General features: G+C 32.7%; 75 protein-coding genes (1 of these 75 cut by a window edge). 15 read left to right on the plus strand and 60 right to left on the minus strand.

Features of this window, described 5'->3' with window-relative positions; all coding sequences use genetic code 11:
* Nucleotides 1-300: 300 nt before the first annotated feature.
* From PGC35_RS10830 to PGC35_RS10845, 4 genes are all read right to left on the minus strand, one after another.
* Complete coding sequence (locus PGC35_RS10830; protein WP_375219179.1) at nt 301-966, minus strand: hypothetical protein; 666 nt, start codon at nt 964-966, stop codon at nt 301-303.
* 406 nt (nt 967-1,372) lie between these two features.
* Nucleotides 1,373-1,675: a hypothetical protein gene (locus tag PGC35_RS10835; protein WP_375219180.1), complete on the minus strand. Its 303-nt coding sequence runs from the start codon at nt 1,673-1,675 to the stop codon at nt 1,373-1,375.
* Between the two features lie 199 nt (nt 1,676-1,874).
* Entirely contained in the window at nt 1,875-2,225 is a 351-nt protein-coding gene (locus PGC35_RS10840; protein ID WP_375219181.1) for a YciI family protein, read from the minus strand.
* A gap of 276 nt (nt 2,226-2,501) precedes the next feature.
* Entirely contained in the window at nt 2,502-2,699 is a 198-nt protein-coding gene (locus PGC35_RS10845) for a DUF4190 domain-containing protein (protein ID WP_375219182.1), read from the minus strand.
* Between the two features lie 141 nt (nt 2,700-2,840).
* Between PGC35_RS10845 and xerA the strand changes: the two genes are divergently transcribed.
* Entirely contained in the window at nt 2,841-3,680 is an 840-nt protein-coding gene (gene xerA / locus PGC35_RS10850) for a site-specific tyrosine recombinase/integron integrase (RefSeq protein WP_375219183.1), read from the plus strand.
* Between the two features lie 360 nt (nt 3,681-4,040).
* Here xerA and PGC35_RS10855 read toward each other — a convergent pair whose 3' ends face one another.
* Complete coding sequence (locus tag PGC35_RS10855; RefSeq protein WP_375219184.1) at nt 4,041-4,583, minus strand: hypothetical protein; 543 nt, start codon at nt 4,581-4,583, stop codon at nt 4,041-4,043.
* A 262-nt stretch (nt 4,584-4,845) separates the two neighbouring features.
* Between PGC35_RS10855 and PGC35_RS10860 the strand changes: the two genes are divergently transcribed.
* On the plus strand, nt 4,846-5,151 hold the full coding sequence (locus PGC35_RS10860) for a ribosomal maturation YjgA family protein (RefSeq protein WP_375219185.1): 306 nt from the start codon (nt 4,846-4,848) through the stop codon (nt 5,149-5,151).
* Nucleotides 5,152-5,160: 9 nt separating this feature from the next.
* On the opposite strand, the gene PGC35_RS10865 is transcribed toward PGC35_RS10860, so the two are convergent.
* From PGC35_RS10865 to PGC35_RS10920, 12 genes are all read right to left on the minus strand, one after another.
* Entirely contained in the window at nt 5,161-5,529 is a 369-nt protein-coding gene (locus PGC35_RS10865) for a hypothetical protein (protein ID WP_375219186.1), read from the minus strand.
* 48 nt (nt 5,530-5,577) lie between these two features.
* A complete protein-coding gene (locus tag PGC35_RS10870) occupies nt 5,578-5,952 on the minus strand; it encodes a hypothetical protein (RefSeq protein ID WP_375219187.1) in 375 nt (124 codons plus the stop codon).
* A 117-nt stretch (nt 5,953-6,069) separates the two neighbouring features.
* A complete protein-coding gene (locus PGC35_RS10875) occupies nt 6,070-6,585 on the minus strand; it encodes a hypothetical protein (protein WP_375219188.1) in 516 nt (171 codons plus the stop codon).
* Nucleotides 6,586-6,689: 104 nt separating this feature from the next.
* Nucleotides 6,690-7,163 carry a GNAT family N-acetyltransferase gene (locus tag PGC35_RS10880; protein WP_275785913.1) on the minus strand — a complete coding sequence of 158 codons (474 nt, stop codon included), beginning with the start codon at nt 7,161-7,163 and terminating at the stop codon, nt 6,690-6,692.
* Between the two features lie 215 nt (nt 7,164-7,378).
* Nucleotides 7,379-8,743: a DUF4179 domain-containing protein gene (locus PGC35_RS10885; RefSeq protein WP_375219189.1), complete on the minus strand. Its 1,365-nt coding sequence runs from the start codon at nt 8,741-8,743 to the stop codon at nt 7,379-7,381.
* The gene (locus tag PGC35_RS10890) at nt 8,736-9,257 is read right to left on the minus strand and encodes a sigma-70 family RNA polymerase sigma factor (RefSeq protein ID WP_375219190.1); all 522 of its coding nucleotides are present in this window, start codon (nt 9,255-9,257) and stop codon (nt 8,736-8,738) included. Before PGC35_RS10890 ends, PGC35_RS10885 begins: the two co-directional genes overlap by 8 nt.
* Nucleotides 9,258-9,390: 133 nt before the next feature.
* Nucleotides 9,391-10,224, minus strand: coding sequence for an alpha/beta fold hydrolase (locus PGC35_RS10895; RefSeq protein ID WP_375219191.1), 834 nt, complete (start codon nt 10,222-10,224; stop codon nt 9,391-9,393).
* 56 nt (nt 10,225-10,280) lie between these two features.
* Nucleotides 10,281-11,177, minus strand: coding sequence for a protein kinase domain-containing protein (locus tag PGC35_RS10900; RefSeq protein ID WP_375219192.1), 897 nt, complete (start codon nt 11,175-11,177; stop codon nt 10,281-10,283).
* Between the two features lie 28 nt (nt 11,178-11,205).
* On the minus strand, nt 11,206-11,763 hold the full coding sequence (locus PGC35_RS10905) for a sugar O-acetyltransferase (protein ID WP_375219193.1): 558 nt from the start codon (nt 11,761-11,763) through the stop codon (nt 11,206-11,208).
* Between the two features lie 57 nt (nt 11,764-11,820).
* A complete protein-coding gene (locus PGC35_RS10910; RefSeq protein ID WP_375219194.1) occupies nt 11,821-12,348 on the minus strand; it encodes a dihydrofolate reductase family protein in 528 nt (175 codons plus the stop codon).
* Between the two features lie 30 nt (nt 12,349-12,378).
* On the minus strand, nt 12,379-12,747 hold the full coding sequence (locus PGC35_RS10915; protein WP_375219195.1) for an NUDIX hydrolase: 369 nt from the start codon (nt 12,745-12,747) through the stop codon (nt 12,379-12,381).
* A gap of 150 nt (nt 12,748-12,897) precedes the next feature.
* Nucleotides 12,898-13,500, minus strand: coding sequence for a LysE/ArgO family amino acid transporter (locus PGC35_RS10920; RefSeq protein ID WP_375219196.1), 603 nt, complete (start codon nt 13,498-13,500; stop codon nt 12,898-12,900).
* Between the two features lie 132 nt (nt 13,501-13,632).
* On the opposite strand from PGC35_RS10920, the gene PGC35_RS10925 reads away from it, so the two are divergent.
* Entirely contained in the window at nt 13,633-15,042 is a 1,410-nt protein-coding gene (locus PGC35_RS10925) for an aminotransferase-like domain-containing protein (protein ID WP_375219382.1), read from the plus strand.
* A gap of 36 nt (nt 15,043-15,078) precedes the next feature.
* On the opposite strand, the gene PGC35_RS10930 is transcribed toward PGC35_RS10925, so the two are convergent.
* From PGC35_RS10930 to PGC35_RS10940, 3 genes are read right to left on the minus strand one after another with little or no spacing between them, the layout of a single operon-like run.
* Complete coding sequence (locus PGC35_RS10930; protein WP_375219197.1) at nt 15,079-15,702, minus strand: FMN-binding negative transcriptional regulator; 624 nt, start codon at nt 15,700-15,702, stop codon at nt 15,079-15,081.
* Nucleotides 15,703-15,761: 59 nt separating this feature from the next.
* Nucleotides 15,762-16,715: a bile acid:sodium symporter family protein gene (locus PGC35_RS10935; RefSeq protein WP_053589037.1), complete on the minus strand. Its 954-nt coding sequence runs from the start codon at nt 16,713-16,715 to the stop codon at nt 15,762-15,764.
* 24 nt (nt 16,716-16,739) lie between these two features.
* Complete coding sequence (locus tag PGC35_RS10940; protein WP_375219198.1) at nt 16,740-17,390, minus strand: hypothetical protein; 651 nt, start codon at nt 17,388-17,390, stop codon at nt 16,740-16,742.
* 122 nt (nt 17,391-17,512) lie between these two features.
* On the opposite strand from PGC35_RS10940, the gene PGC35_RS10945 reads away from it, so the two are divergent.
* Nucleotides 17,513-18,025 carry a GNAT family N-acetyltransferase gene (locus tag PGC35_RS10945; protein ID WP_375219199.1) on the plus strand — a complete coding sequence of 171 codons (513 nt, stop codon included), beginning with the start codon at nt 17,513-17,515 and terminating at the stop codon, nt 18,023-18,025.
* Nucleotides 18,026-18,095: 70 nt separating this feature from the next.
* On the opposite strand, the gene PGC35_RS10950 is transcribed toward PGC35_RS10945, so the two are convergent.
* The gene (locus tag PGC35_RS10950; protein WP_375219200.1) at nt 18,096-18,959 is read right to left on the minus strand and encodes a DUF2785 domain-containing protein; all 864 of its coding nucleotides are present in this window, start codon (nt 18,957-18,959) and stop codon (nt 18,096-18,098) included.
* A gap of 407 nt (nt 18,960-19,366) precedes the next feature.
* Between PGC35_RS10950 and PGC35_RS10955 the strand changes: the two genes are divergently transcribed.
* Nucleotides 19,367-20,125, plus strand: coding sequence for a PAS domain S-box protein (locus PGC35_RS10955; RefSeq protein ID WP_375219201.1), 759 nt, complete (start codon nt 19,367-19,369; stop codon nt 20,123-20,125).
* A 189-nt stretch (nt 20,126-20,314) separates the two neighbouring features.
* On the opposite strand, the gene PGC35_RS10960 is transcribed toward PGC35_RS10955, so the two are convergent.
* The 20 genes from PGC35_RS10960 to PGC35_RS11055 all read right to left on the minus strand — a co-directional run bounded on the left by PGC35_RS10960 (nt 20,315) and on the right by PGC35_RS11055 (nt 33,291).
* A complete protein-coding gene (locus PGC35_RS10960) occupies nt 20,315-20,782 on the minus strand; it encodes an SAM-dependent methyltransferase (RefSeq protein WP_375219202.1) in 468 nt (155 codons plus the stop codon).
* 44 nt (nt 20,783-20,826) lie between these two features.
* Complete coding sequence (locus tag PGC35_RS10965) at nt 20,827-21,840, minus strand: serine hydrolase domain-containing protein (RefSeq protein WP_375219203.1); 1,014 nt, start codon at nt 21,838-21,840, stop codon at nt 20,827-20,829.
* Nucleotides 21,841-21,873: 33 nt separating this feature from the next.
* On the minus strand, nt 21,874-22,269 hold the full coding sequence (locus PGC35_RS10970) for a VOC family protein (protein ID WP_375219204.1): 396 nt from the start codon (nt 22,267-22,269) through the stop codon (nt 21,874-21,876).
* A 150-nt stretch (nt 22,270-22,419) separates the two neighbouring features.
* The gene (locus tag PGC35_RS10975; protein WP_375219205.1) at nt 22,420-22,926 is read right to left on the minus strand and encodes a GNAT family N-acetyltransferase; all 507 of its coding nucleotides are present in this window, start codon (nt 22,924-22,926) and stop codon (nt 22,420-22,422) included.
* 57 nt (nt 22,927-22,983) lie between these two features.
* Nucleotides 22,984-23,826 (minus strand): hypothetical protein, encoded by an 843-nt coding sequence (locus tag PGC35_RS10980; protein WP_375219206.1) that lies wholly within the window; start codon nt 23,824-23,826, stop codon nt 22,984-22,986.
* A gap of 91 nt (nt 23,827-23,917) precedes the next feature.
* On the minus strand, nt 23,918-24,286 hold the full coding sequence (locus tag PGC35_RS10985; RefSeq protein ID WP_375219207.1) for a hypothetical protein: 369 nt from the start codon (nt 24,284-24,286) through the stop codon (nt 23,918-23,920).
* 144 nt (nt 24,287-24,430) lie between these two features.
* Nucleotides 24,431-25,246 (minus strand): class I SAM-dependent methyltransferase, encoded by an 816-nt coding sequence (locus PGC35_RS10990; RefSeq protein WP_375219208.1) that lies wholly within the window; start codon nt 25,244-25,246, stop codon nt 24,431-24,433.
* A gap of 234 nt (nt 25,247-25,480) precedes the next feature.
* Nucleotides 25,481-26,011 (minus strand): D-glycero-alpha-D-manno-heptose-1,7-bisphosphate 7-phosphatase, encoded by a 531-nt coding sequence (locus tag PGC35_RS10995; RefSeq protein WP_375219209.1) that lies wholly within the window; start codon nt 26,009-26,011, stop codon nt 25,481-25,483.
* Nucleotides 26,012-26,194: 183 nt separating this feature from the next.
* Complete coding sequence (locus PGC35_RS11000; RefSeq protein ID WP_375219210.1) at nt 26,195-26,551, minus strand: cupin domain-containing protein; 357 nt, start codon at nt 26,549-26,551, stop codon at nt 26,195-26,197.
* A gap of 62 nt (nt 26,552-26,613) precedes the next feature.
* The gene (locus tag PGC35_RS11005; RefSeq protein WP_375219211.1) at nt 26,614-27,489 is read right to left on the minus strand and encodes a phosphotransferase family protein; all 876 of its coding nucleotides are present in this window, start codon (nt 27,487-27,489) and stop codon (nt 26,614-26,616) included.
* A gap of 252 nt (nt 27,490-27,741) precedes the next feature.
* On the minus strand, nt 27,742-28,095 hold the full coding sequence (locus PGC35_RS11010; protein ID WP_375219212.1) for a VOC family protein: 354 nt from the start codon (nt 28,093-28,095) through the stop codon (nt 27,742-27,744).
* A gap of 139 nt (nt 28,096-28,234) precedes the next feature.
* Complete coding sequence (locus tag PGC35_RS11015) at nt 28,235-28,477, minus strand: hypothetical protein (RefSeq protein ID WP_231687558.1); 243 nt, start codon at nt 28,475-28,477, stop codon at nt 28,235-28,237.
* A 151-nt stretch (nt 28,478-28,628) separates the two neighbouring features.
* Nucleotides 28,629-29,066, minus strand: a complete 438-nt coding sequence (locus tag PGC35_RS11020) for a GNAT family N-acetyltransferase (protein ID WP_275785850.1) — start codon at nt 29,064-29,066, stop codon at nt 28,629-28,631.
* A gap of 75 nt (nt 29,067-29,141) precedes the next feature.
* A complete protein-coding gene (locus PGC35_RS11025; RefSeq protein ID WP_375219213.1) occupies nt 29,142-29,717 on the minus strand; it encodes an NUDIX hydrolase N-terminal domain-containing protein in 576 nt (191 codons plus the stop codon).
* Nucleotides 29,718-29,778: 61 nt separating this feature from the next.
* Nucleotides 29,779-30,345 (minus strand): AAA family ATPase, encoded by a 567-nt coding sequence (locus PGC35_RS11030; RefSeq protein WP_275785844.1) that lies wholly within the window; start codon nt 30,343-30,345, stop codon nt 29,779-29,781.
* Nucleotides 30,346-30,450: 105 nt separating this feature from the next.
* A complete protein-coding gene (locus tag PGC35_RS11035; RefSeq protein WP_375219214.1) occupies nt 30,451-30,948 on the minus strand; it encodes a GNAT family N-acetyltransferase in 498 nt (165 codons plus the stop codon).
* 145 nt (nt 30,949-31,093) lie between these two features.
* The gene (locus tag PGC35_RS11040) at nt 31,094-31,678 is read right to left on the minus strand and encodes a YjdJ family protein (protein WP_375219215.1); all 585 of its coding nucleotides are present in this window, start codon (nt 31,676-31,678) and stop codon (nt 31,094-31,096) included.
* Nucleotides 31,679-31,789: 111 nt separating this feature from the next.
* A complete protein-coding gene (locus tag PGC35_RS11045; protein WP_275785836.1) occupies nt 31,790-32,098 on the minus strand; it encodes a putative quinol monooxygenase in 309 nt (102 codons plus the stop codon).
* 185 nt (nt 32,099-32,283) lie between these two features.
* Complete coding sequence (locus PGC35_RS11050; RefSeq protein WP_375219383.1) at nt 32,284-32,799, minus strand: shikimate kinase; 516 nt, start codon at nt 32,797-32,799, stop codon at nt 32,284-32,286.
* Between the two features lie 78 nt (nt 32,800-32,877).
* Nucleotides 32,878-33,291, minus strand: coding sequence for a hypothetical protein (locus PGC35_RS11055; protein ID WP_375219216.1), 414 nt, complete (start codon nt 33,289-33,291; stop codon nt 32,878-32,880).
* 413 nt (nt 33,292-33,704) lie between these two features.
* On the opposite strand from PGC35_RS11055, the gene PGC35_RS11060 reads away from it, so the two are divergent.
* Entirely contained in the window at nt 33,705-34,127 is a 423-nt protein-coding gene (locus PGC35_RS11060) for a hypothetical protein (protein WP_375219217.1), read from the plus strand.
* Nucleotides 34,128-34,289: 162 nt separating this feature from the next.
* Here PGC35_RS11060 and PGC35_RS11065 read toward each other — a convergent pair whose 3' ends face one another.
* A complete protein-coding gene (locus PGC35_RS11065) occupies nt 34,290-35,162 on the minus strand; it encodes a YitT family protein (protein WP_375219218.1) in 873 nt (290 codons plus the stop codon).
* 295 nt (nt 35,163-35,457) lie between these two features.
* On the opposite strand from PGC35_RS11065, the gene PGC35_RS11070 reads away from it, so the two are divergent.
* Nucleotides 35,458-35,637 carry a DUF4083 family protein gene (locus tag PGC35_RS11070; RefSeq protein ID WP_375219219.1) on the plus strand — a complete coding sequence of 60 codons (180 nt, stop codon included), beginning with the start codon at nt 35,458-35,460 and terminating at the stop codon, nt 35,635-35,637.
* Nucleotides 35,638-35,744: 107 nt separating this feature from the next.
* On the opposite strand, the gene PGC35_RS11075 is transcribed toward PGC35_RS11070, so the two are convergent.
* Nucleotides 35,745-36,149, minus strand: coding sequence for a hotdog domain-containing protein (locus PGC35_RS11075; RefSeq protein ID WP_375219220.1), 405 nt, complete (start codon nt 36,147-36,149; stop codon nt 35,745-35,747).
* Nucleotides 36,150-36,189: 40 nt separating this feature from the next.
* Entirely contained in the window at nt 36,190-37,158 is a 969-nt protein-coding gene (locus tag PGC35_RS11080) for an MBL fold metallo-hydrolase (RefSeq protein WP_483880163.1), read from the minus strand.
* 411 nt (nt 37,159-37,569) lie between these two features.
* Here PGC35_RS11080 and PGC35_RS11085 point away from each other — a divergent pair, with 411 nt between their 5' ends.
* Genes PGC35_RS11085 through PGC35_RS11100 form a run of 4 tightly spaced genes read left to right on the plus strand, consistent with a single transcriptional unit; the run spans nt 37,570 to nt 41,334 of the window.
* Nucleotides 37,570-39,093: a spore germination protein gene (locus PGC35_RS11085; RefSeq protein WP_375219222.1), complete on the plus strand. Its 1,524-nt coding sequence runs from the start codon at nt 37,570-37,572 to the stop codon at nt 39,091-39,093.
* Nucleotides 39,094-39,098: 5 nt separating this feature from the next.
* A complete protein-coding gene (locus PGC35_RS11090; protein WP_375219223.1) occupies nt 39,099-40,211 on the plus strand; it encodes a GerAB/ArcD/ProY family transporter in 1,113 nt (370 codons plus the stop codon).
* Nucleotides 40,208-40,486 carry a Ger(x)C family spore germination protein gene (locus tag PGC35_RS11095; protein WP_375219224.1) on the plus strand — a complete coding sequence of 93 codons (279 nt, stop codon included), beginning with the start codon at nt 40,208-40,210 and terminating at the stop codon, nt 40,484-40,486. The genes PGC35_RS11090 and PGC35_RS11095 overlap by 4 nt, the downstream gene beginning before the upstream one ends.
* A complete protein-coding gene (locus tag PGC35_RS11100; RefSeq protein WP_375219225.1) occupies nt 40,483-41,334 on the plus strand; it encodes a Ger(x)C family spore germination protein in 852 nt (283 codons plus the stop codon). The genes PGC35_RS11095 and PGC35_RS11100 overlap by 4 nt, the downstream gene beginning before the upstream one ends.
* A gap of 298 nt (nt 41,335-41,632) precedes the next feature.
* Here the strand turns inward: PGC35_RS11100 and PGC35_RS11105 are convergent, their stop codons facing one another.
* Both PGC35_RS11105 and PGC35_RS11110 read right to left on the minus strand, forming a co-directional pair.
* Nucleotides 41,633-41,950, minus strand: coding sequence for a hypothetical protein (locus tag PGC35_RS11105; protein ID WP_375219226.1), 318 nt, complete (start codon nt 41,948-41,950; stop codon nt 41,633-41,635).
* Nucleotides 41,951-42,093: 143 nt separating this feature from the next.
* Nucleotides 42,094-42,675 carry a DnaD domain protein gene (locus PGC35_RS11110; protein WP_375219227.1) on the minus strand — a complete coding sequence of 194 codons (582 nt, stop codon included), beginning with the start codon at nt 42,673-42,675 and terminating at the stop codon, nt 42,094-42,096.
* Nucleotides 42,676-42,889: 214 nt separating this feature from the next.
* Between PGC35_RS11110 and hpaB the strand changes: the two genes are divergently transcribed.
* Complete coding sequence (hpaB, locus tag PGC35_RS11115) at nt 42,890-44,341, plus strand: 4-hydroxyphenylacetate 3-monooxygenase, oxygenase component (protein ID WP_375219228.1); 1,452 nt, start codon at nt 42,890-42,892, stop codon at nt 44,339-44,341.
* A 118-nt stretch (nt 44,342-44,459) separates the two neighbouring features.
* Here the strand turns inward: hpaB and PGC35_RS11120 are convergent, their stop codons facing one another.
* From PGC35_RS11120 to PGC35_RS11160, 9 genes are all read right to left on the minus strand, one after another.
* Complete coding sequence (locus PGC35_RS11120) at nt 44,460-45,095, minus strand: LysE family translocator (protein ID WP_375219229.1); 636 nt, start codon at nt 45,093-45,095, stop codon at nt 44,460-44,462.
* A gap of 222 nt (nt 45,096-45,317) precedes the next feature.
* Nucleotides 45,318-45,662: a hypothetical protein gene (locus PGC35_RS11125; protein ID WP_375219230.1), complete on the minus strand. Its 345-nt coding sequence runs from the start codon at nt 45,660-45,662 to the stop codon at nt 45,318-45,320.
* Nucleotides 45,663-45,884: 222 nt separating this feature from the next.
* Nucleotides 45,885-46,568 (minus strand): HAD family hydrolase, encoded by a 684-nt coding sequence (locus PGC35_RS11130; RefSeq protein ID WP_375219231.1) that lies wholly within the window; start codon nt 46,566-46,568, stop codon nt 45,885-45,887.
* Between the two features lie 217 nt (nt 46,569-46,785).
* The gene (locus PGC35_RS11135) at nt 46,786-47,397 is read right to left on the minus strand and encodes a CPBP family intramembrane glutamic endopeptidase (protein WP_375219232.1); all 612 of its coding nucleotides are present in this window, start codon (nt 47,395-47,397) and stop codon (nt 46,786-46,788) included.
* A 282-nt stretch (nt 47,398-47,679) separates the two neighbouring features.
* Nucleotides 47,680-48,171 carry an NUDIX domain-containing protein gene (locus tag PGC35_RS11140; protein ID WP_375219233.1) on the minus strand — a complete coding sequence of 164 codons (492 nt, stop codon included), beginning with the start codon at nt 48,169-48,171 and terminating at the stop codon, nt 47,680-47,682.
* A 152-nt stretch (nt 48,172-48,323) separates the two neighbouring features.
* Nucleotides 48,324-49,046 (minus strand): class I SAM-dependent methyltransferase, encoded by a 723-nt coding sequence (locus PGC35_RS11145; RefSeq protein WP_375219234.1) that lies wholly within the window; start codon nt 49,044-49,046, stop codon nt 48,324-48,326.
* Between the two features lie 85 nt (nt 49,047-49,131).
* Nucleotides 49,132-49,449: a hypothetical protein gene (locus PGC35_RS11150; RefSeq protein ID WP_375219235.1), complete on the minus strand. Its 318-nt coding sequence runs from the start codon at nt 49,447-49,449 to the stop codon at nt 49,132-49,134.
* 29 nt (nt 49,450-49,478) lie between these two features.
* A complete protein-coding gene (locus PGC35_RS11155) occupies nt 49,479-49,745 on the minus strand; it encodes a CPCC family cysteine-rich protein (protein WP_375219236.1) in 267 nt (88 codons plus the stop codon).
* Between the two features lie 517 nt (nt 49,746-50,262).
* Complete coding sequence (locus tag PGC35_RS11160; RefSeq protein WP_375219384.1) at nt 50,263-51,117, minus strand: dimethylarginine dimethylaminohydrolase family protein; 855 nt, start codon at nt 51,115-51,117, stop codon at nt 50,263-50,265.
* A 169-nt stretch (nt 51,118-51,286) separates the two neighbouring features.
* Between PGC35_RS11160 and PGC35_RS11165 the strand changes: the two genes are divergently transcribed.
* On the plus strand, nt 51,287-52,021 hold the full coding sequence (locus tag PGC35_RS11165; RefSeq protein ID WP_375219237.1) for a YqcI/YcgG family protein: 735 nt from the start codon (nt 51,287-51,289) through the stop codon (nt 52,019-52,021).
* Between the two features lie 198 nt (nt 52,022-52,219).
* On the plus strand, nt 52,220-52,360 hold the full coding sequence (locus tag PGC35_RS11170) for a hypothetical protein (RefSeq protein WP_375219238.1): 141 nt from the start codon (nt 52,220-52,222) through the stop codon (nt 52,358-52,360).
* A 311-nt stretch (nt 52,361-52,671) separates the two neighbouring features.
* Here PGC35_RS11170 and PGC35_RS11175 read toward each other — a convergent pair whose 3' ends face one another.
* From PGC35_RS11175 to PGC35_RS11185, 3 genes are read right to left on the minus strand one after another with little or no spacing between them, the layout of a single operon-like run.
* On the minus strand, nt 52,672-52,986 hold the full coding sequence (locus PGC35_RS11175) for a DMT family transporter (RefSeq protein WP_375219239.1): 315 nt from the start codon (nt 52,984-52,986) through the stop codon (nt 52,672-52,674).
* Nucleotides 52,987-53,328, minus strand: coding sequence for a DMT family transporter (locus PGC35_RS11180; RefSeq protein ID WP_053588989.1), 342 nt, complete (start codon nt 53,326-53,328; stop codon nt 52,987-52,989).
* A gap of 23 nt (nt 53,329-53,351) precedes the next feature.
* Complete coding sequence (locus PGC35_RS11185; RefSeq protein ID WP_375219240.1) at nt 53,352-53,933, minus strand: TetR/AcrR family transcriptional regulator; 582 nt, start codon at nt 53,931-53,933, stop codon at nt 53,352-53,354.
* 406 nt (nt 53,934-54,339) lie between these two features.
* Here PGC35_RS11185 and PGC35_RS11190 point away from each other — a divergent pair, with 406 nt between their 5' ends.
* The gene (locus PGC35_RS11190; RefSeq protein ID WP_375219241.1) at nt 54,340-55,104 is read left to right on the plus strand and encodes a DUF3891 family protein; all 765 of its coding nucleotides are present in this window, start codon (nt 54,340-54,342) and stop codon (nt 55,102-55,104) included.
* A gap of 387 nt (nt 55,105-55,491) precedes the next feature.
* Here PGC35_RS11190 and PGC35_RS11195 read toward each other — a convergent pair whose 3' ends face one another.
* Together PGC35_RS11195 and PGC35_RS11200 are read right to left on the minus strand one after the other, a co-directional pair.
* Nucleotides 55,492-56,010 (minus strand): YfiT family bacillithiol transferase, encoded by a 519-nt coding sequence (locus PGC35_RS11195; RefSeq protein ID WP_375219242.1) that lies wholly within the window; start codon nt 56,008-56,010, stop codon nt 55,492-55,494.
* Nucleotides 56,011-56,057: 47 nt separating this feature from the next.
* Nucleotides 56,058-56,413: the 3' portion of a dienelactone hydrolase family protein gene (locus tag PGC35_RS11200; protein ID WP_375219385.1), read on the minus strand. Its footprint extends 238 nt past the window's final position; 356 of the gene's 594 nt are visible here — the last part of the coding sequence; the start codon falls outside the window, past its right edge; the stop codon is at nt 56,058-56,060.

Below are 56,413 nucleotides of genomic sequence, written 5' to 3' on the forward strand. Positions count from 1 at the left end.
TAGTCCCATCCACATCGAAGAAAACAATTTTATAACCCATAAAATTCTCCCTTAAAAAGTTCTATAATAGTAACAGCTTATCTAGTATTCGCTTTCCCTACAAAGAATCCTTCTTCAACTAACCTGCCGCTTTAGTTTAAGTGTAAAATTTCACAAGGCTTATCAGAGATCAACTTAATGTTTTGGACATAAAAATAGACCATCAAAATGATGGCCTTATTTTGCTAAAGCACCCGTTAGCTTAATAAGGATGCTCTTTATAACCATCATAATCAACTTTGTGATAGATGTATATTCCTCTTATACAACTTCTTGATTTTCCTTTTCTTGAATACATTCATTAACCAATACCAATAAAAGTTTATCTCTATCAATAGTTTTACTAATAAAGTCTATTACTCTCATTAAGCCCACAAAAAAAATTAACAATAAAATATAACTAAAAATAAACTTCCAAACACTCCAATTTGTAAAATTCAAAGTAGTAATAAGAGATGAGGTAATAACAGCAATTAATATTGTTTGCATTGAACCTAAGAGAGATGTTAGTCGAGGACTAGATGTCTTAAGTTCAAGAAAAGTTCTAAAACCTTTTAGGTCACTTTGCTCAGGCAAATCCCGTAACATTTTTTCTTTAATACGATTGCAATTTTCTACAAACTTATTATGCTCAAAATTTTTAATACTAGAAAATTCTTCATAAAACATTATTGATGCTTGAGGATTACCCATCCATTGGTAAAAGTTATATTTTTCTGCCGTGTGTTTATCATACCAACTAAAAAACTTATTAAAAGAAAAATTAATAATGAATATTAAAAGATTAACTAGTAGAAAAAAAGTAACACAGATCAAAATCAATTCCTTAATATTTTCAGCTTTAAAGTACAAATCTAGCACATTAAATACCATATAAAATAATAAAAGAATATTTAAGATTAGATATTGGTATCTTTTTTTTATCAAAAATCTTCCCCCTCTTCCCGCTTAATGCAAAAAACTTTTCTTAATGGAAGTTGTCTTCGTATCTCTTATAAGGCAACTAAAAAGCATGAATAACTTAGTTTTTATTAGAAACACCCTTTCATAAGATAATTCTATTTTCTTAAACTAACCTAACGCTTTACTTTAATACGTACACAAGAAAAAATGGTTCCAATTTTATGTAAATTTTCCATTTCACTTTTTGAACTAAACTGCTGCTTTAGTTCAATATAAAAGGCTTTACTCCCTCTTGAAGTAAAGCACCTGTTAGTTGAAGAAGAACTCATTTTTCAAATCTCAATAATGTTTTTTCCGGCATTTTTATCTTTTCAATGTCAAAGTTATTGATTCGAAGAGTTATCTCACCTTTCCGCTTATCAGCTTCTTCTCAGACCCAACAACTATACAGTTCAAAATAATCACCTTTATCAATGTAACTGTCCAGAATTTTACAAAGTTCAATTAGTTTCTCTTTTGATTCGGCACGCGTTTTTGGGTTCATATATTCCGAAATCTCTATTCCCAAGTCACTCGATACTTCGTAAACAAAAGGAGTGGTAAATTGATGTTTTTTCACATCTCGACGGTTATACTTGTTCGAAAAACAATCTCCAATAACAATTAAATCGTCTGACTCTTCACTACTAAGAGGTATTTCTATATTGCATCCAATATAACTTGCTAAACTCATTTCACAACCTCCTTTTCTCGCTATTTTAACATTCAACTTCTTCAAGTAAACTGCTTCGTTAGTTTTGGACGTAAAAATAGACCATCGAAATGATGGCCATGTTTTGCTAAAGCACCCGTTAGTGGAATAAGAATCAATAGCCGCCAACCAAAAATTAGATTCAGTTCTTGTTTAAAAGTTCCTCGGTAAGCTCCGGTGCCTAAAATACTTGACGTAATTCAATCTGACCTTCCCCATGTCCTTGCGGGTCCGGCATCCGCATGGCCCACTCGACGGCTTCTTCTCTCGACTTCACATTAATCAGAATAAACCCAGCAATCAATTCTTTCGTTTCCGTAAATGGTCCATCCGTAACCACCGGCTTTTCCCCTGGTTTCGGAAACGAAAGGCGAATCCCATTTGAACTTGGATGAAGTCCTTTAGCCATAATCCGTACGCCAGCCTTAACTAATTCCTCATTGTACTTATCCATGGCTTCCATGAGCTCGGGGCTCGGGAGATTTCCGGCTTCCCAATTCTTCGAGGCTTTGACAATCAACATAAACAGCATAAAAAATTTCCTCCTTCTTTTCTAGAGGTGAAAATTGACCTCTTTATACATACAACGAACCTGTAACATCAAAATCGGCACATTGGTAAAAAATCGACAATCTTTTGCTTGCATATCCTACCTATTTATTTTCGTGTTAAATACAACAAAATCCTTTTTCTTCTTCAACTAACCTGCTGAGTTAGTTGAATAAGAACCCGAGATACTAAACTTCATTTGTTAGAAAATAGAAAGCGATAATACCCACTACTGCAAAGACTTGAATCGTAATTCCCACTACGCTACAAACATTAAACCAGAAGTAGCTAATCCACTGCCCCCTTGATTTATTATTACAAGTTCTTTTGCCGCTTTTCTTGAAACTACAACTCCTATACCACCAAGAATTAAACCGACAAATGGTATTAGGATTGAAAGAATACCAAGAGTTAAAGAAATTACCGAATTACTGTTTGTATGAGTTTTTTCAACCATTTACATTTCCCCCTTATATATTCTCTCAATTCACATTACCTATTCAACTGCTTCGTTATTAAAATCAATTAATCATTATGTCTATAATTCTATTAAGTTGGCAATAATCCCTTTAAGAGTACTATTTTAGGGGGAATTGAATTGAAACTGTCAAAAGCATGGTCTTCCTTTGAAGCAGATAAACGTATAGAAGGCTTTTCGACGCAAACGTTGAAAGCCTACCAGTTACAGTCTTTGCTACTAATTGATTATTTTAAGGATGTAGAGATGGAATTGCTCGATATAAATCAACTGAAGGAATATCTTGCAATATCCGGCAAGCATTTAAAACCAGCCAGTCTTGCACATCGTATCCGCATTATGAAATCATTTTTTCGTTGGTCTCATGAAGAAGGATACCTAAGTAAGAATCCAACTTCCAAAATTAAAGAACCCAAAGTGGGAAAGCGGATACCCAAGTATCTAACCGAACGGGAGATTGAACACCTTCGTGAATCCTGTCATTCCCCAATGGAAAAAGCGATTTTCGAATTTATGTTTTCTACCGGTTGTCGGATTGGAGAGATTGTTGCGTTAGAAAAGAACCATATCAATTGGTCCAATCAATCCGCGATCGTTAGAGGAAAAGGTGATAAGGAAAGGGAAGTTTATTTTAATACACGTTGCGACATATGGCTTAAACGCTATTTAGAAAGCCGGAATGACCATCATCCTGCCATCTTTGTAACTGCAAGACAGCCACATAAAATGAGTGTCGCCCAAATGCGGTACATCATCAAGCGGATCTCCAAACGGGCTGAAATCAATAAAGCGATTCATCCACACCAACTTAGACACAGCTACGCAACTCATTTGTTGAATAATGGAGCTCCTATTGAAGTCATACAAAGTCTTATGGGGCATGAGAAAAGTGAAACAACCAAGATCTACGCTCAATTAAGCGGGAGGCTAAGGAAAGAGTATTATCAGAAGTACTTTTAAATGTAAAAGTAGCAACGTCTTAAAAGACGTTGCTACTCGATTGAATATTACCTTTTCTTCACTAATTTCTTCTTTTTTGGTCGATTTTCAATCGTTTTTGCGTTAATCCTTCTTATAACAACCCCACCGAAGTTTAAAAACCTCACTATTCTATATAAATAAAAACCTATGATGAAGTCCTTTATTAAATTTTTGTATGCTTTTTATTTACAGTTATGACATTTTTACAATGAAAACCTTAATAAATAAAGCTTATTCTGACCTAACCATATAAATATAAAAGTTCATTTAATAACCAACCAATAATTTTCAACTAAAGCACCCGTCAGTTGTAAAACAAAATCATTGTTCAATTGCTCATTATCTCAACAAACCGTCATCATCTCCATATGAAAATCTCCCTATTTGGCCATCTTCTTTTGTAGAGAACATGACTTCACCTTCTACATTTGCAATTTTTTCTTCATCTCCTTTTTTCTGATAACCAACCTTTGCTATGAAGGTATAGCGATTTGAAATTTTATCACTTTGTTCAATCGTGATATCCTTTAGACTTAACTTATGTCCAGTGTCTAAAGCGCGGCTTTGGTATGAAGTAGCAAATGCAGCAATAAAGAAATCGAGCTCAGAATCTGTAAAGTATGGTCCGTATACCTCTTCTACATACTGATCAAACTCTTTGTTCTCTTCTTTATTATTCACAACAGTTGTATATTTAGGATTCCACAATAGTTCCATAAACTTTTCATCAGGACCATTAAACTGATGCTCCAGAACTTTTGTAATTGCTGTTCTATATGGATCTTCTTCTGTTTGCGAGCAACCAGACATCAATAACACTGACATCATTGTCAAAATGCTAAAAATAACAATACATAAGGTTCTATTCCTACGATCAATCATTCAGTATTCCCCCTTTAAAATTAATACGGTTTATTATCAAGCATGCTTCAACAATTCAAAAACACATAATTCTTGCTTCGACAATTTATGAGATAATGTAAGTTAATGAATAATGTCCACCACCCAAAAAAGAGTGATTCAATTGACTAATGAGCAAAAACTTAACAACTCGCAATACCGTAACATGTGAATACTTTATTTGATAGCTATTGCTATTACTATTTTGTTAGGCCTTGCCTCTAGAAAATGGAGTCTTCTACTTATGCCATTTATAGCTCTGAACGCAGGAGACGTTCTATGGGCAATGATGGTCTATTTCGGATTTCGTTTTCTGCTAACTCATAAGAACACCCTTACGGTCATTTTGCTCAGTTTTTTGTTTAGCTTCGGCATTGAATTTAGTCAGTTGTATCAGGAAGATTGGATTAATCAAATTCGCGGGACATCTCTTGGGGCTTTAATATTTGGCAAAGGTTTTCTTACAGAGGATTTGATCCGGTATTCAGTAGGGATAATATTCGCTGCTGTATTAGATAAGATGGCAATTATGTTTATCTATCGCAGTTAAATTAACAAATTATTTTTTTGTTTTTTTAAATATCTCATAGACACCATCTACTTCTGTTTGAACAAGGATAACGTCACTATCTTCCTCAACAGAATAAATTAATATACCTTCGTCTAAATAATTTGATACTAAATTGTCTTTTGGGAGAACTTCTGGAGGCACTCTTTTCTTAACTTTGCCTATTTCGTCACTTAGTGTATACTCTCCTTTATTTTTAGTACCGACAGATCTATATTCAGCCCCGTTTATTCTCAACAAAGCAGCATATGAACCAACTTCTTCTCCTGAACTACTGTGTTTATTTGTAACTTGTGTACCTGAAGTACAACCAGTTAATACCATCGAAACTATAAGTACCAAACATAAATAATATCTCACGTTTTTCCCCTTCCGTTGAAAAAGTTAATAATGATCCATACAACTTTACTAAATTTTTAAATCCCCTATCTTCTGACCAATATCTTTTACTCTTTTATTCTTAAGAAACTCATCTATACACCAGAAGAGACTTGAAGAAAGAATAGAGGTAATTAAAAAGAAATATATAAACGAACTCTTGAAGTCAGAAAATAAAATCTCCCTTTCTTCTTCTGAAATTATAATGGGTATTAAAACGAATAAACATGCAAGCAATAAGTGAACCAATAATGCTAAAAACCCTCTATACATACCTTTAGATTTTTTTGTAACATAATCAGAAAATATAGATGCCGGTATTCCATAAAACAAAAGTATAGGGAGTAAAAACATACCTATGATGATAACAAACCCCGTCTGCTCTATTACGAAGTAAATTATCATAACTAACCCACATGTCACTATCGCAGAAACTAGTTTTCTAATAATTATTTGAACTACCTCCTATTTCTTGTTAAACTAACCTACGTTTTAGTTCGGATGATTAATATAAATTCTTTTTTATAAAAACCCAATTTCATTTACACCTTTGTAATTAAGATATATTTTAAAGTTGCGTTCTTTATATAATTCTTCGAGTTCTTCTTTGGAATAATCCCTGTATATTGTTTCAAACGAAAGAGTATATAAGTATCCATCACGAGTGTCTGTTAAATGCAAAGGCTGTATCGGCCCTAATGATTCCTTTAAGGAAGAATCAGTTACAACCTCAAAATTAAAAGATGTTCTATCTTCATTTGATATTTCTTTTTCTGACATTAACGACACTTCATATCTAACTCCTTTAAGAGGTATTTCTGAAGCACTGTCGTTCAAGTTAACAATTACACTTTTAATTTGGCTAATTTTGAATGGCACTTTATAGTCTTCAATCGTGTTAACATATAAAGCGTCGCTTTCTTTTATTTCCTCCGTCTTTACGAATAGTTTCGCTTTATTGTCGAATTGATTATCGGTACATCCTGCTAAAAGACATAGTCCGAGTAAAGCAAACAAACTAACATAGAAACCTTTCATTATACTCCCCCTTTGATTTGGTGCCCAGTTAGTCCAATAAGAAAAAGAGCTGCCTTTGGCAACCCCATATTCACTAAAGTCTCCGTTTGTAATGGCCCAACAATTCATTTAAGATAAAAACTATAATGCATGGTACCGCTATCCTTTTTATATCCAATAGATTCATACAATCGTTGAGCATTAAGATTATCATTAGCAGTTTCTAAGACTAATCCTTTTGAATTTGTTTGTATTGCATATTCTTTTGCTTTTTCTAATAAAAGTTTAGCTACACCTAAACGTCTTGCTGATTGGTCCACATATAAATCGTTCAATATCCACAATCTCTCCATGGATACCGAAGAGAATGAGGGAAATAGTTGAACAAATCCCAATGGTAGCACATCATTTACTTGTTCCTGGGTAACTAGGAAGATGACAGACTGCTTCTCTTTCATCCTTTCTTCAATAAATTTTCTTCCCGCCTCTAAGTTGGATTCTTGGTTATAGAACACTCTGTATTTATCAAATAATGTTGCAACCAAATCCAATTCATTTAATCCTGCTACCACTACATTAATTTCATCGACCGAATTCATATTCATACCTCCATATAGATAATTCACTTAAGATTTCTTGCTTAACTTTCCTGCTCCGTTACTTCAATAAGTTCTACTAAAAGGATCGTTATTCCTGCAAGAATCTATAGCCCGGTTACATTTAGCACAATACTGCAAAATCTTCTAATTCATATCAATGCTCTCACAAGGAACATCCGCTCTATATTTCATTATGAACGACTGTTCTTGTTAATTTATTTTATATCTACCTTTACATCCTCTTCAATCCAAGATGGATAAGAATCCAATTCAAGTCTTAATGGGTTGGTAAATTTTTCCCAAGGAAGATCAAATTCAAGTTTCATTTCCTCTTTAGAAACTTTAACTAATGAGCCTCTCACATAATTTGCAGTAGATGGAAAAAGTCCTTTATAATAAATTATAAAATCTCTTCCAGTAGCATCTGTAAATCTAGGAAAATAAACAAAATCATTGTTATTATCAGCTTCAATTGTAAAACTAACTTTATCATTCTCCACTTTTAGATTAGAGAATAATGATTCTGAAGGTTGTTTCAAAAATGCCTTGGATTCGATATCTATTAAAATATAAGCCTGGTCTTTATCCATTGCTGCAATTTTCCCAAATGTTAAGCTCAATTTATTCGGTTCATAAAAGTAAAAGCTTTCCTTAAGTGGTACATCCCATACATCACCGTTTAAAAGTGGTTTATATGAATTTCCAGGTAACGCCGACCATGTCCTTCCTAAGTCGTCTTTCAGCTCTAATTCATCAAAAGCACGAGCAAGAAGTTTCTTTGAGTTATGTGGATTTTCTTCTAACCTAACAACAGTACGGATTGGATCGACTATCAATTCTTTTACTTTAATACGTTGGCCATCAATCGTTACTTCTTTATTCACAACAATATTCTTACTCTCTACATCCATCTTCTTATATGAAAATGGAATTTTAAAATGCTCTATTTTTTCTCCATTTTTCAAACCTATCGCCCAGAATAGTTCTTCTTCGAGTTTACTGCTTTCTATATGCTCGGTAGAAATAAAAAACTGGGAATCCTTTCTTTCTGTCAAAGGTAGAACGGAATCATTTAAATCAAATCTATAGCGGGAATTCATGCCTGACCACAATTGAATATACTTTAATTCAAGAGACCCGACATCCATTTGGTTCGTATAAACGGAATAAAAAATCACCATGCCTTTTTTGTCAGCAATTACTCCATCGAGTGTCACGGTAATACCGTTCTTTTCTTGCGATAAATTTATAGGCTGATAAAAATCATTCTCAATCGCTGCAGTCAAGCCTCTATCTTGCTTAATGAGCGCCACAATTTTATCCATACCTGGTATTAATGCAATTTTGCTTGCGAATACTGGGGACACTGTAATAGAAGTGACAAATGAGATAAGAAAAATTACAGCTACGACAATTGACCATGTACTCCGTTTTCGAATAATATTTCTTTTTAATGCTCTTTCATTTTTTGCTTTCTCGAATCCTTGTCGTACGGCAAAATGTAATTTGTCCGCTGGTATTTTCACTTGATCAATCGCATTCTTTCGCTGCTCCAATTTATTTTCTTCTTCCTTAAACACGCTTTACATCTCCTTTCTCATCAAAATTGTTCCGAAGTGCACTTAATGCTTTATGTAATCGAGTTTTAATAGTTCCTTCTGGAGTATTCCACATAACAGCAATATCTTTTATTTTGACCCCTTCAAAATATTTCAAGTGCAATAATTCTCTTTCATAATCTGATAGAGTTGAAAGTGCCTCTTCTACTTCCATATAAGTGAAATCTTCACTTACACCCGTCCTATTAATCAGACTCTCTTCAACTATTTCCCTATTACTTCTCTTCATCACATCTTGGCAATAGTTCATCATAATCCGAATGAGCCATGTCTTAAAGTAGGCAGGCTCCTTCACTGTTTTTATGCTACGATAAGCCCTATACGTCACCTCTTGAACCGCTTCCAATGCATCTTCTTCATTTTTTACATACGATATTGCAGTTCGATATAACGCTTCTTGATATGAATGCATGAGTTCTAAAAATGCTTCTTCATCGCCTTTAATAGCCCTCTTTACAAGACTCTTTCCACTCAAGATTTCACCTCATTTCATTGTTCTTATTTATTAGACATACAACAACTACGAAAAAAGTTTTGAAAAAATAAAATAAATTAAAACCTCTTAGGAATAGTATCCTAAGAGGCCGAGTGTAATAATACTTATTTCACTATAAAGTCGACTTCACAAATGCTTGAAATTTTTCCTCTTCTTCCGAAAATGGATTGTGATTACTTTGTTCAAATGTTGTAAACATTGCATTAGGAATTAAATTCGCGATTTCTACACCGAATTTATGAGGGCATTGTGCATCGTATTTACCTGCATATATATAACTAGGGACTGTCACATATAATAATTCTTTTCGTAAATCATATGTAGTACATTCTTTTTTTCTAAAGTAATCTAAACGATCGCCAACTGTCTTACCACTATTCGGTTTTTTTAATGCCTCTTTCAATTTATCTTCGGAATAATATGACATTAAAGCCCATTCATAGCCTAATTTCTGCCTAGTTTCAACTGATGTGGAATGATCATTAAATTGGTTCATAATGTCATTAATTCGATTGAAGTTAGGATTTTCAGAGCAATATATACTGTCAGGATCATAGCCATATTCTATACTTGCTGCAGCTCCTCCAGCAATAATCTTTGTAAGTGATGAAGGCCTGAGGATTGCATACTTAAGTGCAAGCATGCCTCCTGTAGAATGACCAGCAAAACCCCACCGTTCCAATTGTAGAGCGATACGAATTGCTTCCAAATCTCTTACAGTTTCGTCCATACTATACTGACTGTCATTTTCAGCTTTGACCGAATTTCCGCAACCACGAAGGTTTATTAAATACACGTGATAGTCTAATGTAAACGAGTTTGCAAAAGAATTTCCTCGCTCATCATAAGCACTATATAAATGTGTAACGGCTAAAGGCTCTCCATCACCATTTTCAAATAGTTCAAATGTTCCTCTTTCCGTATCGATAAATCGTTGAATCCACATAACTTAGCATGTCTCCTTACTTTATCTTTTGAAAATTGATAGAAAGAGGGTAATCATTATAGTATTTCAATGTTCATAGTTAAAGTGTCTTTTAAAGCAGAATTCCAAGCAAAATAGAATTCTTCTACATTGGCATACCTTTTACTCCTGTCTTCTTCAATAGCCCTGGTTGCAACTTTATACAGTTCAGCACTTGCATCCCATTTTAAATATGAACGCTCTAGTTCTCCTCCAAGAAGGCAGAATGCTGTGGCTCCCATGTTAAATACGTTTGTTTTTTCATCAATTGGAGCGCCTAATGTAAATTCTTCTGGCGACATAAACCTAGAGGAGCCCCAGAGTCTTCCCATCTTATTGAAAAATGGTTTTTCCATATACAAATCAATATCACATATTTTTGTGCTGTTATTCTCAAAATCATATAGGATACTCCCGTCATAAAAATCAACGGCTACATAATTTTTCTTTTCCATATGTACATGGAATTCAAATATACTTGTTAAAGATCTTAAGCGGAATTCAATAGGTAATTGTTTAAAACGATAAAAAGGAGAAGCGGGATGATTATACTTCTTGGGTGGAGGAAAAGACCAATGAGAATGGAGAGACTCCCCATTGATCCATTCAAACACTAGAACATACCCCTTCTCAACCTCAAAATGATCAAGTAGATTTACCAAGTATGGATGGGACAGATTGTTGTAGATTTTAACTGAGTCTTTTAATCTTGCTACCGCATCTTCTGGATGCCCCTTATACTCTAAAGTTTTTGCTCCAGCATACTTCACAAACTTTTTTGAACCGTTTTTTTCTACACCGAAACTAATGTTCCCAGAATCTTGTTTATCAAAAACGCAAAAAACTTCACCTAAACTATGAATCCATTTAAAATCATGCTTCTCTCGTAATTGAAAAGTAACACTGTCTAAGGTAAATTCTTGTGAACTGTACATAAAAACCCCCAGTTTGTCTTAAAGGTATTTAATCTATTTGCTTTATTATCTTTGCCGGGTTTCCACCTACTACCACATTCGCAGGGACATCTTTTGTGACAACTGAACCCGAAGTAATGACGACATTATTTCCTATAGTGACCCCTGGGTTAATAACGGAATTACCACCAATCCAAACATTGTCCCCAATTTTCACCGGTTTTCCGTACTCTACACCTGATACTCTTTCTTCGGCATTTAATGGATGGGTTGCTGTATAAATATGGACTCCAGGAGCAATAAAACAGTTATCTCCTATCCGGATTTCACAAACGTCTAAGAACACGCAGTCAAAATTAGCATAGAAATTCTCACCAACATGAATGTTGTAGCCATAATCACAACGTAAAGTAGGTTCTATACTTAAACTATTTCCTGTTGAACCAAACAGTTCTTTTAAAAGTTCTGTCCTTTTGTCCTCCTCCGTTTCTAATGTTTGATTGTATAATCTAGTCAGCTTTCGGGCAGTTAACTTTTCTCTCAGTAATTCTGGATCTATTGGATTATAAAGCTCACCGTTTAACATTTTTTCTTTTTCACTTATCATGCATTCAAACTCCTTTGTTAAACTATCAACGCAAATTCCAAGACAAATCTAGATGACTTAGTATTTTGTGTAATGTAACTCTGCGAATTGTTTATAACGTCTCACATCGACCAAAGTTAAATCCTTTTCATAGTTGCCTTGCACAAAGAGTGGTATCCCACGACCAATTATGGACGGGGCAATTTGAATGATAAATTCATCGATAATATTTGCTTTAAGAAGCGGTTGCAACACCTCTCCTCCACCTACAAGCCAAATCCTTTTGCCTTCTTGTTCTTTCAACGATTTAGTGAAGCCTATTATATCCTCGTTAATGAATTCTACATACTTATTGGAGCCAGTTAATGTACTGGAAAATATATAACACTTTTTATTTTTATATGGAAACTCCTCTGGAGAAAGAATCAATATTTGTTCGTATGTGTTTCTTCCCATAAGAATTGTATCAACTGTTTCATAGAATTCAGAAAAACCTGTTTCTTCCTCACCTTCCGTTCCAATTAACCAATCCAACGAATGGTTTTCCCTAGCTAGGTAACCATCCAAACTTATAGCTCCGTAAAAAAGGACAGTACTCTTTTGCATACTTTAACCCCTTGTCAGTATATTTATTTATCATATCCAACTCAGATTTTTTGCCCGCTCTTCTGCCATTTTTAAAATCTGAACTCTTTTGTCGTTATTAGATTCAATTTTGGAGACTATTTGCTTAGCCGTTTCAAAATTAAAAATAACATAGCCTTGCCAGTACCAAGAAGCAAACGGGATTCTATTGGAATCTAGAATAATTCCCACTTCTTCCATAGCCTCACGTTCTAGTGCTTCATCCAAACTTTCATTTTCTTCGATTCTTCCACCAATAGTAGTTAGAATAAGTTCATCCTTATCCCATGCCATCATAATGGAACCAGTTTCTGTTATAGGAATACAATGAACTCCAGCAATTCTTTTATCCTTTGGTAGGGTAGTTATCCTAGTTAACACAATTATATCCCCTATCTCTACTCATATAAATTGCCAACCCTTCCATCTTCTCCATTGGATATTGAAATCCCTTTATTTTATTACTCAAAATAAAAGGCTTATTCATTATGCTTTATGTTAAAGGAAACGCACTGTGCGAATCGTTAAGAATTAAAACAAACCTACCAGTAAATAAATAGCAGTACCCCATATAAAAATAGCTGATAATTTATTAAATAAGATAAATACTTTATTCGATATTTGTATTTTTTTCAAGAAAACTCCTGTAGTTGCTAATAACAAAAACCATAGCCAAGAAACGATGATACAAGCAATCATAAACAATCCTTGATCTTGTCCATCATATTTAACCGCACTCGTCCCGATCACACCTATCGTATCAAGCAAAGCATGTGGATTGAGTAAGGATACTGAAAGTGCAAAAAGAATTTGCTTTTTTAAAGGCAATGCTTCTTTCCCTTCTAAACTAGCTGCATCTGAATTCCAAATCACTTTTCCCATGTACAGCAAAAATAGAATTCCGCCAATAAGTAATATCAAGCGAATCCACTCAAATTGTAAAACAATCATAGATAATCCTAAAATTGCTAAAATGATTAAAATTGTATCACATATAGCTGCAGTAATCGCCGCAGGAAGCGCTAAAATCAGACTTGGTTGTGTGACACCTTGAGTAAAGACAAAGACGTTTTGCACCCCTAAAGGTAAAATAAGTCCAAATGCTAAAATGATTCCATGAATAATCGGTTCCATCTTTTCAACCCCTTTCCTCTCTATCGTAGCTATGTTATAACTAAAGAAAAAGGTCCAATTGGTTGGTTTTTTAACCATCCAATTTTCAAGGAGAGTTGCTGTATGAATTGAAAGCCAAATCGTTCACTTCCAATAAGTTTATCGAAACAAATAATTGAATGGATGACCGAACAAATTAGTACTGGACAATGGCCGAACGGGACAAAGCTTCCTGCTCAACGACAACTGGCACTTACACTTGGTGTTAATAGGAGTACATTACAAGAAGCAATAGACGAATTAAAAGCTGATGGGATTTTATCTTCAAAGGTTGGTTCAAGTACATATGTATCCAACGATTCTTGGAGTATGCTTTTGAAACAAAAGCAACCAAATTGGCAAAAGTATATTGAAGCAAGTATTCACAAGCCTAACTTTCAAACGATTCAACTTATTAATGAGTTTGAACAAGATGAATCCATCATCCGACTCAGCACAGGTGAGCTAGCCCCTAGCTTGTTACCTACAGTTGAAATTCAAGCGTCATTGCAAAAGCTTCAATTAGAAGGAAAATTTATTGGTTACTCCTCGCCTCAAGGGAGCCTTAAATTACGAGTTGCACTTTGCGATTATTTAAAAAAACGAGGAATTACGACTTCACCTGAGAATATTTGCATCGTATCAGGCGGCTTGCAAGCACTGCAATTAATTGCTGTAGGTTTACTGGAGACTGGTTCTGTTGTGTTTCAGGATGAATTTTCATATTTGAATTCCATTCATCCCTTCCAGTCTTTTGGTATGCAAATGCAGAGTATTGATTCCAATAATCAAGACGGAAAGATTATTCAAATGCGTCGCGGGAAACGTCAAGGTATCTATTATGCGATCCCTACACTGCATAACCCAACTGGTAGGATATGGTCATTAGAAGAAAAGGAATCATTTTATGCCATGTGCCAATCTTTGCAGCTACCGATTATTGAAGACGATGTTTATTTTGAATTATCGTTTGATGCTCTAACTCCTTCCTTAAAGTCAATCGACACAACAGGACGAGTACTCTATCTTGGAAGCGTTTCAAAAACACTAAGCCCTGGGTTACGAATTGGATGGATTGTAGCACCATCACCTGTTATTAAACGCTTGGCTGATATTAAAATGCAGATGGATTACGGCTCTAGTGCCTTTTCGCAAGAGATTGTCACCTACTGGTTAACGTCTGGTTTATATGAAAAACACATTGAAAAATTAAAAGAAGAATTAAAACGACGTGCTATTTTAATGGAACATTTATTAGAGAAATATTTTAAGGAAATCGCTTCATGGGAATCATCCAAGGGGGGATTTTATATATGGATAAAATTTAATGAACCTATTGTCACAACTGATTTTTTTATGAATTTATTGAATCAAAAGGTACTCATTAATCCCGGTTATATATATGAACCGAAAGATACGCATCATATTCGCTTATCATACTCCTATATTTCTGATAAAGAATTAATCGAAGGGCTTCAGACTCTTTATTCTGAAGCAATAAAAAAGAACCGTGAATTCAATTGAATCTCGGTTCTTTTTATTAATCAGATATTATTATTACTACTGATGGTTTTCCACTCTCTTTTTCATCACTTCTGCCATTTGTTGAGAAGTCAGATTTTCTTCAACCGAAAGTTGATCAACGATGTTAAGATAATCTTCCTCATTACGATTCTGACTTAATTTATAGGCTGCTTGGATCTCTTTTACTTTTATTTTAAATCCAACAATCCCTTTTAGTTCTTGATTTATTAACTGAGGAGAAAGCTTCTCCCACAAAACTGGATCCTTCCGATACTTTTCGTATTTATGAAGCAGTGAAGCAAGGTCTTCTTTTAGCTCTTCTTCATTCAAAACGCTAGCTTCTCCATATATGTGAACTGCTTGATAATTCCATGTTGGAACATTTTTATGTGTGTACCAAGAGGAAGAGATATATGCATGCGGTCCTTGATACATAACAAGTACATCTTCGTTCGTATCGAGGGTTCTCCATTGTGGATTTCCATACGCCATGTGTCCGGTTATATAGTAATCGTCTCCATTTTTATGCAATTCTAAGGGCAAGTGCGTAGCAATAGGTTTACCTTGTTTAGTAGTTACAATCGTTCCAAATGAGTTCATTTGGACAAATTCTTTAATTTCATCTATATTTGTGACTTTAAAGTATTTAGGAATATACATCAGATTTCTCCTAACGCTATTTTTTATTGTTATCATTTTTACTAAAATACTTACTTAAACTAAACAGAAGCTTGAGCAAATTTAGCTCTATATAATTCTATAACTCGGCTAAAAAAAGATGCCAGTACTTGTTGAAATAGCATGCCGAAGACAACTGGCAGCACAACCTTCGGAGGGAAGTAGGCACTTGCCACAACCACTCCCATCGAAATATTGCGCATTCCACCTGTAAACACAATTGTCGTTACAATATCAACATCTTTCCAAAGAAAATGCCCTAACAGGAAACACATTACGTATCCAAAAAATGCGAGAATAAATACAATGACAATAACACTAACAAGCTCCCATGTAATACTTTTAATATACGGTGCAATAACGCCACTGTTAATCAGCACTATAAAAAACAAGCTCATTTTCGAAAACGGCGCAAGTTTTTTTCCTAGTGTCTTCTCAATACTGCCTTTCGTCAATTCATTTAATAACATTCCTACTATGGATGGCAATACAATCATCCATAATAAATCAAGCATAAGAGCGGCTGTATCCATTTCAATTGTTTGTCCAATAACTAGATGTAGTAAAAATGGCATGACGATCGGTGACATGAGTGTATTGATTAAAATAATTGATAGGCACAGTGCTAGATTTCCTCGACAAACCGACACCCAAATAAAACTAGTCACCCCTGTTGGTACAGCAACGGACAAGATGAAACCAATCGTCAGTAAATGATCATCAAATAGCAAAGTTGCCACAAGATATGCGCAAATGGGCATGACAATATGTAAAAATGCAATCGTTAATAAAATGACATATGGATACTTTGTAAAGCTCTGCAACCCTTTAAAGTTTAAGCTCAAACTACCCGCAAAAGTCATAAATGCAAACAACCAAGGAACTAAAAATAATAAATGCCCCCCCAGATCATCGAGCCATACACCGATAATCAAGCTAAGCGGTGTTAATATAGGCATCAATGTCTGGAGGCGCTTATTCAAACTTTCCAACATCGAACTGCCTTCTTTCCATATTTTTTATCGAATTTCTGTCATATAGCGGTTATATAAATCATTAGATTTTTGGATACATTCCAAATACAATTGTCTAATTTCGAATACTTGAGAAAGTTTTAAATAACTTTCATCTTCTAATATCTTAATAATTGGTTTGACCTCCTGATAATAACTATAATGTTGATTTGCTTTATATAAAATAGTTTTATATTTTTCTAAAATAGATACATAAGTATCGTCGATTAATCTGTAGTCACACTTTGATCTCTCTTGCTTGTAAAATGTATTAATCTCACTTGCAAAAAACTTTCCATCCATAAAGAAACAAGAATTTACTGGCGAAAAAAAACGGTTTTCATTTTGATAAGCTCTCTTACTAAAAATCAGGTGATGCCAGTTTTTAACTTCGTTATATTTTTCCCCTAATGCACTAAACTCGTTTGATATGGTTTTTACATTAAGATTCAATATATATTGAAATATAGAAGAATTGGTATCATAATCATTAATAGCAGTTATAGAACACCAACATATATAGTTATTATCTAGTTTAGCTATTATACAGACCTGTTGGTTAGGACTTATGTATATGTCAAATGAGATTTCTTTATCATCTAAACTATAATTTGGTGTAACGATATTATATTGCTTAATTAGATTAATTTTTTCCATTTTTATTCCTTTCATATCCTTAATATTTTAATCCTGTATATGAAAAGGAATTCCAACATTCGCTAACTCGTCCAGTCAAGGTGTGTTATTTACTGCATTAGATACATTAGGAGGAATTAATAATGATAAGACCTATTCAAGAGAAAGATTTACAGGATATTTTAGAAATATATAATGATGCGATTTTAAATACGACTGCAGTGTATACATACGAACCTCAAACGCTCGAAAATAGGCAACAATGGTACCAACAAAAAATGAACGAAGGGTATCCGATATTAGTATTTGAACAAGATAACAGGGTAGCAGGTTTTGCAACTTTCGGACCATTTAGAGCATGGCCAGCATACAAATACTCCATTGAACACTCTATCTATGTAAATAAAGAATTTAGAAAAAAAGGAATCGCAACTTCTTTAATGAAAGAATTAATAGCGATTGCTGATGAAAGAGAGTACCGTACATTAATTGCTGGAATAGATGCAACAAATGAAAAAAGTATCGCGATGCATAAAAATTTCGGGTTCGTACACTCTGGTACTATAAAAAAAGCAGGTTTTAAATTCAATAGATGGCTTGACTTAGCTTTTTATCAATTAGATCTTAGTGGCCCCAAAAACCCAGTAGAAGAATAGAAGAATAGAAATCACATATAAGAAAAGGCATTTAGATGCCTTTTCTTCCTTACTAACACTATTGGGATGCCTAAATTTCAGTTAGGCAGTTTTCAATAGTAGTTTGAAGAGGTAGTAAACTTGTATTTTTCTTTACCTCTATGTAAAAACTTTTTAAAAATACCTTACAGTTAGCTACTAAAAACCAATAATTTTCCTCATCTAGCTCCTTTTTTAGTATCAAAAGTTCATCAGGTATTCTTTGTAATAAATTTTCAATTACTCCAAGTTCCAACCCGTTATTGAGCATTTCCAAAATTGGTATTAGCAATCTCTCGTCTTCATCGTGGACATAAACACTATCTGACACAAATATCTTTTTCCATAATGGCATTAAAATTTCTTTATATAATTCTTTATCTATATGATTGTTTTTTATTAATTCATCAAAAGCATCGGCAACATGCGCAATACTATGAGCCCACCCTTTACCTGATACAAATCCCCTTACATCTTTTTCCAAGCTTATATATTCAACTAACTGATCTTTAACAGTAGTAATCATCTCTTGTGTAAGAAAGTTATCTTCGTTATCTCTGTATAATATTAGTGCGATTAATAGAGTAGTAAATGATCTTGTAAAAACTGTATCGGTACCAGTTTCTCCGATTCCTTTAAACAAACGTTCATTTAAACAAAAATCTAAGACTTCCTTTAATAAATCATGCTCAATTAGATTTTTCTCTATTATTAGTTGATAAAAAGAGGTGTATATCAATTGATCTCTAAGGCGACTATCTGTAGAGCCAATATGTTCAACCATTGATTTGACGAGAAAAGCTTTATCCTCATCATCCCAATTCCTTCCCCCACTTCTTACTTCCTCTAAAATTATTTTTAGGTCATTTGCATTCATCGGAGCTGTATTTATAAAATTTGATTCAACCTTTTCCATTTTTCTCATCCCTTTTTTAAATTAATTTTACCTTTGTTAATACATAAAAAATAACGATTTAATTTCACATAATTTCTAAAGCTTGATATGGTCCAAAAACGGCTATTTATTCTATCATAGCAGCCATCTTCTCTAACGTGTATATATGCTTGCATCTTCAAACCAGTGTTGTATTATATCAACATGAGCAAATACAATAATGAAATTCCCTTACTTTGCTCTTATAGAGTTAAACTAAATAGAGTATTTTTTATAGGTTAAAAATTTTTTCAAAAATAGTTTCTCATGCGAATCTCGCTGAAAACTGTTAAAGTTATATTGAGTTGCACGAGAAATCAATTTATGCAATAGCAATTGTCTAATAACTTGTTTTTATAATAACCATAAGTTTCAAGGGAGTGAGTAGATTGAATGAAGAAATATCACATATTGACTACCGTGAAATAATGGAATATTCACTTGATCCATTAATAATCCATACAAACCTTCGGATAATTGATGTTAATCACATGGCAGAAAAGTTTTTTGGAGCACCCAAAGAAAATATTATTGGTGCAAGTCCTTTAGATATATTCCAAGAAACATCCAAAGTAGCAATAGAAAAAAGAATCCTATCCGCATATCAACAACCAGCTAAGGTTATAGAGGAAACAATTTTTCGTATGGATGGCACAACAGTAGATGTTGAATTGTATTGTCACCCTGTTCAAATAGGGGATACAAAAGCCATTCAAACATATGTAAAAGATATTACGGGTAGAAAAGAATCAGAAACAAAACAAAAAGAAATTATAAAGGAAATTAATGATCTTTCTGCTACAGTTGTTCCTATTCTAAATGGGATAGCTATACTTCCTTTAGTTGGATCAATTGATGAAGACAGAGCAATACAGATTTTGGAAAATGTACCTTTAAAGGTTAAAAACCAAAGTATTGAATGTTTAATCATCGACTTTTCTGGAATCTACAATTTAGACAGCCTTGTTACAGATTATCTCTTTAAGTTAAATAGCGTATTATCATTACTTGGTGTGCGTTCTATTATCACGGGGTTAAGACCTTCATTAGCACTAGCTGCGATACAGTTAGATTATAAAATAGAAACAATACCGACAATGTCCAGTGTTAAAGATGCATTAGTTTCTTTAGGCATATATCAAAAATAAAAACACAACCATGATAAATGAAATAAATTTTACATATTAAATTATATGGACCGAAAAAGGTCCTTTAATTTTTTATTAAATAAATGATATATGTTGGTCACCAATTATTTCCATCATTATTAATAATATAAAAGGCTTACTCCCATTCGGAAGTTACCCTCCTCTTCTTAGTTAAAGAAAACCATTTTTCTACGATTTGATCCAATATTTATCCATTAATGAGACGGACCATTCTGGCTGCTTTACTTCACCTTTTGGTAGAAACTCTTTCATTACAGGCTTAATATCAATAATTGGGGTGCCGTTAATTGCATCTAATCCCTTAACAATCAATTTTCTGTGTTTAAGTTCTACAAGTTCTACAATTGTTATCCCTAACTTATTGGGTCTATTTTTACCTCTTTGCGCAAAAATTCCAACTTTTGGGTACTCTTTATTGTTTCTAGGATGCCTTGCTTCATATTGAATTTTATCATCAGAAACCTTATCAAAATAAAATATGATTTCTAAGTGAGAGAATTCATTAATACCAGCCAAAGAAGATTCAGTCATATTTTCAGTGATCTCAATTGTAGAAATGATTGATCCCCAGTTATCATCCTCTATATCTAATCTATTATTATTAACAAATGCAATTGGTTCAATTGTATATTGCATAAATTATCTCTCCTTATAAACCAACTTTAAACAATGTTATTGATTTAAAAACATTTCATGACTGTATCACCAAATTCTCGAATATTTACTAAATAATCATAGTTATGAGTGGAACCATAACTATTAAACATTCGAACTACGACAATATCTCTTTTAGGTATAACGAGTACTGCAACATTGGTATAACCCAAAATTTGAAATGATTCTTTCGGCACAAGTTCACCTATCTCAGATTTTTTAGCTGGGAGTTCTTTAACAAACCATAAAAAACCGTTTTGGGGCAGATCCTTATTCATTAAGTTAGGACTCTGAAGGCTAGTAGAACTATTAATAATATCTTTTGAAACAACTTGCTTACCATTAATCAAACCTTGCTTTAAATGGATATAGCCCCAATACGCAAGCTCTCTCGTGGAAACATACATATTTTTCTTATCACCATCTCTACCCCTGTCGTTTGACCATAGAGAATCATTCGATTTTCTTATAACCTCCACTAATTTTGTATTGGAGTCATCATGCCAACCTGTTTCCTGAAAGTCTAAAGGATTAAAGACCTCCTCATAAAGAATCTCAACTATTGTTTTACCAGTTGTCAGTTTGATAATTTGTGTTAACAAATCAACACCAATATCTCGATAAGCCCAACTTTGCCCTGGCGGAAACTCTCTAACTATATTGCTATCTTGTAAATTCAACCCATGTGTATGTGTTAGCAAATGTCTTATAGTTGTTTTATTGTACAGGTCCATATTCGGTACTGGTAAATATTTATTCACTTCATCATCAATGGATTTAATGTAACCATTATGTATCGCGTAGGAAGCAGCAAAACCAATATAACTTTTACGAACTGATGCAACATGAAATTGCGAATCTTCTTGAATTGGCCTCGCACCACTTGCCTTTGAATGTTTTCCCCAGTATTCCTCCGCTACAATTTTATCTTTATGTATAATAAGTACACTCGCGCCAGAGCAGTCAACTTCTTCAGAAGTTTTTTTTACATGCATTACAACTGAATTAAAAACAACGTTCAACTCTTTTTTTATTTTCAACTATTAAAACCTACTTTCTATTAAATGTAATGCTTAAAATGAACCTTCCACAATCTGCTTAATACGCTCTTTTTCTTCTTTTTTATCCAGATACTCAAAGAACCCTAGTTGATTCCCCCATGGGTCTGTGAAAGTTCCCCATTTGGCAAATACCTCTTCTCTAGAATGTATCTCAAAGCGATCAATTCCTAACTCCTTAACAAGTCTCTCTCTTTCAGCAATTATATTAGTGACACCCAAACGTAAAGGTCCACTAGCTTTTGATGGGATTCCTTCAGCAACTTGCAACCAACAACCAGGTAGAATTTCCCATTCAACAAAACCAGAATGTGGTTGTAAATCTGGTTTTTTGTTTAATACTACTTCATACCACTTATGACCTTCCTTAATATCAGAAACACGAACTTGAAAAGTAACCTCAAAAATCATTTTTATCCCTCCTTGAATAGCCATACTACTTTGTATTCTAGAAGTTGGGATAATACTCCTTCTTGTCGAACTAACTTTATCTAGTAGCACAATAAGGAAAAAGAGTTGGAGATCAATTATTTGATCACCAACTCTTGCAAAGATTAACGCTTATTTCATCCATTCCATTAAAGTTATATCATTTTGAAGTTCTTTCATTTTTTTAAAACCGCACTTCTCATAGCTTGAGATTGCTCTGACATTAGTATTTTTCACTTCCAACAAAATTCGTGATACACTTTTATGGATGCTCAAATAATTTACCATCATAGAAATCATGGATGTACCTATTCCTTTTCCCCATAACTGAGTTTCTCCAATAAATTGGTCAATACCATAAATATTTTGATTTTGTGGATAGCCATATTTTATTAATTCATTTTCTTGTATTGGATAGAACTGTATATATCCAATTGTTTCATTTTTATATTCTATCATACAAGGATTTACATAGTGTTTTCCCTCCACTCTAGGTCCATATTTATTTACCACTTTATCGTAGTTAGTAGGAGACTCTTCGTAGAATGCCAAAACCTTTGGGTCATTTAGCCATTTAACCATTAATTCAAAGTCATCCTGGTTCATTTTTCTGATAAGTATTTCGTTACTGAATATCATAATTTATTTCCACCTAACATATGTGTCTCGTAAATAATTATGAAATGTTTCTATATATTAATTTTGAAATAACCATTGTTTTACACTTTCTTCAAAACCTTTTTCCTTCCATGCAATCACAGCATTTATTTCGCCTAGATTTTCAATTTGATGTTGAAAGAACATATCTCCAACAAAGTATCCTAATCTGCTATAACCAAACCGATTTTCCCCATTTATTGAAAACCACTTTTTAAATAATAATTCATCAGTCAAATTGGAATAATCCTCAGAGAATGCTCTTTTTATTTCTTTTCTATTTCTTGTTGAAAATGCTAACCAGTCTTCTCCTTCATCGTTATATGAAAAATAAATGGAAGAATTTAGATTTATCGCTGTACGACGAGAAAAGTGTGTGGCCGCACCTTCCTGATTCAACCATGTAAGGGGATTTTTCCACTGAATTTTTGTCCAATCTATTCCTGCTTCTTCAGACATGATATTCTGTGCTGCATGACCAAACTCATGCGCAACAATCGTTCTCAAATGCTCCGTTTTTGGAGACAATTTCTCTAAAGAAAAAGTTATGTCCGGTATAAACTGTCTATGCGTATATGCATTTGATCCAAATCCACCTACAATCAAATTAACATCAATAGGAAATGAAATTTGAAATAACTTAAAGTACTCTTCTTTTGTTTCTTCTATAACAGGTAAAATATTATGATGAACTTCTTTTATACGTTCTATATATTTTGGATACTTTTTAAGAGATTCCATATGTCGCTCTTCTGTGTCTTTACAGTGATAAGTGAAATATTCTTTAAATACATCTGGATATACACTATAGTAAGTTCTTAAAAAATCGATAGAGGATTTAAAGTTATATAAAAAATATGGGACTGTATCAATAATTCTCATACTATATTACTCCTAATATCATTTATTTGTACTAAGCGAAACAAATATCTTAAAAGACACAACAGAAACAATTATAATGAAGGGTTTTATTTTAATTGGATTTCGAGTCGGAAGCTAAATTTGTTTTTCTCTTTAATAGAAAAATACTTTCAACAACTATTGTAAGAATGTAAACAATCAATAGTACTAACGATAAATTTGTTGTAAGTTCATAACTAGAATGGAACAATTCTTGAGACCAATAATCGTCTGGTAATATAATACTAGATAAAAAATTGGATACGCCGATTCCATCATTAGCTTCCAATAATAAACTCTGTGTATAATTTTGAGACAAAGCAACATTGGACAATATGGAAAAGAATAATAATGGCAGCAAAGCTGTAGAAATTTTTATAGAATTTTTGATTATAAGAAATACAATGATAATGAAATATAATAATATAATCAAAAACACCATGATCTCACTCTCCTTGCAATAATTTTATGTCAACTATTACTTTCAATTTTATAAAATAACGTTTCTGTTAAAACTGTTATGCCAGGCATTTTCAACTAATTATGTAATTGACCTCTATGGTGATCTAAATGTCTAACAGTAATATTAATACCCTTTTTTTCTTCCAATATAAAGTAAGTGAGAAGAAATTCCAAGGATGTATGGATCGTCTGCTTTTTCAATAAGTAATTTCAGGAGTTTTTCAAGTTCTGGTTCCCCTTTGTTTCTCCAATAATTCCAATTATCATTATTTAATATTGCACCTATATTAGAACCTATCAATTCTATACTTTCAAATCCTTGTGCTTCCATAAACGGTTTGATTTCATCTATATTAAAATAATAAGCACCAGTAAAGCGTCCTTCATCTTGATGATTAAAACAACCTGTTTGTGAAAATTGTTGAATCTCATCTATGTTATCATTTGGTTTCCAATGTTCAGGATATAATAGTGAAGTCAATATATGCCTGATTCTTGGCATAAACGCAACAAAAACAATACCATTATTTTTAGTAACTCTATGTAACTCTCTAACTGCTTTGATACGTTCAGTTTCATCTTGTATATGATACATAGGGCCAAGCATTAATGATGCGTCAAACTCTTCATCATTAATCATTTTAAGTTCTCTAGCATCTGCAGTAAAAAAACCATTAAAGTGTTTTTCCAAATTAAGTGCCTGTACTTTATTTCTAGCAATTTCAACAAGTTTCGGCGTTAAATCTGTTAAGGTTACTCTATAACCGTCTTGAGCAAGTTTAATAGAATATTTTCCTGGTCCAGCACCATTATCTAACACGTTCCCTGTTGGAGGCAGATATTTTTTTATATAATGCAAATTAACTTGGAATTCAATCGGTTCTCTTTCTAAACGTCCCCATTCATCAAACTTATTATAATAATTAATGATATTACTCATTCCCACACCTACATTCTATTATTTTATGTTCGAAAAAACCTTTACATACTTCTATAAAAGCATGGATGTTCCTACTTATTTCTTCTAGTATTTTTAACATCATCGTTCATTGAACAACCAATGATGAAAAATAATGAAAACACGATTATTTCTACATGGAATAATTTATTTTTCACTATTTTTCACCTCTTTATTTAAAAAAGTTATAAGAACTTCAATATAACTAATCGCACATTATTCAGCTGTTGCATCCTCAATAATCCAATCCACAGCACTAATTAGGTCAGGGAAAACGGCATCTGCAAGTGGATCACTCTTTCCTAGAAAAACTCCTTTTGTTCCGGCCTTCTTCCCTGCAATGATGTCTGTATCAGTATCTCCTACCATATAGGATTCGGATAATTCAATATCATATTTTTTACCCAAATCTACAATTAATTTGCTATTTGGTTTTCTGCAAGCACAACCTGCTTTTGGTTTATGAGGACAATAAGCAACATCATGAATTGTTGCACCTTCCTTCTTTAGTTCAGCAACCATATGTTCATGTATTTTATTGAGCTGAGCTTCTTTCATTAATCCTAAACCAACACCCCCTTGATTTGTTACAACAAAAACAAAATCAAAGAAAGTATTCAATTTTTTAATTGCTTCTGGAACACCCGGTAAGAAATACAACTCATGTGGTTTATTCACAAATTTAACTCGATCACTCAGCACTTCATTTATTACTCCATCACGATCCAAAAAGACTGCCTTCTTCATTTTTGTTCCCCCTAATGTATTGTAGTTTAAATTTTTTTAAAAATAGTTTGCCCTTGTTGTCAGAAAATAAACTGCAAATTTAGTAGGGTATTTGGATAGTATTTTATTTAAATAGAAATCTGCTTATTTTCATTTAAGGTTATTTTACTTCATCTACATATTGAAGGATTCATCTCATTAGACCTATAATTTTAAAGACATAAACAACGCCGGGTTTAATTCTTCACTTTCTATTACTATCGCTGTCAATCCAGTATCTGATTTAGTTTCATGCCATTCATCTTTCTCCCAAAATACAGCATCACCAGGTAGAACTTTAAAATATTTATCATCACCATTCCGTACATATCCTTCTCCATTCAAAATTAACAAAAGCTGAGGTACAGTTGCCTGATGATAGCCAATAATTCCGTTTTTTTCTAAATACATACAACCTATTTGAGCTTCCTTTTGTATGTGGATAATACGAGACATGATAAAATCCGAATTGAAATTCGGAATCTTTTTCCCTCTATTTTTATTGAAAGTATAAAACTCCATGTGTTACCCCCTAATTTGAATAATCCAATTTTAACTGCACCTTCCAAAAGATTCGTTTTCTCCTACAAAATCTTTCTTAAAATCTCTATATTCTCGTTAAGAAATGCTTGGTGCTTGTCTACTCCCCGTAAACGGCACCAGCCAATAGAGTTAAAGGCATCATAAAAAGAATAAAAAGAAAGTATACTATCTAAATCCAAAATTGGTCGAATCGACTCATATCCAGAGATATAAGCATCTCTAGTTCCTTCATATTTACTCCAAACATCACGATTTATCTTTGCAAAATCAATTTCTGTAGACCCAACTCGAGCACTCTCAAAATCTATAATTCCACTAACTTTATTGTCATGTATTAATATATTACCTGGACGAAAATCCATATGAATAATACAAGGACCATCAGGAGCAGGTAGTGTAGGAAAAATGAGTTCAAAATGTCGGATTGATTTTTCGTATAAATCATTAGATAGTTCAAGCCTTGTATGTGTTTCGAACTTAATAAAAGTCTGTTGAATGAAATTTCTCCAATCGTTATTTTCTAATGGTTTAAATCCATTCTCGGTTTCTGCACCATATACAGGCATTGATAAAGCATGAAGCATTGCATGATTCACTCCAATTTGGAAAGCTAACTGGAAATCTATTCTCCCTAAACAGGGGACACCGATAATTTCCTCTAACAACAATGCACCTGTTACTGTTTCATCCCCCTCCCAATAGTCTAGAACTGTTGGTACCGACATATAATTTTTTAGCTTAATTAACATTTTATACTCACGAAAAAGTTTGTCTTTGCTATATGGAATCTTTATGTATACATTCTTTTTGTTTATTAATTGAATTTTATAAACTTCTGAACTAAATGACTCTGGAACGGTATCAATCGACAATATAGGAAGTTTGAATTGTTTAATTACCTTTTGTATATTCTCCACCTAGGGTCTCCTTAGAATAACTATAATCTATAATTTACCAATTATACATAAAATGGTTCTATTAGTATATATCATCATATTATTTTATTTCCCTATCAAATCCATTAATCCTTTAATTTTTAAAAAAAAACACCCAAATGGGCGTTGTGTTCACACGAAATTATTGAAACTTTTTTAACCTATATTCTTTCACTAATGATTATTTGAAATCTTTAAAATCACTTTATGAGAATATATATGTTCAATCACACTCTAACACTTACATATCATCAATTGATTACCATCAGGGTCTTTAAAATTGAAATAATGATTATGTTCAATTGGAGTTATTAAATCAACATTTTTACTTTCCATAAACATATATGCTTCCTCGATATCATTTGTATTGAAATGGAAGGAAGGAGTTTTAAAAATATTTTCCTCCGAATAAATCTTACTATCCAATACAATGCCAGTCCCATTCATCGGAATAACAAACAAATGTCCAAATTGTATTTCTCCGTCAGCTGGCAAACCTAATATATCGCAATACCAATCCCTAGCTTTTTCAATATTACGAACAGGGATAAACACTATTCCAATCTGATTTAAAATTGGGCTATTCAATATAACACCTCCATAATACAGTTGTCCTTAACATCGTTAAACATTTCATAATTAAAATACATATAACTGGTATACTGTTATTTCTACATATACTTCAAAATACCTGCTAATAATTATTTTTTGTATTATCGATATTAACTTAGCTCTCTTCTTGTATGAACTTAACAACATCATAATTGCAATTATTACAGACCATTAAATGAGGGCAAATTTGATCTTTAGCTGTATTAGGATAGCCATCACCCATTTTCACTGTTTCTTCATCATTATAGTGACCATAAGGATCTAAAAAATCGGAAACCTTGCCAGAGTCGTCTAATTGAGAACTACATTTTGGGCAATATATTTCTAACCGTTTTAATCCGTTACATAAAGGACACACTGCCAAAATTATCACTCCTTTATTTTAGTATCCTTTATTTGATCAATACTATGTAAAAAAATAATTGAAGATGACACCTGGTGTGATTATTGTTTTAAGAATTTTAATAAAGGAATAGCGAACATCCTAATTTTATTCATCTTCCAGTACATCAGTTAAATTTTTTTAAGAATCCTGTACTTTTGCCATCATATCCATTACTTTTATAAAAAAGATGCGCAGTTTGACGCTCTTCTCGATTACCACTATTTAAAGTTATTGCTACTGCTCCTTGCTGAAGTGCCCATTCTTCACAAGCTTTTAGTAGCTTTGTACCAACTCCTTGCTTACGTTGTTTTGAACTTACAACAAACGCAAGTAATCGTACGTATAAACCCGAAAATTCAAAAGTGAAGGCCTTACTTAAACCTGCAAAACCAATTATTTCATTATCTTTTACAGCTACCAATGACTGATAATCTTCATGTTTTTGTATAGTCTCAAACCGTTCAGTTAAATCTACTAATGTTGTAGGATAACCTAATTCGCTCATCAACTCTACTAAATCTATATAATCTGTTGGTAGTACCTCTCTAACTTCAATTGTCATTAAATATACGAACCTCCCATGAAATTACTTGCACTTTAAGTGAATAATCTCCTAATCGCCAAACTTGTTCAAAACCTAGTGCATATTCATATATCGATAAGCTCTTTTAGCCATATCAAAGTGTTCACCATGCCATTTTTCTACTTCATCGATACTATAAAATCCGATTTCCAAACTCTCAAATGAAGTTCTTAATTCTCCGTCCTTTATTTCGCAAGCATATAGAGGATGATAGGAAGTGTGTGGCTGGCCAAAATCTCCAGGCTTTCTTGTAAATATATCAATGAGATCATTCACCTTAATTACTAGACCAGTTTCTTCTAAAAACTCTCTTTTTAAAGATTCTTCGGGACTTTCTCCTGTTTCACACCATCCACCGATAATTCCCCACGTTCCATCATCAGCTCGATGTTCTAAAAGCATTTTTCCATCTGAAGAAAAAATAACTCCATTCACCCCGACTTTTGGTGTTACATGTCCAAGCTCTTTCTTAAACTTTTCAATAATTATGCTTTCCTTAACTTCAGTGATTTCCGAGTACTCTTTACTAGCTAATAAAAGCAATTTTTCGTATCTTTCTATATCATATGGGTTCACTGCATAATGTAAGCCGAGTTGTGCAATTGAACGTACGTTTTCTAATAATGACAATCTATTCTCCAATTACATAGCCTCACCTTCAATTAAAATTCATTATTTTACTAATTTGTTCCTATGTATTATTAGTATGGGCAATACTAATAATTTTTTTAATTATGTACGGAAAATCATTCTCGCTTTTGATCAAAAATAAATGGCCCGCTTCGCCTTTGTTTGGAGGTATAACATCGCTTTTATTAGACTCATTTTGCTGTCGAATAAGCACTTCTTCAAAAGTTGAAGCTGTTCTTAAAATAGTTGTAGTTCGCTGACTAATAGCAACACGTTCTTTAACAACATGTTCTGGAATTTCAAAATTCACAAGGATAGAAATAAATCCTTGTTTGTGATAATGTTCAAGTAGTTTCAAGCGATTTTTCCGATTGCGATTGGAGTTACAAAGAATAAGATGGCAATTAGTCTCATTAACTACATAATTAACAATAGTTTGAGTGAGTGCATACTTGATCACATTTGGACCTTGTTTTGGTAGTAATGATTCGTAATAAGTGTGTAGGAACTCCGCGTGGTTATCCTGGTCAATCACAACTGAGTTATGCAGCTCTTTTTCTAATGCTTTTGCGAACGTAGTTTTACCACTATGGGTTATACCGACTGTCATAATTACTAACCTTTTCATGAACTTAACTCCATTCTGATAATTCTTGGATTAACAACAAATTGCTGCATTACTAGTTGAGACAGCGAAAATAATTTTGAAAGTGCTAAAGATAATTAAAATGTATCAAACGTTATTATCCAATTTGACCAGATTCTTTTTCATCAATGTAAAAATTACTGGATGTCCATAAAATGCGCCTTCGATCTCTTTAATCACCTTGAAGCCTTCTCTTTCGTAAAATGAAATATTAGGATTTCCTTTGTACACAGTTAAAGATAAAGAATTCGTATCTTTGAATCTTGAAAGTCGAGTTCTCAATAAATGTTTTCCAACCCCTTTTCCTTGATGGTTAGGGTGAACATACAAAGACTCTAAGAACACGTCTTTGTCTGACAAAGCTCCTTTGAAAAAAGCATATCCCATTATCCCCTCATTATTTTCAGCAATCAAATTTAGAGAGGATTTAAAACGATTATCCATCTCCTCATTAGAGTAAGCGTCCTTTAAAACTTTATCCTGAATAGGTTCTGGAATAAACCCAATATACGTTTTTCTCCAAGTAGCAAATGCAATAGATCTGACTCTATCGATATCTGATAAGTTCATATCTCTGATTAACATAGCTCAACTCCTAAATTCATCTAAACAACACTTATTATTTAGTTCTTCATTCTTTTGTAAAAACCTTCTTCAACTAATTTACATACTAATTGCTCGTCACTATGTAACACGTTTAAATACAGAATAGTTTATGCAGAAATTCGAGTTAATAAATTTCTTTAGTCTTATTCTTAGAAAGTCTTAACAACGATATCCCAATTGATGATATCCCAATAAATATAAAACTGTAGAAAAATAATTTTAAGCCGTATGTTGGAGAATTTGAAACTAAACCACCTAATGTCAAGAACAAAACCCCAATACATGTTAGGAAATACGAAAACTTCTTATTGTTTTGTTTGAGTAAAGAATAACCTATAAGAATTAAAAGGTAAGTTCCACTAAGTAACATAAGCAATGGGAAAGCAGGGAAAAATTTAGCGGCATATACGAAATAATCAATAGTTAAAATATCACTTGCTTGTTTCACTGGACCGTTTAGCATTTCAGAAAAAATAGTAGTATATTTCCACTCCCAAGAAACATTTCTTATTTGGCTTCCCTCATACCACGCAACAAGAATAGATATTATAAAAACCATTAGAGCAACAAATAATTGAACAATAATTCTAAAAGACATTTTTCCACCTCCTATAGTCCTCTCTCGTTCTGATAATTCATACTGATCAATACATAATATTACTGATATAACTCTTAAAATAAATGGATTATTTTTCATTAATTGTAACATTAAATCCATCTAAATATTCAAATTTCCTTCAACTAATCTGTTCCATTAAAAAAGAGTTGCCTAAGCAACCCAACATCTATTACAATACAACACATTTGTCCAAAAAGAATTTTATGAAATACCCTTCCCGCCCCTTGTTTTTAGGGCGTTGATTCTCTCAACTCCAGTAATGATTGGTTTTGCACGCTTTATTAATGTTTGTGTAGATTCCAGTTGAAGAGACGCTTTATGGGCATTTTCATTGCTCCACACTTCATAAACATAAACAGAATTTGGTTCGTTTTCAGAAGTATTTACAAGATATATCTCGCACTCATCTAATTTCTTCATTGATTCTGCCGCTTCCAGCAAAATATCTACCATTTTGTCAAGTTCACCTTCTTGTACTAGAAACTTGCCAAACAAACTAAATTTACTCATATTCTCCTCCTTAATTTTGATTACCTGTTAATAACTTCTACACCGAAGTCCTATATTCCTATGATTCCCATACATAAAAATTAAAACTTATTCCATTATTATATAATCCTTTTTATTTTGAAAAGATCCTATATAAGGTTGTAATCTACACCGTTAATAAACAAGAAAAAAGTTGAACATATAAACTATAATTTAAACTCTTTCTTAATTATTTGAGCCACCTCTTCTGCACTCAAGTATGTATTATCTATTCTTATATAATTCTCCTTTTCAATTTCACCCTTTTTAGAATTCAATCTATTACTTTCTAAGGTACTAATTAAATGTTGTTCCGATTGTTCAATATTTCTTTTAGTTGGTTTATATTCAAGTTTATGGGGTGTCTTATTTCGCTTTAACCTCTCTTCTACGTTGGCTTCTAATTCAACGAAATAAATATCTGCACCATGTTTAGATACTGTTTGACACATATTTTCTATATCGTTCCAATCCTCTTTTTGATCGAAATACCATACCTTAGTAAAAATCATTCCATCATTATTACTTTTAGAAAATGCATTAAATATTTCCTTCCGAAATAAATGTGTTAATCTCCACATTTCTGGACTAAATCCGAATAATGGCTCTAGTAAATCAATAGTCATGTGGTTATGGAATAACTTTAAGCCTGTTACCTTTGCAAGTTCTTGCCCGACAGTCATTTTTCCAACTGCTTGTGGCCCAAATATAAAAACAAACTTTTTCAAAATACATTCCTCCAAACAATAATGAAATAAATTCTATTGTAATATTTCTTCTATTTCTTCTACAAAACTATCATTATTTATAACTTTATAAGACTTAATATTTTTTTTAGGGAATACAATTACGTTTTCTTCAACAAATATATAAATTTGGTCCACTTTAGAATATATTTTATATTCTGCATCCAAAGGCGAATACCGTTCTTTAGCCTCATTCATTTCTGCATTTTCAAACAGCGAAATTAACTCTTTCTTCTTATTATTTGGAAGATTGATTTCTTCAAAGTTAACACCATTTATACCTTCGACAATAATATTTGTATCATCATAAAAGAATTCTTCTGTTAATAATTCTTTAATTTTAATAGTTTTTGATAATTGTAAACTTGTAACAATAACTAGAAGTAGTAACGTTACAACGGTAATACATAATGTTTTCTTATTTCTCATAATTTTCCACCGTTTAACTCCCATCATAACGATTTAAATCCTTAATGTCCTTTGTTAGAATTCAATGTTAATTAAACTTACCCCTTAGACAAACAGCATTTGGACAATTTATTATGACACCTAAATTTCGCACTCCTTTCATTTAGAACTCACGATAATTCAAATGTTTGTTAAACTTTTCTGTCTCTATACTTTAATAAGGCTTAAACAAATATAAGTTTCTTATATTATAAAATTTTCCATTCGAATCAAAACATATGAAAGTATGTGTTAGCTGTAGTTAAACAATCGTGACAATTGAGAAAAATAACATTTTACCTTTTAATGCTTGTATATTTCCAGAATATTAAATGATTTGAAACTTTTAATGTCTCATAACGTATTGTAAAACAAAAGATAGAGGAGGAAAGATATTGAAGAAGATAATAGCCCTATTATTTTTTTGCATCGCTTTAATCTTTCTATTAGTCGCATGCTCGGAAAAAAAGAATGTATCCAAATTTATTGCTAAAGCCAGTGATTTTGAAGATTCAGGCTTTACAAGTCGTAGAGGTCAGCTAATAGTAGTTATCGGGGATGAATTAATGATTAGCGCTAATTATGATCCACAGTCAAAAGAGAAAAGTAGTATAGATAAGATTTTGGAATCCGAACAGGTCAAGAGTGGTAATCATTTTTTAAAAAATTTTAAAAATGTGAACATCTCGACAAAAGATGACAAGTATTATATTTCTGCTAACGATGGAGTATCATTGGAATTTCAAAAAATTGGTGAACGTATTATTGTGGATGAGGAAGGAATGGAGTATTACACCCAAGAGTATACAGAAGAATAAAGTTCATTTTATAGTACTCTTTTTAAGAGATAAGTGCCATTAATCCAAGAAGGATTGGAATAAATGGATATATTCATTTCCCTGTTTTTATTCATCTAATTTTCTGTATCTTGTATTATAAAAAAGCTATACTTCATAATGAAGTATAGCTTTTTTATATATTCAATGAATATCATTCTTTTTGAAGTTACCACCCTTAACCTCTGCCACTTCATAAACTGTGACAAAAGCATTCACGTCAATATCACTAATGATTTCTTTCATTTTACTTTCTTCTAGACGATTTATCACACATGTTATTTCTTTGAATTGCTCATTTGAATATCCGCCGTGCACTATATTAAACGTTGCTCCACGACCTAAGCGGTCTCGAATTGTCTCTACCATTAACTCAGGTTGATTTGTGATAATTTTAAAAGTTTTTGAACCGCTCAAACCTACTTCTACGATATGAATTACTTTTGAAGCAATAAAATAAGCTATTGCCGATAAGATAGCCCCTTGTAGACCGAAAACTGTTGAAACAACAATAAAGACAAACGTGTTTAAGAATAATATTAGATCACTTGTACCAAAAGGTAATTTTCGAGATAGTAGTACTGCCAACATATCGATGCCATCTAATGCCCCGCCATTACGTAATGCTAACCCCATTCCAAAACCAATAATAATACCTCCAACTACCGTTACTAACAATGTATCCCCATGAATAATCGTTTGTACATGGTGCATGAGACTAGTACCGACTGCTAGTGAAGCAATTCCGATTACTGAATAAATTGCAAAACTTTTACCAATTTGTTTATATCCTAAAAAAATGAATGGAATATTCAATAGTGCAATTAGAATTCCTAAGGGTATTCCGAATAATTGAGATCCAACAATGCTTAGTCCCGTTACCCCACCATCCGATACATTATTTGGGATTAATACTGCTTCTAATCCATATGCAGCTACAAACCCCCCAATAATAACCATTATTGCTTTAAATACCATTTTACTTAAATTGGACTTTTGCTTTTTGTTAGTTCTCATTTTAATTTCCCCGTTTAATTTATTATTTGATTGATACATATTCAAAAGATTTATGTATTTTTAATAAAACCTTTTTCAACCTATAATTTATTATATAAGTATATTACTTTTTCTCAAAACCATAAACATTAATGATACTTAATTGACTCTTACAGAAGACTCTATATCATTATAGAGAAAGGATTCTTTACAATTTGAATTACTCATTATTGTCAAAGTGTTCATTATCCGAATTTCAAAATTTGTTATAAAAAATATGGTATAATTAGAAAAAATTGTTCGTAGGGGGTTTATGATGAATGTAATTTTTGCTCTTATTCCTATTTTTTTAATTCTGTTAGGTGTATTTTCTTTCTCCTTGCTAATACGAAGACTATTAATAAATTCGAGCCTGCGTAATATTCATTCTAAAGAAATTGAAACAAAACTAGATAAAATCATTTATTTGCTAGAAAAAGATCGTTCAAATTCATAAGACGCTGCACTTTACGGATAGTTTAAATAAACATAAATTAAAACACATTGGATTTAACCAATGTGTTATTTAATTATCCTTTGTTAGCAAAAGAAAGTTTAAAAATTTTAAAGAATTACACCTGCAAAATTTCCTTTTAATACTTCTTTTTCATGTTGATTTTTACATAAAAAGGATGCAATAATAGTTGTTCTATTATTTTCTTGCCTTTCGTATTTTTCAATTTTAACTTCGCAAATTATTATATCCCCTGTATACACAGGTCTTAAAAACTCAAAATTCATTGTACGCGCCAGTACATTGTTATCTCCACCAATTTTTGTTGGTAGAGTTGCAGTTAATAAACCTTGAATTACAAGCCTTCCCTGTTCATCTAATGTTCTATGATGAATACCTTCATCACCTGAAATATCTGTAAATAATTCAACATCCCTTATTGTAAAAGCCCGTTCAAACGTAATTATTTCTCCTACTTTTAATGACGTAGTAATCTCCCCCTTAGTATATGACATATTGTTTTGGTAATTTGTCCTTTAAATGTATAAGAAAATCTTATATTATCCATTCTTTTGGTTTAATATTTTTATCCATCCATTCCTTTTCCGGTGCACGGTATGAGGCGGTGGCGATTAAACGATCATCGTGCCAAATTGCTGCTCCGGAACGAATCATTTCATCGAGCAGAATTTGAATAAATTCTACAGGCTGAAGTTGGAAAGAGTAGCGCGCATAATCTTGAAACCAACCACAATTAAGTAGGTAGCTATTGATTTCTTCTTTAGCTAGTCCGTTTTTAATGATTAATGTAAATGAAAAAATCCTCTTGCAGGCATGCCAAGAAACTTTTTCTGGCATCCTAAGCCACTTTTCAAACCGTTTCCTTGCTACTTTAATGGCAGCTTGAGGATTCTCTATTTGAGGACCATGTCCTGAATATGCCTGCTTGATCCGGAGCTTGGACAATCGTTCCAAACTTTCTAAAGATCTTTGAATAGATGTAACTCCCTCTCGAAAGATATTTAACCATCCGATATCATTTTGGTGAAAGAGATCCCCGCATATTAATATCTCTTCTTCGGGTTCATATAAAGAAATATGCCCTAACGTATGTCCCGGTGTGTGCAAGACCTTCAAGGTTCTAATTCCTGTATTAATCTCATCGTTATCAGCAAGCTTCCTATCTACTCGATAAGGTTCTACAGGCTGATCTAACCATTCTGCACTACAGGCTTCAGGGTCACAAAAATTAATTAAATCGGCTTCCCATTTATGAGCAGCAATTGGCACACCATAATTTTTTTGAAGATGAAAATTACCTCCTACATGGTCACTATGGTAGTGCGTATTCACAATAAGGTGTAATTCTTCAGGAGAAACACCTGCTTCTTTAATTAATTTCTCTGTATCTTTCACTTCACTTCCAAAACCAGTATCAATAAGGATGGCGTGCTCATCCTTAATAAGAATCATGTTTGCACTTGGAAATTGTCTTTCAAAGAAAATAATGCTGGACTTTTTCAGAAGCTATTCCTCCTTAAATCAATGTCTAAACAATTATGAGCGAACGTTCGCTCAATTAATTTGTAAATAAGACTTCATATAATTACTACTTCAACAAACTCTCAAAAATACCTCCTTATTGAACTAATCTCCAAGTAGCAATTGTAATAATAATTGTCTAGATTTCTTTTTATAAATGCCGTTTTGCTATCATTCTTTTAACAAAACAACTTTAATTCAAGAGTGATTAGTCTTTTTACTAATTAAAGTAATATTTCGAGTCCCTTTACATCTGTTCCTTACAGTCTAGAAGTGTATTAGAACAGGATTTTTCTATATGAAATTCCGAAATCTTAAGTAGTAAGTATAGATACTATTTCTTATACCTATCCTATATATGAAGTTGAAAATGAGAGGAGTATAATGGCCCATATGAAATTTAAACTACCTTTCGTAAATAAGAAGCCTTCGATCGAAAAAGGGAAAGTAACAGAAACCAGATTAGAAACGATTTCTCCCTCAAAGAATGTATTTATACAACAGATAAGAGAAGTAACAAACAATCCCGCAGATTTGATTGTAAAAGATATTCCTCCCACTGTTGTGATCGTTTATATAGATAATCTTGTAGATGGACAGACATTAAATGAACATATCATTCGAGACTTATACCAAAAAAAGTTAGATTCACCAGTAAGCATTAAAGCTAATCTATCCATACCTGAAGTAAAAATGACAAATCATTTTGATGATGCTATTCTTTCAATGGTGAATGGAACAGTACTGATTCATGTTGAAGGACACTCTCAAATAATTTTAGCGAGTATCGCTAAAAGGGAGTCGCGAAGTTTGTCAGCACCGGAAAATGAATCTCAAGTAATAGGTTCTCAAGTTGGATTCAATGAAAGCCTTTCTACAAATGTATCTCTTGTCCGAAGATACATAATGAGTCCGGATCTTAGTTTGGAAAAATTCAAAATAGGCAAACGTACAAACACAACAGTTACTCTACTATACATGAATGGAATAGCCTCAGATCATATAATCAATTCGTTAAGACAGAGAATTACAAGCCTCGAATTAGATGCTTTAATAGATAGTGCTGTTTTAGCAGAAATGATTGATGATAATTCTATGTCAATCTTTCCTCAAATGCTTCTTACTGAAAGACCTGATAGGTTTTGCGATTCACTATTAATCGGAAAAGTAGGAGTAATTGTTGACGGTAGTTCCATGGCAATCATTTGCCCTCAATCGTTTATAGAGTTCTTTAAAAGTAGAGAGGATCAAAATCTTAGATGGCAAATTGCAACTTTTTTTCGATTATTAAGGTTTAGTGCCGTCTTCTTATCCATTTTTTTGACTCCAATATACGTAGCTGCATTGACTTTTCATTACGAAGTTATTCCGCAAGCATTTTTGGTTCCACTAAGTGAGTCAAGAGCTTTGGTACCCTTCCCTCCCATATTTGAAGCATTATTGTTAGAACTTATTATTGAATTACTGAGAGAAGCTGGCGGGCGACTTCCGACAAAGATTGGGCAAACAATTGGTATCGTTGGTGGTATTGTCATTGGAACTGCAGCTGTACAAGCTGGAATTACCAGTAATATATTAATCATTATTATTGCATTAAGTGCATTGGCTTCTTTTACAACTCCTAGTTACATGATGGGTAATGTTATTAGAGTCCTTAGATTCCCAATAATAATATTAGCAGGATTTTGGGGGTTTATTGGTATAATGCTAGCTTATTGTTTTATCCTCATTCATCTTTTACGCCAATCCAGCTTGGGTACTCCATATACTGCACCTTTCTATCCTCCTCGTTTAAAAGACTGGAGAGATAGTATTATCCGTATGCCTTTACCATTTACATCCAAAAGGCCTACCAGTACAAGAGCAGTGGATACAGAAAAATTCGATCCAGAGCCTATAAATCCTGAAAAAAGGTGAAATGAATGAAAAGTTCCATACAAGTCAGTCCTAAAGATATGATTAATGCTTATTTACTTTTCTTTGTTATTCATAGCGCTCAAATTGGTGTTGGGATACAGGGTTTTCAACGTATTGTTTATCAAGATGCAAGACATGATGCTTGGATTTCTGTTCTTATTGCCGGATTCGCCACACATATTGTCGTTTTTTTCATGATAAAAACGTTAGAATTGTATGGTTCCAATGACCTCTATGGAATCCATCAAGATGTTTTTGGGAAGTTTTTTGGAAATTTATTGAATGCTACCTATATTCTTTACTGCGCCATGGCATTCTTTTCCATACTGCGTAACTATATTGAAGTAATTCATGCATGGATTTTTCCGGGTTTAAGTACATGGTTCATTTCTTCCACGTTGCTGTTAATCATAATTTACGCCTTTACGGGTGGACTCCGTGTAATTGTGGGAGTTTCTTTTTTTAGCATCATACTGTCTATATGGCTTCTCCCAATGTTGATATTTCCTCTTGAATTTTCAACAGCTGCTAACCTCTTGCCAATTTTGGAAACAAAAATAAGTTCTATTTTAAATGGCGCACGTTCCATGACTTTCACTATTATTGGATTCGAAATTCTTTATATTATTTATCCTTATATAAAGGAAAAAGAAAAGGTAAAAAAGTATGCTCATCTAGCTTTATTAGCCACTACATTTGTTTATCTTTCTGTTATGTTGGTTTCGCTTACATACTATAGCGAAGGAAAGTTACTTAAAACAGTTTGGGCAACTTTAACCCTGTTTAGTTTTATCAGTTTTCCATTTATTGAACGTTTTGAATTTGCTGCGGTTTGTTACTGGATGTTGATCATTATACCGAATCTATGTCTTTACCTATGGGCTGCTTATAGAGGGGTCACACGTATAGTAAAAATAAGTGGAAATAAATTCGTTTGGCTGTACTCCTTTATTATCCTTATAGGCACTTTAGTTGTTCAAAGTAGAACTCAAATCAACATGATTAACAATCAGTTTGCCAAAGTCGCTTTTTATATTGTATTTGTCTACCCTATTTTCTTATACTTGGTCGCTGTGGTGAAAAAGAAAGTCACAACAAAGAAGGAGCAACAGGAATGAAAAAGTTGAGCTTCTATTTCATTACACTATTTCTATTTATTACTTTAGTCGGGTGTGCAGAGACAAATATTCTCGATAGAGTCGGGTTAGCTACTTTAGTGGGCTATGATTTGGGTAGTGAAGAAAATAAAGTGAAAACTACCGCAGTTATTCGTGAAGTAAATCCAGAATTTCAAAGTAATGTTGAAGTTGTTACCACAGAAGACGAAACAAGTAAAGGTGCACGTGTAAAACCAATCGCAAGCTATCCAAAAAAATTATGGTCGGTCAGATGAGAGTTGTTTTGTTCAGTGAAGAGCTAGCAAAGAAAGATATTCATTATTACATTGATTCACACTTAGAAAACGCTAGTGTTAGTAATGGTATTTATATGGCAGTTGTCGAAGGTCCAATGACCTCCTTACTTGAATATCAATATGAAAATATCGAGGATATCGGTCAACATATATATAGATTATTAGAACAAAACATTGAATCTGAACACATGATTTCATCTACCCTTCATGAAGTAGCACGTGATTATTATTCATCCGGTAGAAACATTGTTATGCCAATTATCAAAAAAGAGGAGGAATTTGTTGAAATATCGGGAATAGCTCTCTTTAAAGATGGTAATATGGCAGGCAGACTCTCCGCTGAAGATAGTTTTTATGTAAAAATTATAAGAGACAATTACGAACATGGAATTTTCGAAACTAACTTACAAGAAGAGGATATTCCATCTTCTTTAAGGAAGAACACTGTTAGTGAGATTCCTTTAGCATTTGATACAGTTAAGACGAAAAGAAAATTGAAACTAGTTAATTCAAATACCCCTGAATTCGACTTGCACATTACCATTAAAGCAAGATTATTAGAAATAAGGTCAGATCTAGATATAGGAGACCCCAAAATAGTAGCGCAACTTGAACAAGCTATTAGTAAAAATTTATCTCGTGAAATGTCAAGAGTAATAACATACGGACAAAAAATTAATTCAGATGTTTTTGGTTTTGGAGAATCATATAGAAGCTCTGTTAGAAACTCTAAACTTACTCAAGAAAAGTGGCACAAGTTGTTTAAAGACATGAAAGTAAATATCAAAGTAGATTTTACGATACTTAGAAACGGAGTATTTGAATAATCGGATAAAAAAAGGAAGCTATCTACCCTTTAAGTACAAAGAAAAACAGCAGTACATCTAATAACAAGATAACCATCATCCTCTATGTATAGGTTGGTGGTTTCTTCTTAATAGACTCCTCCTACCGAACGTCTATTAAGAAAGTAGAGGTCTACATATTCTTAACCCTTTATGATATGAAATTTTAGGGTCTTGTATATCTAAATTTCCTGAGAGGATAGTTTTTCCGTTCACTTTCGTATTAGATCCTGTCCTTATAAATTCAATAAAAGTTTATACTAATAAAGGGAGAAATATTTTACATCTTTTTCACTATTCTTTCTATTAAGTCCTCTTCTTTGATCTCACTCTTATCAGCAACCAAAAATGACTGGAATAACGTGAACAGCTCTTTTATTTCTTTTTCATGATTAATGATATTTATACTTTTTTTGTATTCTTCTTCATCTTTATATCTAGCAATCTCTACCCATTTTGTGACATCGTCTTTACTATTTAAAAACATTATATGTACATCTAAATATCTCTCATATATTGCAATCGCCTTTTGCTGCATGTATAAATACTCTTCTTCTTTATCTTTTTGAATATGATATTGATAAATTTTTACATACACTTAATTTTCCCCCTTTTTTTTCTCAAATATAAAGACCTTTAGTATCTTGGATTAACGCAGCATTAGCACTATAAGGTTAATAACATCCCCTGTTTATAGAATACCATTTGATTGCTTATAGATTTACAAGTTTCATTTAATAATTATTTCTCTGATGACTCTTTGTACTTCTTATGTTCTTCCCTAACAAAGACAATTGCCTTCTCAACAGTTAATATATTTTCTTCGATCCAATATTCACCCATTTCATTAATCAATGAGTGAATGAGTCCAATATTACTAACAGCTACAACATAACTTAGTAAAACATTTATCACGTCATCATTTAATCCTAACTCCTTCAAATCCTTCACAAGCTTTACATCTTCCTCTGTAATAGTACCGTTCTGTAATTTAAAATAGTCAATCGGTGATGATGATTTAACTTGTTCTATATACCTATCACTGGATGTCATTCCCATTTTAGTTTTGAATTGTTCTTCGTGCCATTCCTCTATTGTCATTCCGTTTATTTCTTGAAATCGTTCTTCTGGTGTCGTCCCATGTATTACTTTCCCTTGTTCTTTTTTCCTTCGTTTTTTATCTGTTATCTTTCCTGTTTTAACCTTATTTTTTTCTTCAAGTTTTGCATTCCATGCTTCTGTTGTCATTTCCATTACTTCTTCATATCGTTCTTCGTTTCCTATATGGTATATTTTTTTATCTCGTTTTTTATCTTTGGTCATTCCTTTCCTCCTTTATTCCAGTTGTATTATTTCATAATCCCGTAAATCCTCTTATTGAACTAACCTGCTCCGTTAGTTGACGAAGTAATAATAGCATGCTCTAGTTACATAAATTAATTATAGTAATAGCTATAGATATTTGATGACTTAACTTGTTAATACAGCTATAATCGAATAATTTTATATAAATATCGATTAAAGTGGGGAGTGCAGCATGGGGGCTATTAATGGAAAAGATTTCATTAACAGATTAAATCAGCTAAACAATGATATTTGGTACGACGGTGAAAAAATGGAGGGGTTGCTATCTGAACAACCTGTCTTCAAGGGACTAATTCAGTCCAAAGCGAATCTTTATGATTTGCAACATGACCCAAAAATAAAAGATGAGATGACTTTTATTTCCCCAGTATCAGGAGAGCTTATTGGTCTTTCCTATTTGCAACCAAAAACGAAAGAGGACTTAATAAGAAGACGAAAGATGATTGAACATTGGGCTAGGTATTCAGGGGGAATCATGGGAAGAAGCCCAGATTATTTGAACACTGTTTTAATGAGCTTCGCCTCTTCCGTATCCTTTTTAAATAATAAGGACAAATGTTTTCCAAACAATCTGCAAGCATTTTATGAATTTGCTAGGGAAAATGATCTGTCGTTTGCACATACCTTTATTTCTCCACAAGTGAATCGTTCTTATATCTACTATGAAAATACGGATGAGCCAATCGCAGCAAAAGTAATTGATCAAAATGAAGAAGGAATTATCGTTAAAGGTGCCCGTCTTCTTGCTACACAAGGTGGATTAACAGATGAAGTATTAGTTTTTAGCGTAGGTAAATTTCTATTTAATGAAGATGAAGCTTTTGCTTTTTCGATCCCTTCTAACACAAAAGGATTAAAGTTTATTTGTAGGGACACGTTCATCGGCGGACAATCTCCTTTTAATCATCCATTAAGTTCGCGGTTCGAAGAAATGGATTCTATCGTTGTCTTTGACAATGTGTTAGTACCTTGGAATAGAGTATTTTATTACAACAATGCAGAAGTAGCTGAAGAATTCCCAATTCAAAGCTCTTTCCATCCCTTTACTAAGCACCAAGTATTGATTAGACAAATTGTAAAAACAGAGTTTATCTTAGGTATTGCTGAGCTTCTTATCGAAACGATTAATATTAGCGAGTATCAACATATTCAAGAAAAGATGTCAGAAATCATCATTGGTCTTGAGACGATGAAAGCCTTGTTAGAAAAATCAGAGAATAACGCAAAATTAGATAAATGGGGATATATGCGTCCAGAAATTTTCCCGCTTCAAGTTGCTGGTAACATTTTTCCTAAAATTTATCCTCGTTTCACTGAAATTATCCAGTTAATTGGAGCTAGTGGAATGATTACATTGCCAACCGAAAAAGCATTCCATTCTATTGTTAGAAATGACTTAGATTTTTATCTTCAAGGAGCAACTAAGACCGCAGAGGAACGTGTAAAAATATTTCGTTTAGCTTGGGATCTAACAATGAGTGCATTCGGAACAAGACAAACCCAATATGAGCGATACTTTTTTGGTGACCCAATTCGATTAGCTAGTGATTTATATAAGAAATATCCCAAAAATGAATATGTAAAGGTAATTAGTAATTTCTTAAATTTAAAAAATGAAGAGTAACAGTAATTTATTATTGACTTAAAGGACCATTCCTTAAATGAGGAATGGTCCTTCTTTATTACCAAAAAAATTGTCCATGTTTTTGGTGAAAATATCTCCTATAACACTTATTCTTTCATTAAAAAGCTCCTTGAATACTTTTATAAAATTCAAAAAGAAATTTTATACCAAATCCTATTAATACAAGTCCAGTTAAAATAGAAACCCATTTGATATATGTAGGATTTAGTACCTTTCTCGTACCTGCAACAATTGTCATTAAAACTATGTCATGAATAAGAATTCCTGTAAGTATTCCTGCACCAACAATAAGGAATTTAAAGGTATTGGATGAATCAAACGAGTCCGCTAATACTGTACCAAAAATACTTACCCAAAAGACTAAATTACCAGGTGATATAGCTACAAGTAACCCATTAAAGTAAGAAGACTTCAGTGATTTTGTTGACTTTTCTCCTGCTACTGAGATATTATGGTCAGCAGTTTTTATGCTATCATAGCCAATAAAAAATAAGAATAAAGCACCTACCAACCACATCGTAATTTGAACAATAGGCATGGATAGTACAGAAGCTAAGCCGAAATAAAGAAGTAAAATCAAACCTAAATCAATCGTCATTCCTCCAAGACCGACAATCCATCCATGCATAAATCCGTTTTTAAGACCTTGTTTTGTCATTTCTATTGTAACTGTACCAATAGGGAGAGAAATAGAAAGTCCAAGTAAAACATATGTCAAAAATAGTACAAACAAATAAAACCCTCATTAACTTTTACTTTCTTTTATTTTTCCGTTTTATTCTCCGTTTAATTCTACTATTATATTACTAAATGTAATAATATTCAATCTATTCAAGGGGTTATATATCCTTGTAACTAACCTGTCCCGTTAGTTGAACAAGAAAATAACTAACTGGCTACATTCATATTTCGAATCATTATATAAGGTTATTTTCTAACAAATGTCATCCTATATTTATAAACTATTTATAGTATTTGTTATTTCTTCAATTATTTCTTTATGGACGTATATATCCCAAATAATAAAGGTGATAAGGAATAAAAAATATAATGCAATATACAATTTCAAGTTTTTTCTCGGTCTCAAAGGTTTAAAAAATAATACAAAAAAGACTGTTATAAAAAGCGAGAGTAAATAAATGTTAAGTTTCCATATCTCATTTGCTTGGTTAATTGGTAACATAACTTTTATAGCTTGAATTGCAGTACCTTGCACATTGTACTTTTCTTTTTTTACAAACCCTTCTTCAATCGTTAGTATCATCGATTCTTCATTCAAGTAGTAATTAAAGAGCTGCATTGCAACTCACTGTTCTTCAACTAGAGTACCCGTTAGTTTCAGTGTCATTTTTCTTTTCTTGAAGAAATTTATTTTCATGGTTATACCTTCTTCAACTAACCAACCTCGTTAACCATTTTTAAATAACACTCTCTTCTTTTTCTACCGTTTGAGTAGGGTCTTTTTTTATATTGTCATTTTTCTTTTTTTGAAGAAACTTCTTTTCATGGTAGTTAAACAAAGTTAATCGGTAATTTCATTCTTAAAATTTTTAATGGGATTTTCGATAAGCTGTTGTTCTCTTAGCAATTCTAGCAAATTCACTCTATTTCTATCTAAATAAATACCTCTTATCCCAACTCGTTCAGCTCCTTCAATATTTTCAATTTTGTCATCTATAAATATACTTTCTTCTTTTATCGCTTTTGCATGATTAAGCGCGATATTATAAATTGCTTCTCCTGGTTTTTCTTCTTTTACAAAGGCAGAAAGAATAATAGAATCAAAATATTTACGAATTCCTAACCTATCAAATATCCAGTCCATACTTGGCATTGCATTCGAAATAACAGCTAATCTGTACTCTTTACTTAATTCCTCAAGCAACCCTTTTACTTCTGGAAACAGCTCACAGTGACCAGCAAAATGGGTAAATAAGAATAATTCATTTGTTAGTTCAATTTCTCCAAGCTCTTTTGCAATAGTTCCATAATAACGCTTATAGTATTGTTCTTCTTCATTCCAATTCGAAATGAAAGTCAGTTTAATTTGTTTTGCCTTCATAATAGCAACATCAATTTTTGATTTTTGATAACCTCTTTCCAGCAATATATACCTTATTCTGTCATCTCCTTTTAAAAAAGTATCAAAAAGAACACCACCAGCATCAAAGAAAATTACTTTCACTTCATTTTTTGTTTGATTCATTTTAATCCTCCTTTATAAACGATATGATTTTTTTGTTTTTTTGATAGTTTATTTAAAAAACTTATACACCAAACCTGTCCCGTTAGTTCAATAAGTTCAACAAAAAGAGCCTCAATCCCTTCTTGGATCAACGCCCTCCGATTGTTAATATTGCACTTTATAAACCATACGTACTGTTTTAAGAATATGGACTAGCAAAATGATCTCAAAGTCACTTTCACAACAAAAATGAAATTACAATAATACTAAATAAATTAGCAATAAAATGCGAAATAGCACTTATCCACGCATTGTTTGTTTTATAAAATATCACACCATATAAAACACTATTTATAAAGATAAAGAAAATATCATAAGTGACTACAACAATACTCCCCTCAACAATGTGAGCAAATGCAAATATTATGGATGTAACAATTAAAGTAGGTATTATTGGTAGTGCTTTACTCAATTGCTTTTGAAAAAAAGCCCTCCACGCAATTTCTTCACCCAATGCTAAAATAGCAAGTTGGAAGACGAGAAACATTATCTTATTTAACGAAACAACAAACTCCGTTCTTCCATAAAAATGTTCTATGTATTCGGGCAAAATTAATTTTGCTAACACAATACAAACAACATTCAAAATCAGTGGTAAAACAATCCAAAAATAAATTGTTTTGTTTTTCAGACACGTTCCTATTGCTTTTGCATTTAGTCCAGTGTCAGCAGAAACATTTTTTTCCAAATTACTATTAATAAAGAAAAACGCAATACCAATAATAACAGATATCCCAGCAATACTAAATCCTAAAAAATTTGCAAATGAAACAGCAGTCATAACTATCATTGCAATTAAACATATTTTTTTTATATTAGCCAGTTTTAACTCTCCTGTCCTAATTATCTCTCTATAACTTTGAATATTTTAGACTAACCCCCCTTTAGTTGAATAAAATAAAAGGAAACTACTTTTAATGTACTCTCTCAGATTATCATTCAGTATGTAACTATTTCTATATGGTTACAGAAATATCCTTCTTCAACTAAACCACTACGTTAGTTCAATAAGAAAAAAGAGTTGCATACGCAACCCGATCTACAACTAAAGAACTCGTTAGTTGTAGATGAATTACTTTAGGACTAAAGCATAATCAAGAATTTCTTGATAAAGTTCGTTCCAATCATGATAGTATTCTATTACTTCATCTGGATTTATAAGAATTCTTTCGGCTGACTCAAACTGTGCTTGAAAATCATGTAATCGATCAATGTCCATACGGTAAAAAACTTGATATCCTACCTTTGGATAATTGCTACTTGTATCCCATTTTATGTTTTCATTGTGGTCAACTATAATATGACCTAAAAGAAAGATACTTCCTGTTACATACCCTTCTTCATACGCTTCACGCTTTAAACAATCTTCAGGGTTTTTTTCATGTTCAATATGACCACCAGGAAAATCCCAACCTCTATGATTTAGATTAACAAAAAGTAGCTTTTCTTCTTTTAAACGAATGCCGTGAACGCTTGTAATTAACTTTCTTGGAGGAAGTTGTGGATCACGCTTCCAGGTTAGTTTTACTTTTGAATCTCCCCAATTCACATATTTGGTTGTCAATTCTTCACTCTCCCTTTCTTCGATTTCTTATTACACTAACCTGCCCCGTTAGTTTAAGTGTAAAATTTCACACTTGATCACAGAAATTTACATGGTGTTATATATATTAAACTAGTCCATCGAAGTGATGGTCTAGTTTAACTAAAGCGCCCCTAGTTGAAGTACTTTTCATTATTTTTTCTAACAACATAAGTTATTGCGTTGGTTTTTAACAATACAGGTTTTCCATTTCGAATAATGCTGTATTCTAATGTTTTTACTTCTGATTTGAATAGTTCCCATCCTGTATAGAAGCTACTAATTTTTTTTATCATATCTTCTGTTGAAAGATTTACTTCCATAAGTGCATCTAACTTCTCGTTAGTTTCTTCATCAATTTCTGTAACTTCAGAGTTCACGATAATACAATTTACTCCGTTGTTTTGAGTACCATCTGCCATCTGCTGTATAATTTTATTTAAAGCAACTTCTGATTCAACGTGTTCTAAACTTGAAATGGCAACTATTAAATCATATTCGTTTGTTTTGATTTCATAGTTACCTAAATCAGCTTTTTCCGTGAGAATAACTTCTTCAACCTTATATTCTTTACTATATTGTATTAATTTTAGTAATGCCGAATCAAGTAAATCAACACAGACAACTTTACCGTTTTTGGACTTGATTGCTTCAGCAATCGGAATACTATTTCTACCAACTCCACAACCTAAGTCTAGAACTTTTACATTCTCTTTATCATCAAATAAATGTAATAAATCGGTTACCGTTTTTACAGGTTTGTATAACCAAGAACCTTCTTCAAATAATTTATAGTTATCGTAACAATAATCGTGATATTTCTTCTCTTCATTTCGAATAAATTCAATTCTAGTCAATGTTTTCACCCCTTACATCAAATTCTTTATTGAATGTTGAAATACCTTCTTCAACTAACCTATTCCGATAGATGAATAAGAGAGTTTAGTTATCAATTGCCTCTATTTCGAATTTCATATGGTCCAAATCCCAAACATCTACATCATTATTGGAAAATACTGTTACTTCCAGTTTTTGTCCGACGTTGTACCTTTCAACTTTGTCAACTGGGATTTCATATACATTTCCTTCTTTTCTACTTTCAGGTGTATCGTATTCTTTCATTACCAGTATTTTATCTTCAACAACTATCTTCTCAACAGTTCCTGTGAAAGTGAAGTCTTCTTGATACTCGGAGCAACCGACAAAGAATAGCAAACTTATAAATAAAAAAGAAAAAACGAGTATTTTTTTATTTCTCACGATGTACTCCTCCTAGGCTTAATAACTTTCTAGATTATTTGTTTCCAATCAGGGTCTACTACATCTTTCTCGTTCGGCTTTCTCACAAATTCGATTGAGCCTTCTTGGCATGCCCCAAACATAATGTAGTTTAGTTGTGCTTGTCTTAATGAAACATCATTTGCCCCACCTTCATAATCAGCGTCTCTAAATTGAACACCATCATCTTCCCAAAAACATATTTCACAAATTTCATAAGTGTTTGGCGGTTCTTCATCTAATGTTTTATAGCCACAGCAAGGACAAGTGTATTTCATACAATCACCTCAATAATTTTTTTGATTTTACCATACTTTCTTGTTCAACTAACCTTCTCTTTTACTTCAATGAAAAAGAGCCAGGTAAGCAGCTCAACGCTCTTCAAGTGAAGCACCGTTTGTTTAATATAAAATTAACGATTAGTGTAATATACTTTTGGATTTGTTATTCCATTTTTGATCATAAATTCAGCTTCTAATTTAATTATTTCAATGTAATTACTCTTTTTAAATGGTTTTGTTAATTGAACAATTCCTCTATTACCCTTGTTTTGTTATTTTGATCATTCACAATTACAGACAAATGTACTTTATCATTATATTTTACTACCCCTGTGACAGTTTTTCTCTAAATCTATATTTGTGTAATCGTGTCGATTCTTAAAGGTACATAGGTACTGTATTAATAGAAAGAAAACGAAAAAAATAATCAAAAAACCCTTTAGAACAAATTCTAAAGGGTTTTTCATTGCATAAAATAGCATATTCTCCTAATAAGATGCTATTGACATTATTCTTAATGGCGTACGATTGGCATTGAACAACATCGGAATGATCCACCTGATTTAATGATTTCCGAGAACTCGACCTCCAACACTTGATATCCATGCTGTCTCAGCTGATGATTAACGTCACGATTTATTGGTAAACTAAACACTCGATTATGACCAATAGACAACACATTCGTACCCATTGAGAACTGCTCACTTTCGCTCACTTCGATTAAATGATACATGCTCGACAAACGGTCCACTATTTGTGGATCGAGCGCATCAGGATAAATCAACGCATCTTTTGAGGAAAGAATATTGAACACACAGTCTAGATGTAAATAATTTGGTTTAAAAGGAATAGGTAGAATCTCAAAATCAGGTAATTCACTTTGCAAAGCTTGAATAGCTTTCATACATGTACGATGGCTAATTCCAATAAATACACGATTGCCATCTACGATTACATCGCCACCTTCAATGGGATGCGTTGAAAGCTTCTTATACGAAATGTCATGTTCATTCATCCAATGAGCTAATACTTTCTCTTCGCCTTTACGAATCGGATTCGCCATTTCGGAAATAAATAAACGATTACCCAAAGTAAAACCAATATCTCTAGTGAAGACTTGTTCAGGGTGGTCTTTACTTGGTCGTAGTTTAATCACTTCCACACCTTCGTTCCGTAATGTTTGTTCAAATATCTGATGCTGCGAAATAGCAAGTGAACGGTCAATATTATCATTTATATATTTTTTTTGAACATCATTAATCACTTCTCTAATTTCCATGTATTGAGGTTCACATAATACGACTTTTTTAAGTGTTCCATATTCGCTTTGACAATGTATTTGAGATTGATTTTGAATTATTTTCACAATAAGTCATCCTCCAATTTCTTAATTCATTCCTTTTTTATTCCCTTGATTTTTCATTTCATAACCTATTTGTGAATTTTTTTCATTTGAACTTCATTGTTTCAGGAAATTTAGGATGGGGTAAAGACTAGACATAACGAGATGAGTGAATAAAGATAGTGGAGGCGATTGTATGATTACGAAGGAACGAGCTTTATTAACAAAAGAAGATTTTCATACTAGAAAAGACTTGCCGATTTGGCTCTATAAAGAATACGAAACCTTTCATAACACGGTAACGGATAAAACGTTTCCATGTTTTTTTGGAATGAGTGGCGAACTGAAAGGCGAGCTCCGCTATGCATATATCAATCAAGAGGACTGGAGTAATCTACCGCTTGCACTAGAAGGCTTTCTAGATTTATTTAAACTGCCAAACTACAAGAGACACGGTCTTTTTGTATTTGTAGAGCCTTTTGAGCAAGAGGGTTCTCTCGCAGATTACCGAAAGCAATTTTGGGAGATTCTCCAATACTTACATGAGGTCGATGAAGTTGAATGGCCGGAAGACAGCCCTCGCGACCCTGAACACTATTTATGGGATTTCCGATTCAATGGAGAGCCAATCTTCGTGTTCGGAAATGCTCCTGCATATAAGAAGCGAAAGACACGTCATTTAGGAAATGCGATGGTTCTTGGATTCCAGCCTCGCAAGATTTTTGAAGGATTAGAAGGAACTGAAAAAGGCGGTATTATGTCACGTGAAAAAGTTCGTAAACGTGTAGAAGCTTGGGATCAGTTGCCTAAGCATCCAGATATAGGTCACTTCGGCGACCCGACGCATAATGAATGGAAGCAATTCTTTATAGGTGATGATATTGAGCCAATTCAAGGAAAATGTCCATTCCACCATAAATCACAAGCATAAAATCAAGTCCCCATTTTAGGGGATTTTTTTGTGGAAAATAAAATGGAGAAAAGACTAGTTGGATTAAAGAATGTGGTAGCTGATTTCCAAATTAAATAAGCGAATCTTTTCCAATTTCATTAAGCATTGTAAAGAACTATTCATTTTGAATAAGACCATCTTTACAGAGCACATTAAACTCTAGGAGGTGACGATACCATGACAAAGAAAAGTAAACCAAACTTTAAAAAGAAAGAACCTAATTCAAGAAAAAACAATCGGGAAGAATTCGCGGAAGAACAAGATTTAAATCAAACTAAACGCAATAACGTACAAAATAATAACCAACAAAATTGCTAATACAACTATTAAAACATACATGCAACTACAGTATGATTTAATACTCAGCAATAACTTCTTGTTCATTTAAATTACGATATGGTCAAACGCTATGTATATTAAACTGACAACTCCATCATTATTGAAACTCAATTGTAAAAAGAGATACACCTTGAAATAAGGTAGTATCTCTTTCTGTATTAAAATATATTACTCATTGCGAATATTCCATATTTACGAACTTAGTTTTTCACTTTGAAATTTCATCAAATATTTTAATTTTGACAAGTTAGAGCTCCATTCTTTAATTCCAATAGTTCTATAAAATTCTTTTAGGAAGTCAGTTTCAACCCAATTACTGCAGCTACGATCATGCCTATAAATGCAATTCTTTTCCAATCCTTAGATTCTCCATAAATAAACATTCCTACAAGTGTTCCCCCTACTGTTCCTATACCTGTCCAAACTGCATAAGATATTCCCATAGGGAGAGTTTTCATTGCTAATGCCAGAAAACTAAAACTTAAAATAAAACCAACAATTAAAATTACATATGATTGAATGTTCTTGTATTTAATGACTCTGTTCAAACCTATAACTCCTATAACTTCAAGACATCCAGCTAAAATAAGGTATACCCAATCCATTTATGCTACACCATCTTTCTCGCTTGAATCGGTGGTGATCAATTTTAAACCAATTACACCAGCTAATAGCAAAAGTATAAAAAATATTTTAGTCCAACTAAATGGTTCTCCGAATACAATCATCTCTACCACAACGGTTCCAGCTGTACCAATTCCAGTGAAGACAGCATACGCCGAGGCAACTGGTACGGTTTGTAAAGCTTTTAGTAACACGACAAATGATAAATATATTAGGAAGGCAATCACAAGCCAAGAAATCCAGTTATCTGAGTACTTCAAACCCATTGCCCAAAAAATTTCAATAACACCAGCAATAATTACAAGTGCCCAATTTCGATTCATATAGTTTCCCTCCGTAAAGCTTCTTAATCCTTCGATAATCCACGCCAATAAAGATACCAAGAAGCATCTAATCTTTTATTCGAACGCTCGGGACCACCATATAACATTTCTACAAAAATTCCATCTAATACCCCTAAGAATGCTACTGTAGCTTTCTTAGCCTCAATTGAAGAGCTAATTTCCTTTTTTATGATTGCTTCTTCTAAAATTGGAACTAGTAGTTCTTCTACCTTGTCTAAGTATTCATATACATATTCCATGACTTCATTATAGAGATGAGTAGGAGGAAAAAACGTTATACGAAGCCAAAATTTAGTATAGCCATTTTTTTCATATTGCTCTTTATAATGCAACAGAAAATTAAATAAGAAATCCTTAATAGGAAGCTTCTTGTTACCGTCAATAAAATTGGTAACTATTCTTAATTCATTAGCAAACACGTCGTTACAAACATCAAGAAAAAGCTCGTCTTTTCCTTTAAAGTATGTGTAAATAGATTGTTTTTTTATTCCTACCTCATCAGCAATGTGAGCCATTGATGTTCCATCATATCCATTCTGGGCAAATCGGTTAAGCGCAACTTCTTTTATTCTATTTATTGTCATACTATCACCCTTCCGAACGTTCGTCAGTTAAAAATAACAAACATTTTAAATCCTGTCAACAAATTCTTCTTTTAGTACCTATAAAAGATTCGTAAAATGAAAAAAATGAAGTGAACCTCATTTCTGAGATTCACAGTCATTTTGAGAACTACAATATAGGCAATATAAATATTAACATAATAACTGATATTATCTCCTCTATGTAACTAATACAGATCCAAATTCTAAATTCCCAATGAGTCTATCATGGTTAAATTGGACATCCTATTCAAAAGACTTTAAGGATTTAACTTCACCCTTGCAAAGTCAATTAAAGTAAATTTGTTTAAATCTGTTGGTTATGAGGTACCTATTAAACATGAGAAACTCAATATGATGGAGTTATATAAAGAAAGGATATACAGAAATGATTATATTAGAACGAGAACAAAGCTATGTAATGGTTACTCAGAATGATCATGCCAAAATTGCAGGGAAAATCGCCCAAAATTGTAAGAAGGATTATTTTTTTGAGCTTGAACGAACACCAGAAGTGCTACTGGCGATCAAAGAACATGATAGAGGATGGATAGAGTTAGATACTTCTCCAGTATGGAATGATAAAACAGATAGGCCCTACTCATTTATTGACTACCCGACTGAGCTTAAAATCCCTTTTTATAAAAAGGGACTGGATGAGGTTGAAAAAATGAGCAAGTATGCAGGCTTGTTATGTAGTTTACACTATTCCTCATTACTTCATGATGCTACCGAATCCGTAGTTAAGGAGTTTTGGAATGAAGAAAAGCAAAGAAAAAAGCGACTTTCAAAGGAACTAGGATTGAAGGAAAATGCGGATAAGAATGAAACCTTAATGTACCAATTGGATTTGCTAAAATTTAGTGATTATCTTTCTCTTTATATTAGTTTAAATGAACCTGGTGATAATAAAAGGAATCATCCCTTTTTTCAAAACGGATTTCCACAATTGTTTCTTTTTGTTACGGACAAACCCATCGTTGCTCATTGGGAAAATCCAGAAACCGTTTCGCTTTCCTTCTCTCCTTTAAAGAATGAATTGGAAGTACAACTACCATACAAGGAAGTATTAAAAGATCAAATTGACAAGAAAGGCATTCTAGAGGCATACAAGGACACACCTCTTTCCATAAGAAAGGTAACTTTTAAATAAAATAAAACAAGATTAGAAAGAAAGTAATATCACAATAATTCGGCATTTTGATTTAATTATTTATCTTCTTTTAGAAGCGTCCCCCTTAGTTAATGTTAGTTTTATTATTTTTTAGTATTTCCTTCAATGTTGAATGAATATTATTAAGAGCTATTAAAATAATACCCAACATAACGAAAGTAACAACCTCCTGGGTTATAAAAGATATAACTCCAAGAACAATAAAATACAAAGTATACAACCAGTTTTTCATTTTTCTTCCCCCCTTCCCTAATAGTAAATAACAATACATTGATTGAATCACTAAAGAAATGTTGCTTGTTTCATTAGCATGTCCTGTAGCAATTTCTTCTATTTACAGCCATGCTTCTATCAAAAAAGTCCAATTTACCAGCCCTTACGAATACATAAAGAAGTTATATGAGCAAGATGGTGTTGACCATGCCAAGCATAAATGCCAATATTTTTTCCAATTGAAATTTCACCTGAATCTGGATGAACAAAGGTCTTCTCTAAATCCGTAAAGGTTAGGCTTTTTAATAGTTTAACCCATCTTATATGTAAGGCTTTAAGAAGAGATATGGAAGTCTCAACCGGAAGTTCGTAATCAGGAAGTTCTGCCCATTCTCCTTCGTTATAAGGCTTGATTACTGGAGTATCTTCTGTGATTGCTAATTTAAATCGAATATATGCATTCATATGGCTATCCGCAAGATGATGAACTACTTGACGAACTTTCCACCCTCCTAAACGATAAGCTGTATCCATTTGTTGGTCATTCAAGTCACTTACAGCAACTGCTAATAATTCAGGCAAATCTTCAATCTGCTTAATCCATTCCTCAATCTCATTCCTAGTAATTTTTCCATCAAATTCAAACTCACCTATCGGGTATCTTTCATTCATATTAAGCACTCCTTTATTCAGTTTTTCTATCGCTTTACATCTTTTTTTTACTCAATTTTTCTGAAAAAATCGAACATCTTGTTAAATGCTTTTTGTGCTGATTTTTCATGATATTTATGAGAAAATGGGTCACTAAACCCGTGATGGCCGTTAAATTTATGTACCTTTATATTCTTTTCTTCTAAACGTTGGATTAACTCGTTCACATTAAACGATTTCTCTATTTCTGGAAAAAAAAGCAATGAAGGACATAAGGGTTCTATCTCTATATAGCTTCTTATACGAGAACCATAAAATCCGACAATTCCATCGACACCATTTTCATCACTACACAACCAAGCAATCGTAGCCCCCACACTAAATCCAACTATATATACTTTCTCATATCTATCTTTCATGTCAG

The organism is Psychrobacillus sp. PGGUH221 (assembly GCF_042055255.1).
GTDB lineage: Bacteria > Bacillota > Bacilli > Bacillales_A > Planococcaceae > Psychrobacillus.

Excerpts from the sequence above, each read along its gene's own strand:
- PGC35_RS10870 (WP_375219187.1), bottom strand. The coding sequence starts at position 5,952 with ATGATAATTTACTTCGTAATAGAGCAGACGGGGTTTGTTATCATCATA.
- PGC35_RS11165 (WP_375219237.1), top strand. The coding sequence starts at position 51,287 with ATGATTACGAAGGAACGAGCTTTATTAACAAAAGAAGATTTTCATACT.
- PGC35_RS10855 (WP_375219184.1), bottom strand. The coding sequence starts at position 4,583 with ATGATTGATCGTAGGAATAGAACCTTATGTATTGTTATTTTTAGCATT.
- PGC35_RS11085 (WP_375219222.1), top strand. The coding sequence starts at position 37,570 with ATGAAATTTAAACTACCTTTCGTAAATAAGAAGCCTTCGATCGAAAAA.
- PGC35_RS10840 (WP_375219181.1), bottom strand. The coding sequence starts at position 2,225 with ATGCTGTTTATGTTGATTGTCAAAGCCTCGAAGAATTGGGAAGCCGGA.
- PGC35_RS11000 (WP_375219210.1), bottom strand. The coding sequence starts at position 26,551 with ATGGAGTTTTATACTTTCAATAAAAATAGAGGGAAAAAGATTCCGAAT.
- PGC35_RS10940 (WP_375219198.1), bottom strand. The coding sequence starts at position 17,390 with ATGGAAAAAATTAATCTAATTAAGCAATATAATATCGTTACACCAAAT.
- PGC35_RS11020 (WP_275785850.1), bottom strand. The coding sequence starts at position 29,066 with ATGACAATTGAAGTTAGAGAGGTACTACCAACAGATTATATAGATTTA.
- PGC35_RS11135 (WP_375219232.1), bottom strand. The coding sequence starts at position 47,397 with ATGATAGTTATGACTGCTGTTTCATTTGCAAATTTTTTAGGATTTAGT.
- PGC35_RS11175 (WP_375219239.1), bottom strand. The coding sequence starts at position 52,986 with ATGGATTGGGTATACCTTATTTTAGCTGGATGTCTTGAAGTTATAGGA.
- PGC35_RS11035 (WP_375219214.1), bottom strand. The coding sequence starts at position 30,948 with ATGTTAATCAGAGATATGAACTTATCAGATATCGATAGAGTCAGATCT.
- PGC35_RS11180 (WP_053588989.1), bottom strand. The coding sequence starts at position 53,328 with ATGAATCGAAATTGGGCACTTGTAATTATTGCTGGTGTTATTGAAATT.
- PGC35_RS10895 (WP_375219191.1), bottom strand. The coding sequence starts at position 10,224 with ATGTGGATTCAACGATTTATCGATACGGAAAGAGGAACATTTGAACTA.
- PGC35_RS10860 (WP_375219185.1), top strand. The coding sequence starts at position 4,846 with ATGCCATTTATAGCTCTGAACGCAGGAGACGTTCTATGGGCAATGATG.
- PGC35_RS11030 (WP_275785844.1), bottom strand. The coding sequence starts at position 30,345 with ATGAAAAGGTTAGTAATTATGACAGTCGGTATAACCCATAGTGGTAAA.
- hpaB (WP_375219228.1), top strand. The coding sequence starts at position 42,890 with ATGGGGGCTATTAATGGAAAAGATTTCATTAACAGATTAAATCAGCTA.
- PGC35_RS10950 (WP_375219200.1), bottom strand. The coding sequence starts at position 18,959 with ATGGAAAAGGTTGAATCAAATTTTATAAATACAGCTCCGATGAATGCA.
- PGC35_RS10935 (WP_053589037.1), bottom strand. The coding sequence starts at position 16,715 with ATGTTGGAAAGTTTGAATAAGCGCCTCCAGACATTGATGCCTATATTA.
- PGC35_RS11100 (WP_375219225.1), top strand. The coding sequence starts at position 40,483 with ATGAGAGTTGTTTTGTTCAGTGAAGAGCTAGCAAAGAAAGATATTCAT.
- PGC35_RS11195 (WP_375219242.1), bottom strand. The coding sequence starts at position 56,010 with ATGAATGAAAGATACCCGATAGGTGAGTTTGAATTTGATGGAAAAATT.
- PGC35_RS10920 (WP_375219196.1), bottom strand. The coding sequence starts at position 13,500 with ATGGAACCGATTATTCATGGAATCATTTTAGCATTTGGACTTATTTTA.
- PGC35_RS11155 (WP_375219236.1), bottom strand. The coding sequence starts at position 49,745 with ATGAAATACACTTGTCCTTGCTGTGGCTATAAAACATTAGATGAAGAA.
- PGC35_RS10975 (WP_375219205.1), bottom strand. The coding sequence starts at position 22,926 with ATGATATTCAGTAACGAAATACTTATCAGAAAAATGAACCAGGATGAC.
- PGC35_RS10875 (WP_375219188.1), bottom strand. The coding sequence starts at position 6,585 with ATGAAAGGTTTCTATGTTAGTTTGTTTGCTTTACTCGGACTATGTCTT.
- PGC35_RS11095 (WP_375219224.1), top strand. The coding sequence starts at position 40,208 with ATGAAAAAGTTGAGCTTCTATTTCATTACACTATTTCTATTTATTACT.
- PGC35_RS10905 (WP_375219193.1), bottom strand. The coding sequence starts at position 11,763 with ATGATAAGTGAAAAAGAAAAAATGTTAAACGGTGAGCTTTATAATCCA.
- PGC35_RS11130 (WP_375219231.1), bottom strand. The coding sequence starts at position 46,568 with ATGAATCAAACAAAAAATGAAGTGAAAGTAATTTTCTTTGATGCTGGT.
- PGC35_RS10995 (WP_375219209.1), bottom strand. The coding sequence starts at position 26,011 with ATGAAGAAGGCAGTCTTTTTGGATCGTGATGGAGTAATAAATGAAGTG.
- PGC35_RS11190 (WP_375219241.1), top strand. The coding sequence starts at position 54,340 with ATGATTATATTAGAACGAGAACAAAGCTATGTAATGGTTACTCAGAAT.
- PGC35_RS10990 (WP_375219208.1), bottom strand. The coding sequence starts at position 25,246 with ATGAGTAATATCATTAATTATTATAATAAGTTTGATGAATGGGGACGT.
- PGC35_RS10985 (WP_375219207.1), bottom strand. The coding sequence starts at position 24,286 with ATGGTGTTTTTGATTATATTATTATATTTCATTATCATTGTATTTCTT.
- PGC35_RS11050 (WP_375219383.1), bottom strand. The coding sequence starts at position 32,799 with ATGACTGTCGGGCAAGAACTTGCAAAGGTAACAGGCTTAAAGTTATTC.
- PGC35_RS10900 (WP_375219192.1), bottom strand. The coding sequence starts at position 11,177 with ATGTACAGTTCACAAGAATTTACCTTAGACAGTGTTACTTTTCAATTA.
- PGC35_RS11125 (WP_375219230.1), bottom strand. The coding sequence starts at position 45,662 with ATGCAGCTCTTTAATTACTACTTGAATGAAGAATCGATGATACTAACG.
- PGC35_RS10835 (WP_375219180.1), bottom strand. The coding sequence starts at position 1,675 with ATGAGTTTAGCAAGTTATATTGGATGCAATATAGAAATACCTCTTAGT.
- PGC35_RS10960 (WP_375219202.1), bottom strand. The coding sequence starts at position 20,782 with ATGCAATATACAATTGAACCAATTGCATTTGTTAATAATAATAGATTA.
- PGC35_RS11170 (WP_375219238.1), top strand. The coding sequence starts at position 52,220 with ATGACAAAGAAAAGTAAACCAAACTTTAAAAAGAAAGAACCTAATTCA.
- PGC35_RS11070 (WP_375219219.1), top strand. The coding sequence starts at position 35,458 with ATGAATGTAATTTTTGCTCTTATTCCTATTTTTTTAATTCTGTTAGGT.
- PGC35_RS10930 (WP_375219197.1), bottom strand. The coding sequence starts at position 15,702 with ATGTATATTCCTAAATACTTTAAAGTCACAAATATAGATGAAATTAAA.
- PGC35_RS10845 (WP_375219182.1), bottom strand. The coding sequence starts at position 2,699 with ATGGTTGAAAAAACTCATACAAACAGTAATTCGGTAATTTCTTTAACT.
- PGC35_RS11065 (WP_375219218.1), bottom strand. The coding sequence starts at position 35,162 with ATGAGAACTAACAAAAAGCAAAAGTCCAATTTAAGTAAAATGGTATTT.
- PGC35_RS11040 (WP_375219215.1), bottom strand. The coding sequence starts at position 31,678 with ATGTTACAATTAATGAAAAATAATCCATTTATTTTAAGAGTTATATCA.
- PGC35_RS11110 (WP_375219227.1), bottom strand. The coding sequence starts at position 42,675 with ATGACCAAAGATAAAAAACGAGATAAAAAAATATACCATATAGGAAAC.
- PGC35_RS10970 (WP_375219204.1), bottom strand. The coding sequence starts at position 22,269 with ATGATTTTTGAGGTTACTTTTCAAGTTCGTGTTTCTGATATTAAGGAA.
- PGC35_RS10945 (WP_375219199.1), top strand. The coding sequence starts at position 17,513 with ATGATAAGACCTATTCAAGAGAAAGATTTACAGGATATTTTAGAAATA.
- PGC35_RS11055 (WP_375219216.1), bottom strand. The coding sequence starts at position 33,291 with ATGAGAAATAAGAAAACATTATGTATTACCGTTGTAACGTTACTACTT.
- PGC35_RS11075 (WP_375219220.1), bottom strand. The coding sequence starts at position 36,149 with ATGTCATATACTAAGGGGGAGATTACTACGTCATTAAAAGTAGGAGAA.
- PGC35_RS10910 (WP_375219194.1), bottom strand. The coding sequence starts at position 12,348 with ATGCAAAAGAGTACTGTCCTTTTTTACGGAGCTATAAGTTTGGATGGT.
- PGC35_RS10880 (WP_275785913.1), bottom strand. The coding sequence starts at position 7,163 with ATGAATTCGGTCGATGAAATTAATGTAGTGGTAGCAGGATTAAATGAA.
- PGC35_RS11090 (WP_375219223.1), top strand. The coding sequence starts at position 39,099 with ATGAAAAGTTCCATACAAGTCAGTCCTAAAGATATGATTAATGCTTAT.
- PGC35_RS10980 (WP_375219206.1), bottom strand. The coding sequence starts at position 23,826 with ATGAGAATTATTGATACAGTCCCATATTTTTTATATAACTTTAAATCC.
- PGC35_RS11185 (WP_375219240.1), bottom strand. The coding sequence starts at position 53,933 with ATGACAATAAATAGAATAAAAGAAGTTGCGCTTAACCGATTTGCCCAG.
- PGC35_RS11045 (WP_275785836.1), bottom strand. The coding sequence starts at position 32,098 with ATGAGTAAATTTAGTTTGTTTGGCAAGTTTCTAGTACAAGAAGGTGAA.